This window comes from Kribbella sp. NPDC048837 (genome assembly GCF_055586945.1).
Genome location: NZ_JBVJHF010000012.1, coordinates 112,675 through 168,941 on the forward strand (window position 1 = coordinate 112,675; position 56,267 = coordinate 168,941).

Here is a 56,267-nt window from a genome sequence, read left to right on the forward strand (position 1 = left end):
GGAAGTCCGAGCGTCTCAAGTCCTCTGTCCAGAGCGTGCGAGAAGTCCGCGCTGTCGTGTCGCGCGACTCGGAGAAGGTCAGGCCGAGCGTCAGCGGCTGTGCGGCCGCGAAGCCGAGATCGCTGAGCGACAGAACGCGGCCCAGCCGACGCCCGAGTGCGTCGGCGATCAGAACCGGCTTTGTGCCACGCGGGACCATCCCTTTCAGCCAGCGGCCGACGTCGACGTGGTCGCAGCGCACGTCATCGAGTCCCCGGGCGGCCGCGAGTTGGCGAACGTCGCGTGCGAGGGCGCTGCGTGAGCAGCCTGCCTCATCCAGCAGCGACGCGAGCAACTCGTTGGGCGAATTCATGCAGCCTCTTCAGAAGCACTGGTCCGGTCCACTCACAGTAGCCGGTGGATGGCAGAGCGAACAGGCGCTTCGGCCTGCGGTTCGCGCGTGAGTGCACGGGTTCTGCACGGGTCGTTGCCGAGTGCACGGTCTTTGCATCTCCCCGCTGAGCGGTCCTACCGCTGAGATGAAGACGTTCCCCTCGATCGGCGGGGCCGGCGTTGTGACTTCCCTGCGACCGACGCCGGCCCCGCCCACCACGAACGGCACACCATGCACCGGCCCGCAGTCGCGCGGAGCTGTAAACGCCTGACTCGTCATGGTGATTACTTGGTTGGGTGGGGGGTTACTAGGGTGGGCGGATCATGGATCTCGGGAGCCCGATCAGTACTGTCGTGCCGTCGTTGGACGGGCCTGTGCTGCTGGTGCTGGCGCGGAGTGAGGAAGGGCTGTCGGGGCGGCAGATTCACAAGCTGGCGGGGTCGGGGAGTGTCGCGGGGGTGCGGCTGGTGTTGCAGCGGCTGGCGGCGACCGGGCTGGTGCATGTCGACGACCTGGGCAACTCGTTGCTCTATCGACTCAATCGCAAGCACCTCGTGGCCCCGGCGGTGGAGTTCCTCGCCGACTTGCGCGGTACGTTGATCAGCCGGCTCGCGGACGAGATCAGCGGCTGGCGGATCCCGCCGGTGCACGCCAGTGTGTACGGCGCGGTCGCGCGCGGCGAAGGTGATCTGGACAGTGATGTCGAGCTGCTGCTGATCCGGCCGGACCACCTGGATTCGGGCGATGTGCTGTGGGAGGACCAGGCCGGCCGGCTGATGCAGACCGTGGTCGACCTGACCGGCAACCCGGCGCACATCTTCGAGCTCAGCCGGACCGAACTCGCCGGCCACCTCACCACCGAGGACCCGATCCTCAACGACTGGGCCCACCCGAGCATCCCGCTGACCGGCCTCCCGCTGACCACCCTGCTCGCCGAGGCCGGCCACCTCACCGCCTCAGCCGCCAAGTAAGCGGGTCGCCACCGATCAGTGGCGCCATCAACCGCGCGATCAAGCTCTCGCGGCGAGTCACCCGTTCCTCGGTGTCGGCGAACGTCATCGCCCGCAGCCCGGCGTTGATCCCGAGCCACCGCAGCGGCTCAGGCTCCCACCGCCGGGACCGATGCCCGACCCACGGCAGCCGCGTCAGCCCGGTGTCGCGCTCGAGGATCAGATCCGTCAGCGTCCGCCCGGCGAGATTCGTCGTACTCACGCCGTCGCCGACGAACCCGCCGGCCCACGCCACCCCGGTACCGCGATCGAGCCCGACCGAGGCACACCAATCCCGCGGTATGCCCAACGGTCCACCCCACGCATGCGTGAACTGCACGCCCTCCAGATCGAACAGTTCGCGCACAGTCCCCTGCAGCTTCCGGAACACCCGCGGCGCCTGGTCGTACGACGGCTTGATCCGCGACCGGAAGTGGTACGGCGCACCCCGCCCGCCGAACGCGAGCCGCCCGTCCGCCGTCCGCTGCCCGTAGATGATCAGATGCCGGTGATCACTGAACGTCGGCCGATCAGTCAGCCCGATGCGATCCCACACCTCCGCGGACAGTGGCTCCGTCGCGACCATCAGCGAGTACACCGGCACGACCGCCCGCGACTCCCCGTCCAGCCCCGGCGTGAATCCCTCCGTCGCCCGGACCACGATGTCCGCCCGCACCACGCCGTACGGGGTGATCGCGCGACCGGGCGCGATCGTGTGTACCGGCGTATGCTCGTGGATCGTCACTCCCAGCCGCTCCACGACCGCAGCGAGTCCGCGCACCAGCTTGCCCGGGTGGATCGCCGCGCAGTGCGGCGTGAACGTTGCCCCGAGCACCTTCGTCGCCCGCACCTTCGCCGCGACCTCGTCCGGCGTCAGGAAGCGAAGATCACCCGGACCCCACTCGTGCGCGGACTCCACCTCCGCCCGGGCCCGCGCGAGCTGGACCGGCGTCCGGGCCAGCACGATCGTCCCGCCCTTGTGGTAGTCGCAGTCGATCCCTTCCGCGGCGGTCACGAGTCCGACCTCGTTCACCGTCGCCTGCATCGCCCGATGCAGCTCGATCGCCGCCTCCCGGCTCGACCCGGGCAGCGACGCCAACCGCCGCGACGACACCGGGAACAGCGCGGAACACCAACCACCGTTGCGTCCTGACGCCCCGAACCCGGCCGTCTGCGCCTCGAGTACGACGACGCGCAGCGACGGATCGGCCTTCGCCAGGTAGTACGCCGTCCACAGGCCGGTGTACCCGGCGCCGACGATCACCACGTCGGCGTCCCGGTCACCGGCGAGCGCGGATCGTCCGTCGCCTGACTCCGCGGACCAGAGGTTCAGCGCACACCCCAGGAATAGGTCTGTTTGACCAGCTTCAGATAGACGAACGTCTCCGTCGCCCGCACGCCCTCGATCTGCCGGACCCGCTCGGACAGCACCTGCAGCAGGTGATCGTCGCTCTCGCACAGCACCTCGGCCAGGATGTCGAACGAGCCGGCCGTGATCACGACGTACTCGACCTCGTCCATCTTCGCGAGCTCGTCGGCGATCGGCTCCAGCGCGCCCTCGGCCTTGATCCCGATCATCGCCTGCCGGTCGAACCCGAGCTCGAGCGGATCGGTGACCGCGACCACCTGCATCACGCCGGCCTCGGTCAGCCGCTGCACGCGCTGCCGGACCGCCGCCTCGGACAGGCCGACGGCCTTGCCGATCGCGGCGTACGAGCGCCGTCCGTCCAGCTGGAGCTGCTCGATGATCGCCTTGGAGGTGTCGTCCAGCAAGGTCTGGTTCTTGTCGGGGTTCCCCGTTCGCACTGCCACGGCCGAATCCTTTCAGTGGGACGGGGCGTCAGCAAGTCGCCGAAGCGGAATTCGTTGCGAAATGAGCGAAGAACTTCGGAATCCCTTGTCTAGATCGGTCCGGTTTGACAGTATCGCCCGCGAAAGACGCTTTCTAGGGGGTCCGATGAGTCCTCGTCACCAACGCGTCGTGGGGCGCCGGTCGGTGCTGAAGGGGATGTCGTTGTCCGCCCTCGGGCTGGGCGGGGTGCTGACGGGGTGCGGCATTCCACCGGCCAAGCAGAGTGCGGACAGTTGCATCAGCACCGACGAGTCGGCAACACAGAAGCAGCTGAACTTCTCGAACTGGCCGAGCTACATGGACGAGTCCGACGAGAAGGTCAACGGCAAGACGGTGCTGCCGACGTTGGAGGAGTTCCAGAGCCGGACCGGTATCAAGGTCACCTACACGGCCGACGTCAACGACAACGCCGAGTTCTACGCGAAGGTGCGCGACCAGCTCGGCAGTTGCCAGTCGTGCGGCCGCGACATCTTCGTGCTGACCGACTGGATGGCGGCGCGGATGATCGGGCTGGGCTGGATCCAGAAACTCGACCACGCCAAGATCCCGAACGTCGACCAGCAGTTGCTGGCCAAACTCAAGGCACCGAGCTGGGACCCGAACCGCGACTACAGCGTCCCGTGGCAGAGCGGCCTGACCGGGATCGCCTACAACGCGAAGGTCACCAAGGAAGTCGGCAGCTTCGCCGACCTGCTCAGCCGGGAGGACCTGAAGGGCCGGATCACGCTGCTGTCGGAGATGCCGGACACCATGTCGTTCATGCTCCGGCTGGTCGGCGCCGACCCGTCCAAGTTCAACGACGCGGAGTGGAGCAAGGCCCTGGAGAAGCTCGAGGACGTCGTCGGCACCGGGCAGATCCGCCGCTTCACCGGCAACGACTACGTGCAGGACCTGAACGCCGGCAACATCGCCGCCTGCGAGGCCTGGTCCGGTGACGTGATCGCGATGCAGGCCGACAACCCCGACATCAAGTTCGTGGTGCCCGAGGAGGGCCTGAATCTGTGGTCGGACAACATGCTGGTGCCGAACAAGGCGACCCACAAAGCCAACGCCGAGGCTCTGATGAACTACTACTACGAGCCCATGGTGGCCGCGACGCTCGCGGACTGGGTCAACTACATCTGCCCGGTCACCGGAGCCCGCAAGGCGATGGAGACGGTCGATCCCGACGTGGTCGACGACCCGCTGATCTTCCCCGACGAGGAGACGCTGTCCAAGACGTCGTCGTTCATGCCGCTCGACACGGCCAAGGCGGCCCTCTACGAAACCGACTTCAACCTTGCGATCGGGGGCTGATATGACTGTATCGAGCACTTCGCCCGCCCCGCCGCCCCAGTCGGGCGACCTGGTCCTGACGGGCATAAGCAAGGCCTTCGGCGCACACAAGGCCGTCGACAACCTGGATCTGACCGTGCCGGCCGGCACGTTCTTCGCCCTGCTCGGCCCGTCCGGCTGCGGCAAGACCACCACGTTGCGGATGATCGCCGGGCTCGAGGATCCGAGCGCCGGCAGCATCAAGCTGGGGGAGCGGGAGATCAGCGGACTGCGCCCGTACAAGCGGCCGGTCAACACGGTGTTCCAGAACTACGCGCTGTTCCCGCACCTCGACATCTTCGAGAACGTCGCGTTCGGGCTGAAGCGGCGGGGAGTCAAGGACTTCAAGCCGAAGGTGAACGAGATGCTCGGCCTGGTCGAGCTCGGCACGTACGGCAAGCGCCGGCCGGCCCAGCTGTCCGGTGGCCAGCAGCAACGAGTCGCGCTGGCCCGCGCGCTGATCAACCGCCCGCAGGTGCTGCTGCTGGACGAGCCGCTCGGCGCCCTCGACCTCAAGCTGCGCCGGCAGATGCAGCTGGAGCTGAAACGGATCCAGACCGAGGTCGGCATCACGTTCGTGCACGTCACCCACGACCAGGAGGAGGCCATGACGATGGCCGACACCATCGCGGTGATGAACGCCGGCGTGATCGAGCAGATGGGTACGCCGACCGAGCTCTACGACCTGCCCGCGACCACGTTCGTGGCGAACTTCCTCGGCCAGTCCAACCTGATCCGGGCCTCGATCATCGGCCAGGCCGACCAGAACCTCGTGGTGGACGTGCACGGTCGCAAGGTGACGGTGCCGCTGCCCCGCTGCCGGGTCACCGAGGGCGACGTCTGGATGGGGATCCGGCCGGAGAAGGTGTTCCTGGCCCGGACCGGCACCGAGCAGAGCAACGGGGCGAACCAGCTCCGCGGCGCGGTCGTCACCGATGTGAGTTACGTCGGCGTCAGTACGCAGTACTTGGCGAAGCTGCCGTGGGACCAGGAGCTGACGATCTTCGAGCAGAACACGGGCGCCCGCGGGACGTTCGCGGTCGGGGACTCCGTCGATCTGCACTGGCAGCCGGCGCACACGTTCGTACTCGACGCGGAGCAGGACGCGCGGGCCGGGGTCGAGGAGATCGACGGACCGGGTGGTGCCGGATGAGTGCGGTCGGCCAACTGGGTGCGGCGACCGCGAACCCGGCCGCCAAGACGGAGCGGTCCGGCCGGCGGCTGACGGCGTACCTGCTGTTGCTTCCGGGTGGGCTGTGGCTGCTGCTGTTCTTCGTCATACCGCTGGTGTCGTTGCTCGCGGCCAGTTTGTACGACCCGAACGGGTCGATCGAGTCCGGGTTCAAGATGACCTGGCACTTCCAGAACTTCGTCGACACGATGGCCGACTACGCCCGGCCGTTCGGGCGGTCGCTGTGGTACGCGCTGATCACCACGGCGTTCTGCCTGGTGCTCGGGTATCCGCTCGCCTACGCGATCGCGATGAAGGCCGGCCGGTGGAGGAACCTGATGCTGGCGCTGGTGATCGCGCCGTTCTTCACCAGCTTCCTGATCCGGACGCTGTCGTGGAAGCTGCTGCTGAGCGACAACGGGTTCGTCGTCGACACGCTCAAGTGGCTGCACATCCTCGGCTCGGACGGCCGGCTGCTCGCCACCACGGCCGCGGTCGTCACCGGGCTGACGTACAACTTCCTGCCGTTCATGGTGCTCCCGCTCTACGCGAGCCTGGAACGCATCGATCCCCGGTTGATCGAGGCGGGTGGCGACCTGTTCGCCAATCCGTTCACGACCTTCCGGACCGTGACGCTGCCGCTGTCGATGCCCGGGGTGGTCGCGGGCACACTGCTCACCTTCATCCCGTCGGCCGGCGACTACATCAACGCCCAGCTCCTCGGTACGCCGAAGCAGCGGATGATCGGCAACGACATCCAGCGCCTGTTCGCGGCCGGCGCCTACCCGACCGCGGCCGCGCTGTCGGTCACGCTGATGGCGGCGATCGTCGTCCTTGTCCTGTTCTACGTCCGCCGCGCCGGGACGGAGGAACTGGTATGAGAGTCGGTCGCTGGATCAGCCGGAACCTGGTCATGATGTTCGCCCTGCTCGTGCTGCTCTACCTGTTCGCGCCGATCCTCGTCGTGATGCTGATGTCGTTCAACGCGCCGAAGAGCAAGTTGTCCTACACGTTCGACGGTTTCACCTGGGCGAACTGGCAGCACCCGTGCCGCCCGTTCGGCCTGTGCGACGCCGTGAGTACGTCGTTGCGCATCGGCTTGCTGTCGACGGTGATCGCCACGGCGCTGGGGACGTTGATGGCGTTCGCGATGGTGCGGCACCGCTTCCGTGGGCGGTCGGCCACCAACCTGTTCATCTTCCTGCCGATGGCCTCGCCGGAGATCGTGCTCGGCTCGTCGCTGCTGGCGCTGTTCGTCTCCAGCGGTTTCGGCGGGCGGCTCGGGTTCTGGACGGTGCTGATCGCGCACGTGATGTTCTGCCTGTCGTTCGTCGTCGTCACGGTCAAGGCACGACTGACCGGGATGGATTCGCGGCTCGAACAGGCGGCGATGGATCTCTACGCGAACGAGTGGCAGACGTTCTGGCGGATCACGTTCCCCCTGGTCCTGCCGGGCATCGTGGCCGCGGCGCTGCTGAGCTTCTCGCTGTCCTTCGACGACTTCATCATCACGAACCTGAACGCCGGCACCACGGTGACGTTCCCGATGTTCGTCTGGGGTTCGGCACAACGCGACATCCCGCCGCAGATCAACGTCGTCGGTACGGCGATGTTCCTGCTGGCGCTCGTCCTCGTACTAGGCGGCGAACTCGCCCGGCGCCGACGGGTCCGATGAAGCTGGCCGCACTCGCTGACGCCGAGCCGCGGGTGTTCTGGCTCGACGACAGGTCCGCGCCAGAGCCCGCGCCGGCACTCCTCGGACCGGCCGAGGCCGACCTGGTGGTGATCGGTGGCGGCTACACCGGTCTGTGGACGGCGCTGCGCGCGAAGGAGCGGTACCCGTCGCTCGACGTCGTACTGCTGGAGGGCGACACCTGTGGATCCGCGGCCAGCGGACGCAACGGCGGCTTCTGCGACGCCAGCCTCACCCACGGCTTCGGCAACGGCCGGGCCCGCTGGCCGGACGAGGTCGATCAGCTCGAGCGGCTGGGCGCCGACAACCTCAGGGCCATCGGTCACACGATCAGGGACTTCGGCATCGATTGCGATTGGCAACGAACCGGCGAGCTCACCGTCGCCACCGCGCCGCACCACCTGGACGAACTGGCGGAGGAGGCTGAGGAGCGTCCCGGCGTCACGCTGCTGGACCAGGAAGAGGCCCGCGCCGAGCTCAACTCGCCGACCTACCTGGGCGCGCTGTCCGATCCCCACCGGACCGCTCTGGTCGAGCCGGCCCGGCTGGCCTGGGGACTACGCCGGGCTTGCGTCGAACTCGGCGTACGAATTCACGAACACAGCCGGGTGACTCGGCTGCACAGCAAGGCGGTGTGGACGGAGACCGGCTCCGTACGCGCGGACCGGATCGCGCTGGCCACGAACGCGTTTCCCTCGCTGCTGCGGCGGTTGCGCTTGTACACCGTGCCCGTCTACGACCTGGTGCTGGTGACAGAACCGTTGTCCTCCGCACAACTGTCGTCGATCGGCTGGCGGCACCGCCAAGGTGTCGGCGACGCGTCGAACCTCTTCCACTACTACCGATTGACCCGCGACGACCGGATCCTGTGGGGCGGCTACCTCCCGCTGTACCACTTCGGCAGCCGCATCGACCCGGCGTTCGAACTCCGCCACTCGATCCACGCGATGCTCGGCAAGCACTTCTTCACCACCTTCCCCCAGTTGGAGGGCCTGCACTTCACCCACCGCTGGGGCGGCGTGATCGACACCAGCACCCGCTTCTGCGCGTTCTTCGGTACGGCGCACTCCGGCCGGATCGGGTACGCCCTCGGCTACACCGGTCTCGGAGTCGGCGCCACCCGCTTCGGCGCCGACGTCATGCTCGACCTCCTGTACGCCGAAGACACCGACCGAACCCGCCTCCGCATGGTCCGCGAACGCCCCCTCCCCTTCCCACCCGAACCCCTCCGCACAGCCGGCATCCACCTCACCCGCTGGTCCATGTCCCGAGCCGACGCCCACGCCGGCAAACGCAACCTCTGGCTCCGAACCCTCGACCGCATGGGCCTCGGCTTCGACTTCTAACCGCGGTCCACCCACGCGTGCTGCAGCTGTCGACCCACGCGTGCTGCAGCAGTCGCTCCTTCGTCGCGCCTGCTACGCGCGCTCCCACCCACCCGTACTTCTGCGGGCTACGCCCGCGGCCTGCGCGCTGCCGCGCGCGTTCTACCCCTGACTGGCGTCCGTCCACAACCGAACCGCGATCACGCGAACTGCCCAGGCCGCCCCGCCGCCGACGTACCGGCCAAGCTGACCAACCTGATGGCGGTCGAGCAGCGTCCGCTCGCACTCGCGGTCGGCGACGCACCGTCTGGACCCTCGCCGGCCTGGTCGACCATTCCGACCTGGTATCTGGCCGGCCGGGACGACATGGCGATCCCGTTCCAGGCACAACTGTTCATGGCTCAGCGTGCCCACGCGCACCTCGTCGTGGTGAACGCGTCCCACGTCCCGATGATCTCGCACCCGGACAAGGTCGAAGACCTGATCCTGACCGCAGCCCACGCCACAACCTGACCCGCCGGAACGCCACGGCCGGCCTGCACTGCAGGCCGGCCCTGGCCGCAAGAGATGGTCAGTCGTCGGGGAGGTTGTTGTGGAGGGTGGTGACAACGGGTCGCGGCGCGGTGTCGACGGCGAGGCGGAAGACGTCGGGGCGGTGGTAGTGGCCGACCGGGTCGAACATCCGCCGCGCCGAACGCACCTGGGCGAGATCCAGCTCCGCGACCAATACGGTCTCGGCGTGCCGAGCAGGTCCGGCGAGGATCTCTCCGTTCGGGCCGACGATTACCGTGTTGCCGGGCTCGACCCAGTCGGGGTCGTCCGGATCGGTTCGCCACACTCGGTCCCGGTCGGGGAAATCCGCGGGGATCTGGTCGACACGCAGGCACGGATTCGCGCCGATCACGTAGCAGCGGCCTTCGCGGGCGATGTGGCGCATGGTCGCGATCCAGCCGTCACCTCTGGCCAGCGTCGGCGCCACCCACACGTCGACACCTTGCGAGTAGAGGTAGAACCGGGCCAGCGGCATGTAGTTCTCCCAGCAGATCAGCCCGCCGATCCGCCCGAACGGGGTCGGGTAGGTCTCGAGCATCGAGCCGTCGCCCATACCCCACACGGTGCGCTCCGAGCCGGTCGGCATCAGCTTGCGATGCTTGCCGAGAAGGTTGCCCTCAGCATCGAAGTACAACAGCGTGTTGTAGATCGTGCTCCCCGTGGGCTCGCGTTCGTTGATCCCGATCACCAGGTAGACGCCGGCTTGCCGGGCCGCTGCCCCGAGCCGGTCGGTGGTCTCGCTCGGTACGACGACGGCCTGGTCGGCCAGCATCGCGAACCACTGCTCGTCACCGTCCCAGATCGGCGGCCCGTCGATCCAGATCGGCGTACCAGGCACGAACGCCTCGGGAAACACGACCAGGTCGGCCGCCCGTACCGCGGGGTCCGCCAGCAACTCCTCCACCTTGGCAAGCGTCGCCGCGCGATCCATCAGCACGTACGCCGCCTGCACAGCCGCAACCGTCACCATCGTCATCTCGCCCCCCTCCACCGACGATACGCCCCACAACGCGCACCCCACGCAGCAAAGACGCCCGCCCACCGGCAGCTCCGATGGTCTCGCGGCCTGCTGGTCCCAGGAACTGCCGGCGATGCTCAGGTGCCGGCAGTGCGTTACCCGGCGCTCGATCGTGCCGCTCACCCACCACGGTTGCCGGGACCACGGGGTAGTCACGCGTGCGGTAGCACGCGTGGGCTGGACCCAGTACGCCCGGCTACAGCTTCGACTCGGCCTCGGTGAGGACGGCTCGGATGATTTGTTCCATTTCGTCGAAGTGGGCCTGGTCGCAGATCAGGGGTGGGGAGAGCTGGATGACGGGGTCGCCGCGGTCGTCGGCGCGGCAGTAGAGGCCGGCGTCGAAGAGGGCTTTGGAGAGGAACCCGCGCAGCAGTCGCTCGGACTCCTCGTCGTTGAAGGTCTCCTTGGTCGCCTTGTCCTTGACCAGTTCGATCCCGTAGAAGTACCCAGCGCCGCGGACGTCACCGACCATGGGCAGATCGAGCAGCTTCTCGAGTGTCGCCCGGAAATCCCCCTCCCGGCTCCGGACGTGCTCGTTGATGCCTTCGCGCTCGAAGATGTCCAGATTGGTCAGCGCGACCGCGGCGGATACGGGGTGGCCACCGAAGGTGTAGCCGTGGGCGAACGTGGTGTCGCCGTGCAGGAACGGCTCGATCAGCCGGTCGGTCGCGATCATCGCGCCGAGCGGTGAGTAGCCGGAGGTGATGCCTTTCGCGCAGGTGATCATGTCCGGCTGGTAGCCGTACCGCTCGGCGCCGAACATGTGCCCGAGCCGGCCGAACGCGCAGATCACCTCGTCGCTGACGAGCAGTACGTCGTACTCGTCGCAGATCTCGCGGACCCGCTCGAAGTACCCGGGCGGCGGCGGGAAGCAACCGCCCGCGTTCTGCACGGGTTCGAGGAACACGGCGGCGACGGTGTCGGCGCCCTCGTTCTCGATCGCGACCGCGATCTGGTCGGCGGCCCAGCGGCCGAACGCGGCCGGGTCGTCGCCGTGGATCGGGGCGCGGTAGATGTTCGTGTTGGGCACCCGGAACGTCGAAGGCACCAACGGCTCGAACGGCGCCTTCAACTCCGGCAGCCCGGTGATGGACAGGGCACCCTGGGTGGTGCCGTGGTAGGCGATCGCACGGCTGATCACCTTGTGCTTGCCGGGCTTGCCCGTCAGCTTGAAGTACTGCTTGGCCAGCTTCCAGGCGGTCTCGACGGCCTCGCCGCCACCGCTGGTGAAGAAGACCCGGTTGAGGTCGCCCGGCGCGTAGCCGGCGATCCGCTCGGCCAGCTCGATCGACTTGGGATGCGCGTACGACCACAGCGGGAAGAACGCCAGCTCCGCGGCCTGTTTGGCCGCCGCCTCGGCGAGCTCGGTCCGCCCGTGGCCGAGCTGGCTGACGAACAGGCCGGCCAGACCGTCCAGATACCGCTTGCCGCGGGCGTCGTAGATGTAGACGCCGTCGCCGCGGACGATGACCGGCACCTCGCCGGACTGGTAGCTCGAAAGCCTGGTGAAGTGCATCCACAGGTGATCGCGGGCCGACTGCTGCAGGTGGGCGAAGTCGGCGTCGTCGAGCTTGTCGGACGGCATGGGTTATCCCTCGTCTCAGGCTGGCCGTTGCCCGCCATCGTGCCTGGAAATTCGCGTTCAGGCAAGTGATTTCGTGCCCAGAGTGCCGCTACTGTGTCGATGTCAGCAGTTCATGGCCGCATCTGATGCGGAATCAGTCGATCAGTAATGGACGTCGGGGAGGTCGGCGGGTGAACACGCTGTTCGTCAACGGCTCGGTGTTCGACGGGTCGCGGTACCGGCCGAGCACATCCGTCGCGGTCCGCTCCGGCCGGATCAGCGCGATCGGACCCGATCTCTCCGAGCTCGGGGATCCGCACACCGAGGTGGTCGACCTGGCCGGCGGTCTGCTGCTCCCCGGCTTCGTCGACGCGCACATCCACCCCGTGCAGGGCGGTCTCGAACGCGCCCACTGCGACCTCTCGCCGGCGTCGGGACTCCCGGCGTACCAGGAGCGGATCGCGCGGTACGTCGCGACGCACCCGGACGTCCCGTGGATCCTCGGCGGGGGCTGGCACCAGCCCGATTTCCCGGGCGCCGCACCGGCCGCGGCCGACCTCGACCCCGTCACCGGCGACCGACCGGCCTTCCTGGTGAACGCCGATCACCACGGCGCGTGGGTCAACTCGCGGGCGCTCGCCCTGGCCGGTATCGACGCCCGTACGCCGGACCCCGCCGACGGGCGGATCGAGCGCGGCCCCGACGGATCGGCCACGGGAACCCTGCACGAGGGCGCGATGGATCTCGTCGGCCGCCTGGTCCCGCCGACGACCCACGCCGAGCTGGTCGACGCCCTGCTGGACGCCCAGGCCTATCTCCACTCGCTCGGGGTGACCGGCTGGCAGGACGCGATCCTCGGTGCGTACGCGAATCTCGGCGACGCGACTCCGGCGTACGTCGAACTGGCGCGCGACGGCCGCCTGACCGCACGCGTGGTCGGCGCACTCTGGTGGCAGCGCGACCGTGGCGCCGAGCAGATCCCGGAGCTGGTGGTACGACGGGACGCCCTGAAGTTCCCGCGGTTCCGCGCGGACAGCGTCAAGGTCATGCAGGACGGCGTCGCGGAGAACTTCACCGCCGGGATGCTCGAGCCGTACTTCGACGGCTGTGGTTGCCGGACCGCGAACGCTGGTCTGTCCTTCGTAGATCCGGTCGAGCTCCGCCACAACGTCACGCGGCTCGACGCGGAAGGTTTCCAGGTCCATATCCACGCGATCGGCGACCGGGCGGTCCGGGAAGCGCTGGACGCGTTCGAGACGGCCCTGACCGAGAACGGCGACAGCGATCTCCGGCACCACATCGCGCATCTGCAGGTGATCCATCCCGACGACCTCGGTCGCTTCGCGCAGCTCGGGGTCACCGCGAACCTGCAGGCGCTGTGGGCGATGTACGACACGCAGATGGTCGACCTGACCATCCCGTACCTCGGGCCGCAGCGGACAGCGTGGCAGTACCCGTTCGGTGACCTGGCCCGGGCGGGCGCCCGGCTCGCGGCCGGTTCGGACTGGCCGGTGTCGAGTCCGGACCCGTTGGCCGCCGTCCATGTTGCGGTGAATCGCCGGCAGGACGATGACACGGACGCGTTCCTGCCCGAACAGGCGCTCGACCTGGCCACGGCGCTGGCGGCGTACACGTCGGGAAGCGCCTGGCTGAACCACGCCGACGACACCGGGCGGATCGAGGCCGGGGCGCTCGCGGATCTGGTGGTCCTCGATCGCGACCCGTTCGCCGGGCCGCCGGACGAGATCGCCGAGGCCCGGGTGCGGGCGACCTATGTCGAGGGCGAGTGCGTCTTCGGGGACCAATCGAGCAGATAGGGAACGTCATGGAGCAGACCCTCACCAACATCGTCGACGGCAAGCCGGTGGGTGCGCTGAGCGGTGCGACGTACGACGTGATCGCGCCGGCGACCGGTGACGTCTACACCCGGGCACCCCTGTCCGGACCGGAAGACGTCGACAAGGCGATGACCGCGGCCGCGCGGGCCTTCGAGACCTGGCGGGACTCCACGCCGGCCGAACGGCAGCTCGCACTGCTCCGGATCGCGGACGCGATGGAGCGGAGGGCGGACGAGTTCATCGCGGTGGAGAGCCGGAACACCGGCAAGCCGCTGCCCATCACCGCCACCGACGAGGTGCCGCCGTGCGTGGACCAGCTGCGGTTCTTCGCCGGTGCTGCGCGCGTACTGGAGGGCAGGTCGGCCGGTGAGTACATGGCCGGTCACACGTCGTGGATCCGGCGTGAGCCGATCGGTGTGGTCGGTCAGGTGACGCCCTGGAACTACCCCCTGATGATGGCGATCTGGAAGATCGCACCGGCCCTGGCCGCCGGGAACACGGTCGTACTCAAGCCGAGTGACACCACTCCGGCGTCGACAGTGCTGCTGGCCGAGCTGTGCAACGAGTTCCTGCCGCCGGGTGTGCTCAACGTGGTCTGCGGCGATCGCGATACCGGCCGGGCGCTGGTGGACCATGAGATCCCGCAGTTGGTCGCCATCACCGGGTCGGTCCGGGCAGGGATGGAAGTGGCATCGAGTGCGGCCCGGCAGCTCAAGCGGACCCACCTCGAGCTGGGTGGCAAGGCGCCCGTGGTCGTGTTCGACGACGCCGACCTGGAGAAGGCCGCGCAGGCGATCGCGGACGCGGGCTACTTCAACGCCGGACAGGACTGCACCGCGGCGACGCGCGTACTGGCCGGTCCACGTATCCACGACGAGTTCGTCGACGCACTGACCGAGCGGGCCAACCACACCCACACCGGCATGCCTGACGATCCGAACGCGGCGTACGGCGCTCTGAACAACGAAGCCCAGCTCCGCCGGGTCAGTGGCTTCATCCACAACCTGCCCGACCACGCGACGGTCCGTACCGGCGGGGCTGCCGTGGGCGAGCGTGGCTACTTCTACGCGCCCACAGTGGTCTCGGGACTCCGGCAGGACGACGATGCGATCCAGCAGGAGATCTTCGGCCCGGTGATCACGGTGCAGCGGTTCACGGACGAGGACGAGGCACTGCGCTGGGCGAACGGCGTCGAGTACGGCCTGGCGTCCTCCGTCTTCACGTGCGATCACGGCCGTGCGCTCCGGATGGCCCGCCGGCTCGACTTCGGGTGCGTGTGGATCAACACCCACATCCCGATCGTCGCCGAAATGCCCCATGGCGGCTTCAAGCACTCCGGCTACGGCAAGGACCTGTCCATGTACGGCCTGGAGGACTACACCCGCATCAAGCACGTGATGTCGAACATCGAGGAGTAGCTGTCGGTAGGCTGCTGGGCACCTTCCCTGGCAGACCTACTCGCACTGGATCGGCGCATGACCCGCATTGCCATCGACGGCGGTCAGTCCGCCCTCAGACTCCGAGTCCTCCCGTCACGCCGTACCGGCACGGGCCCCGGGTACACGCACGGTCCGGATGCGTCCGGACGCATGCTGGCCGCGATCCGAGAGGCTGCGGCCGAGGCAGGTGTGAGCGGGCCGGTCGAGGTGGTGGCGCTCGGCCTGACCGGCTACCCGCAGGCGGCGGGCAATGCCGAGGGGTTCGCCGCGGAGATCTGTGAGTTGCTCGGCGCGGACGAGGTGCGGCTGACCCAGGACATGGTGACGGCGCACGCCGGCGCCCTGCCCGACGGGTACGGCGTGGTGGTGGCCGCGGGCACTGGGTTGGTCTGCCTCGCGGTCGACCGGGACGGGACGTGGCGCAAGCTCGACGGGCACGGGTACCTGTTCGGCGACGCGGGCAGCGCGTTCGCGATCGGCCGGGCCGGCCTGGTCGCGGTCCAGCGCGCGCGGGACGGCCGCGGTCCGGTGACCAAGCTCGCGGATACCCCGCTCGACCCGGTCACGCTCTACCGCTCCTCGACGCTGGTCGACGACGTCGCCCGCTTCGCTCCTGAGGTACTCCGCTGCGCCGCCGAAGGCGACCCGGTCGCTCACGATCTCGTCGTACGCGCCGCCGGGGACATCGCGGAGACGATCGGCGCGGCGGTCGCACAGTTGGCCAGCGAGGGATCCGTTCCGGTTGCCTGCGTCGGCGGTCTGTTCGCGGGCGCCGGCGAGCAGCTGCTGATCCCGGTCCGTGCGGCCCTGACGCCGCGGGCGCAGCTGACGCCGGCCGCCGGGAACTCGCTCGACGGCGCCGAGCGGCTCGCGACCGGGCCGGTCGGACCGTACGCCGACCTGATCGTGACCCATCGCCGATGAGAACCCTCGCCCGCGGAACCCTGGTCGTGTCCTGCCAGGCCGGCCCCGGGAACCCGCTCAACTCACCGGCCACGATGGCCCTGATGGCCCAGGCCGCGGAGGCCGGCGGCGCCGGTGCGATCCGCGCCAATGGACCCGACGACATCGCGGCGATCCGGGCAGTGACCGACCTCCCGATCATCGGCCTGCACAAACTGGGTGATCCGGCCGGCGTCTTCATCACCCCGACGTACGAGGCCGCAGCCGCCGTAGTCGCCGCCGGCGCCGACCTCGTCGCCCTCGACGGCACCCTCCGCCCCCGCCCCGACGGCCATCCCCTCGCCCACCAGATCCGCCGAATCCACGAAGAACTCGGCGTCCCGGTCCTGGCCGACGTAGACACCCTCCCCGCAGCCCAAGCCGCCCGATCCGCCGGCGCCGACCTAATAGCCACCACCCTCGCGGGCTACACCACCGGCCATACACCGCCTGGCCCTAACGTCGACCTGGTCCGCCAACTCGCCACCAACCTCGACTGCCCAGTCATCGCGGAGGGCCGCATCCGCACCTTCGACGACGTCCGCGCCGTCTGCGAGGCAGGCGCCTACGCCGTCGTGGTCGGCACCGCAATCACCAACCCCATGGACACCACCACCTACCTCCGCACCGCAATCCCCACCCCGTAGCCGACCCCACCCGCCGTTGTGTGTGCGCGCCGACGCAACGCGTGAGTGCCGGCCCGGCTTGTCAGCCTCGGACTCTCCAGTTGCCGGGCGTGTAGAACGACTACCTGCTTCCCGTGTACTGAACACCATCGAGAAGCGTTACCTGGTTGACCATCTCGATTCCTTAGGTGCTGGCGGCTATCTTGCCTTCCACCACAGGATGATTGCCGGTATGACGACCGCGGGAGCCCTCACGTGACAGAACTCCTCTTGGCCGCGACGTCCCTGGACGTCACCCCGCCCCCGGGCCACCGACTCGACGGGTACGCCGCCCGGGCCAGTACCGCAACCGGTACTGCGGATCCACTGCGAGCCACCATCATCTGGCTGAGTACGGCGGACGACCCGGGTGTGCTCTGGCTCACCCTGGATGCGATTGCCGTCGGCAAGGATCTCGCCGCCGAACTCTCCGCGGCAGCCGCCGCCGCGGCCGGCATCCCTCCGTCACACGTGGTGGTCTCCGCGTCACACACCCACTCCGGCCCGTCGGGCTGGGCCGGCGAGATCCACCCCGTCATCCCGGCCGAGCGGGAGCGCGACCTCGTCGACGCCCTCGACTCCTCGGTCCGCGGCGCCAGCCTGGAGCGCCGCTCGGTAACCGCCTCGTGGCGATCGGTCGAAGTGATCGGCGTCGGCACCAACCGGCACCGCCGCACCGGCCCGCACGACAACACCGCCGGCATCCTCGCGCTGCACGGTACGAACGGTTCGCTCGAGGCGGTCCTCCTGGACTTCGCCTGCCACCCCACCACCTACGGTCCCGAGAACCTCCAGTACTCCGCCGACTGGCCAGGCGCCGCCCGTGCCGCGCTCGCCCCAGCCGTCGTCGGGTTCCTCCAAGGTGCCGCCGGTGACGTCAGCCCGCGGTTCACCCGCCAGGGCCGCGGCGCCGCGGAGGTCGCCAGGCTCGGCGGTCTGCTGGCCGGCCGCGTCCGCGAGGCGCTGGCCGGGCCAGGCCTGGAGTTACCGCAGTCGGCCCCGGCCATTCGCCGTACGACGCTCGACCTGGCCGTCCGCGACATCCCAACGGCCGACGAGGCAGCCGAGGTCGTCGTCTCGGCGGAGGGCCGGGCGAACGGCAAGGACGACCCGTCCGGCCGCATCGCCCAAACCCGCCTCGACGGCGCCCGCGGCCAGGCCCGGATGGCCGCCGCATCCCTGCCGGAGTCCCTCCACCTCCCCGTCAGCGTCGTGACCATGGGCGACGTCTGCTGGGTCAACCTCCCGGTCGAACTCTTCGCCGTCCACGGCGCCGGCCTCCAAGCCGACAGCACCCACCCCATCACCCGAGTCATCGGCTACACCGACGGGTACTACGGCTACGTCGTAGACGCCTCCGCCGCCGACTCCGGCGCCTACGAAGCCCTCATCACCTTCTTCGACCAGCCCACCACCAACCAACTCCTCTCCCGCACCGTGAGCTTCATGAACAGCTAGAAGAAGTACTGGATCCTTCCCACGCGTGCCACGCGGCCACTCCTTCGTCGCGCCCACCACGCGCGCTCCCACCCACCCGACGTTCCTTGCGCGCTGACGCCTCGCGCTTGGCCGGCTCATCGCCCGCAGTGTGCGGGCGCCGCCCGCGTGCTGCGCGTTCCTTCGTCACGCGCGGTCGACTACTCGGTCACCGTAGTTGGGTAGGACTACCGGCCGTCGCGCCAGCCGTGGTGCGTCCCCCGGTCACGCAGTCGGCAATGGACCGCTCGACCGGGGTCCACCGGTATGTCCTGAGCCGCGCGTGGGGCAACTCCCCAGCCCTACAGCGCGAGTTCCGGCTGGAGCTTCTTCGCGACCCAGACCCTCTGCTTGCGGGCGGCCAGGGTCGACGCAGCGAGCGCAACCGCGAACCAAGCGCCAAGGGCCAACAGATCGCGTCCGAGCGAGCTCCCAGGGCCGCCGTACATCAGGTGGCGGACGCCGTCGATGGCGTAGCTCATCGGGAGGGCGTGGTGGAAGAAGTAGAGCGGCGCGGGAATCGTCTGCCACGGGAACGTCCCGCCGGCGCTGACCAGCTGAATCACCATCAGCACCAGCCCGAGGAACTTCCCGACCGCGCCGAACCACGCCGACAGCGCATGCAGGATCGCGACGAACGTGAACGACGTCAGGATCAAGAACCCGACCGTCAGCCACGGATGAACCGCGTCGATCCCGAGGCCGAGAGTCACCGCGGTGAAGACAAGCGTCGCCTGGATCGCACCGAAGAGGGCCGGAGGCAACCAACCGCCGAGTGCGACCCGGAACGGCGACTGCGAGGCCGCGAGCGCCCGCGGGGACAGCGGCCGGACGAGCAGGAAGAGTACGTACGCACCGATCCAGCAGGCCAAACTCAGGAAGAACGGGGCCAGCCCAGCGCCATAGCTGTCCGCAGTCGCCTGCGAGACGTTCTGCAGCGTCACAGGTGCGCCGAGCGTCTCGGCCACCGCCTTGCGCTGGGCATCGGACGGATTGGGGATCTGCTTGACGCCATTCGCCAGTCCGGTGTTCAGCTGGGTCGCACCGGTCTTCAGTTGGGTGACTCCAGTGGCCAGGCTGTTCACGCCGGTCAGCAGCTGCCCCTGTCCAGCGACTGCTTGCTTCTCGCCGGTTGCCAGTTTCTGAGCACCGGTCTGCAGACTGGTCAGGCCGGTCTCGAGCTGGCCCGCCCCGGTGTTCAGCTGGTGAGCACCGTTGGCCGCCGTACTGATCCCATTCGTGAGAGCCGGCGTCGCCTTCGCCAACGCGGCCGCGCCGTTCGACACCTTCCGCGCGCCCGTGGCGAGCTGGTTGAGCTGCTTGGAGGTCGACTGGACCTTGGTGTTCGCGCGTACGACCGGTGCCCGCAGCTTGGCGGTCTCGGCCAGCACCTGGTTGATCTGGTGCCGGCTGAACCCCTGTACCTTCAGCCGCGCGGCGAGACCGGAGTCAAGGGTGCTGAGGTCCTTCACCAGCGTGCTGGAGGCAGTTGCGACCTGACGGCCGGCGACGGCGATCTTTTCGTTGCCATTGGCAACTTGATCGGCACCGGCTGCCAGCGTCTTGGTCTGCTTCGGCAGAGTCGCCGTCTTCCGCTTGAGCGTGCTCAGGCCGTCGTCCAGCTGCCCGGCGCCGGTCTGCAGCTTGGCCGCGCCTTGCTGCGCCTGCGTGGCGCCGGTCGCCAGCTGGGACGCGCCGGCGGACAGCTGCTTCTGCGCGGCGTTGAGCTGGGTCGCGCCGGTCTGGAGCTTGGTGACGCCGGTCGCCGCGCTGGTCAGACCGCTCTGGAGTTGAGCGGCGCCGGCCGACGCCTGGCTGATCTGCGTGTGGATCGTGTTGTACCCGGCCAAGAGCTTGCTCGCCGCGGTCTCGCTCACCTGCGACGCCACGGTCTTGGTCACCTGGGCGACGACCTGGTTCGCGATGGTGTGAGCGATGTAGTTGTTGGCGTCGTTGGTGAGCAGCTCGAGCTGCGCCTGCCGCGGCGTGAACTCGGCGCTCGACGCGAGGTCGGCGGAGAACGACCTCGGCAGTACCAGCGCGAACTCGTACTTCCCGTCCGACACCCCCGCCGTCGCGTCCGCGCGGTCGACCTGATGCCAGTCGAAGCTCTTCGACTTCACGAGCTCGGCCGCCACCTGCGGTCCGACGTTGAGCTTCTCCCCGGTGGAGAGCGTCGTACCGGCGTCCTCGACGACGACCGCGGTGGGGATCTTGTCTAGGCGCCCGTACGGATCGTGGTTCGCGTAGAGATACAGCCCGCCGTACAGCACCGGTACGAGCAGCAGCGCGACCACCGCCAGCTTGGGCAACCGCCCGGCGGTCAGCCTCCGCAACTCACTCAAGGCCATCCTGATCGCGGTCACGCCGTCTCCTCCTCGACGACCGGTACGTCGACCGTCTCAATTGGGGCAATGGGTTCAACCGGTGCGATGGGCGCCACCTGCACCGGGTCGGGCTGGTCAGTCGCGCCCAGCTGCGCGGCTTGTACGTCGAGCAGTCGTACGGACGCATCCGCGCACGTAATGACCACGCCGTACCCGCGGGACGCCAGATCGCGGCCCAGCGCGTACCACTCGTGCGGATCGCCACCGTGCCGGTCCGGCATCGTCAGGATGACCAGCTCCACGTCAGGTCGTGCGACCGTCAGCTCCGCGAGCAGTCTGGTACGCGCGGCAACCGGCAGGTGCTCGAACCGCTTGTCGGCGTGCTCCGCCGCGTCGTGCTCGGTCAGCCACTCCAGCACGGCCTTCCGACCGGCCTTGCGACCAGCGATCGCCAGCTCCTCACCAACCACGGTCTGAACCGGCAGAGCGTCGTCCGGCTCGGTGATCCCGGGTGCGTCGACCACTGCGACCTTCTGACGAAGCAGCGCCGCGTCCGCCCTCCCGTCGAGCCGGACCGAGCCGGTATCGGCCTTGAGCCGCCCGGACAGTGCGAGCGCGGCCGCGACATGTCCCGGACCGGGGTATCCCGCCAGCAGCACCAGCTGATGGTCGGCGACCCGCACCGACGTCGCGTTCAGCATCGGCGCGTGTGGTCCGCGCACGCTGATCCCGGTGGCTTCGAGCTGCATCCCAGTTCCCCGTTCAATACGGTTGTGTATTCAATACAGAACTGTATCCTACTCGTATGGAACCGCCCAAGCGCCGCCGCTCCAACACCCGGGCCCGACTGCTGGAAGGGGCCCTCGAGGTCTTCGCCGAGCGTGGATTCCACGGGGCCTCGGTGGAGGACATCTGCGACCGCGCCGGCTTCACCCGCGGCGCCTTCTACTCGAACTTCGCGTCCAAGGACGAGCTGGTCCTGGCGCTGTTCCAGGCAACCACCGATCGCCTGCTGGAGCAGATCGCCGCGCTGCTGCCCGAGCTCGCGAATCAGCCCGGCACACTGCTGGACGCCGTGCTGGGACTGCTCGACGAGGCGGCCCCGGACCAGAAGCAGTGGCACCTGATCTCCACCGAGTTCACGTTGCACGCGCTGCGGCATCCGGAGGCTGCGCGGGCGCTGAACGAGCAGCGGGCGATGTTCCGGGCCAGCCTGACGCGGTTGGTCGAGGAGATCTCGGAGGCCAGTGGGCTGACGTTCAGCGTGCCGCCGGAACAGTTCGTCCGGATGGTGATCGCGCTGCACGAGGGCGCGCGGTCACAGAGTCTGCTCGAGCCTCGGAAAGTGCCGGCGGGTTCGCTCGAGCACACCTTCCTGCCGATGGTCCTCGCGGCGGTCAGTCAACCTTCACGCTGACCGTGTGCAGGCCGGTCGCGCCGTCCGGGGCGGGCGGTGCCGAGGCCTCGATCTGCGCGTTGCCCTTCTCGTCGAACGCCCGTACCTGCAAGAGATGCGTGCCTCGCGACGCGTCCCAGGTCCAGTGCCACTGCCGCCAGGTGTCGATCGACGCGTCCGTCGCCAGCGTCGCTTGTTGCCAAGGGCCCCCATCGACGCGGACCTCGACCTTGGACACCCCGACGTGCTGGTCCCACGCGACCCCGGCCACGGTCACCGGACCCGCCGACACCTTCTTGCCGAACGGTACGTCGATCCGCGACGCCAGCTTGATCGGCCCGAGCTCCGACCACCCGCGCGGCGTCCAGTACGCCTCGAACTGGTCGAACCGGGTCACCTCGATGTCCACCAGCCACTTCGTCGCCGACACATAGCCGTACAGCCCGGGTACGACGATGCGCACCGGGAAACCGTGCTCGACCGGCAGCGGCTCACCGTTCATCGCGAACGCGAGCATCGCCTGGCGATCATCGAGCAACGTGCTCAGCGGCGTACCGGCGGTGAATCCGTCCTTCGACATCGACTGGATCGCGTCGGCGTCCTTGGACGGTCCGGCCTCCTGGAGCAGGTCCTTCAGGAGTACGCCGGACCACAGCGCGTTCCCGATCAGGTCGCCGCCGACCTCGTTGCTGACGCACGTCAGCGTGACCCACTTGTGGATCACCTGGCGCTTGAGCAGGTCGTCGAAGTTCAGATTGAGCTCGCGGTCGACCATGCCGTGGATGCGCAGTTTCCAGTCCGACGGGACGATCTGCGGCACGGACAGGGCGGTGTCGATGCGGTAGAAGTCCTCGTTCGGCGTGACCCACGGCGTCGCGCCGTCGGCCTGCACACCGGCCGGCGGGTCGAGGGTGGGTGGCTTCGGGAGTTGGAGGTTCTTCCGCGCGTCGGCGACCGCGGCGCGGTTGCCGCTGACGACTCGGCCGAGGAGGCCCACGGCCGCCGACCCGAGCGCGACGCCGGCCGACAACTGCAGGAATCCCCGGCGGCTGACGCCGTCATCCGGGGAGTCGATGAGTGGCTCGAGTCGTCTGCTGAAGAGCCGCAGGACCAGGAGGGCTGTGACGCCGGCGACCGCCGACGGCAGGAATCCGGTCTGTCCCGAGTCCGCCCGGGTGAGCGCGGCCGCCACGGCGGCCCCGGCCAGTACGACGGTGATCAGTGCGCCGGCCCAATAGCGGCGTACGGCGAGAACTCCGCCGATTGCGGCGAGCAGCAGCAGGACGATCAGGATCCCGGTCCGCAGTGCGGTCTTGTCATGCGTGCCGAACCAAGAGATCGCCAGGTCCTTCAACCACGGCGGGACCCGGTCGATGAAGGCCGACCCGATCGCCACCACGGGCGTCTGCGACGTACCGAGAAGTCCGGCCGCGACACTCCCCGCCGCCAACCCAGCCAACGCCGCCAGCACGCCGGCGACAGCCCCACGCCACCGCGTACCACTCCACCAATGCGTGCCACTCCGAGCCCCGGCCGGTCCGCCCACGCCCTGGCCGCCGCCCACGCCCTGCCCGCCACCCTCGCCCTGGCCGCCACCCCGGCCGCGACCAGCGCCTCCGCTGCTGTCCCCACCCTGGCCGCCACCGTTGCCACGGCCGCCGTCCCGACCGCTGCCGTCCCCACCGCGACCGCCACGCTCACCACGGTCGCCAGTCCCACCGCTGCCGCCGCGATCTCCGTCTCGGCGGCCGTCGTCGACTCGGCTGTTGGGCCCGGGGCCGCTCCGGCCGTTGTCTCCACCTGGGGTTCGGGAGTCCGTCCGTGCCGGGTCGGCTGGTTGCTTCACATCTCAACCATTACGCGGCGGGGCGCCCGACACCAGTCGAGCGCCCCATCCGTTAGTCGCGGGTAATGCTTATCCAGTTGTCAGGCGCTTGTGATTCAGATCCGGTCGGGTGTGATCGGCCCCAGACCCGGCCGGCCGTTCGGCCAGCGGCGGGCGTTGTCCCGAACCCGGCGGAGCTTGCCGAGGACGACGTCCTGCTCGTCGGCCAGCTGGGACATCCAGAGGCTGTCGATCTCGAGGAGGTGGTCCGGCAGTGCTTCGCGCAGCCGCCGCTTCCCCTCCTCGGTCAGCACCGCGAACGAGCCGCGGGCGTCGTCGGGACACGGCTCCCGGCGCACCAGGCCGAGGTTCTCGGCGCGGTCGACGAGCCGGGTGATGCCGCCAGTCGTGACGGTCAGCTCCCGGGCGAGGGACGTAAGACGCTGCTTCTCCCCGTGGCTGCGGGCGAGCCGCAGCAACAGTTCGAACATTGCCATTTGCAGACCACTGCGCTTCAGGGAATGACGCATCAGGTGATCGAGTTCGGCCGCTGCTTCACGCAGCAGGCCGTACGCGCTGATCACGTCGCTTTCCCAGGGTTCGGCGGCGCGAGTGGGTTCTGCATCGGCGAGCGCTAGGGGCGAGCAAAGCGAAGGCGCGATGGTCATGCGCGGACTCTATTAGCTGACTAGGTCACTTCGCTACACGGGGTGATCCTTCGGCTACAGATCGACCCCCAACCGCAAGTCGCCTGAGCGTAACCCACCCGCCCCAACCCCCAACCAGGCTGTGGAAAACCCCGCCCCGCACCTTTCAGCCCCCACCCGCCGAACCCACCCACTATCCACAACGCACCCGGCGAGTCGAGCCGGCCGAAACCGGAGCCCGCGGAACCGTCGACACCTCGGATCCGTCGATCCGGTCTAGTGCGGTGCGTCGAACCCTACCAAGCACCGCTCGGCCCCGCCGGTTCAGGGACACGTCCATGTGCGGCCGAGCGGGAAGCCGATCCCGGCGACCTCCCGCCGGACGCCGAGCCCGACGACCGTGCCCCAAGAGCACCCGAACCGGAAGCACCCGAGCCGGAACCCGAGCCGGAACTCGAGCCGGACGACCCCGACCCGGACGACCCCGACCCGGACGACCCTGAGCCGGAACCCGAACCGGACCCCGAGCCGGAGGAGCGGGCTGCGGATGACCTGGATCCGCCGCGGGACATCGGGCCGAAGGATGAGGTGGGTGTGGCCGAGCCGCCGCCCGCCTCGCCGGCCGAGTGAGCAGCTGCCCCCGCGACCCCTCCCGCCAGCTTGCGAGCCCCGTTGACTGCCGCACCGGCCGCGGCCACCCCGGCACCCACCGGGCCACCGACCCCGATCGCCCCGGACGCCCCGCCGCCTCCACCCGACGATCCACCACTCGAGCCCGAGCCGCCCCCGCCCAACTTCCCCATCGCCGACCGTCCGACGTTGATCGCACCGGTCGCCATGCCACCCGGGTCGGCGACCGAGGCACCCATCCCCGCGCTCCCACCCGCGACCGCCGCCGTCACCGGAACCATGAAGCGCAGCAGCGCCGGCAGCGCGAAGATCGCGAGGAACAGCATCATCAGACCAGTCGCGGTCTGTACGAATGTGTTGCCGGACTGCCCGACGTGGAGCTCGTTCATCCTCATCGCGGCGGCGTAGATGAGTGCCGCGGCCGGCTTGTACGCGAGGAACGCCAACGCCCACCCGCAGTACTTCTTGAACCAGGACCGTCCGATCTCAGTGTTGGTCGCCGCGGCCGCCAGCGGGAACGTGCCCGCGAGCAGGATCAGCATCGCCGACCGGATCACCATCAGCACGACCTGAATCAGCCCCGCGATGACGACGAACACTCCGATCAACATCGTCATCAGACTGGCGGCATGATCGCCCGTCAACGCCCCCGCACTGCCGCGCAGCACCAGCGCGCCCATCGCGGACCCGAGAGTGGTCGCGTCCGGATGGACCGACTTGATGATCCCCTCCGCGAGCTCGTCCGACCACTGGGCGAGCAACTGCAACGTCGCCGCACCGGCCGCACTGACGGCGACGAACAGAAGTGTTGCCTTGAGCAACTGTTGGAGCGGCTGCGCCCGCTGCTCCCAGGCAGTCCGGATCGCTGCCACCAGCACCGCCATGGTGAAGATCGCACCCGCCACCCACAGCACGTTGCTCTGCAAGAACTCCACGATCGCGCTGTTCGTCGGAGTCTGGGTGTCCGCGCCGACGACCAGTGTGGGCGAGGGCTGCTTGATCCAGAACGTCGCTACACCGTTCATCGCCTCCATCGCGGCGTTACCGATTGCGTTCGTCAACTCCTTGAGGCCGTTGGCTGCGACGGTCTGGAAGCCGTTGGAGATGTGACAGCCCAGTTCGGTCGGTCCACACATCACACACCACTCCAAGCCACGAAGTCGTCGAGATCACTGTGTTGGGAGAAGGGCGCGCCGACGGGGTTGCCGGGCAGCGGAGGCTGCACCCGCCAGTCGCCGGCGTTCCAAACGAGCGTGAGGGTGAGGCTCATGTACGCCGACTCGACCGGGACCGCGAGCATGATCGTGGCCCGGTCCCGATCGGCGTCGAGGATCCGGAAGCCGGCCACCTGGGTCGCGGACGAGTCGGTCGACGGGCTCTCCGTGCGCAACTCCTTGATCAGCGTTTCGGTGTTGGCGCCGGGTAGCATCAGCTTCTGGACGGTCGGGATCGCCTGCCGCTGATCGGCCAGCGCCGCCACCGCGTTGTAGGCGGCGAACAGCGCGCCCGTCGGCGAGTGCGCGAAGCACCGCCGGAACCCGTCGGCGTCGGTCTTGGCCGGCCCGTACGCATCCGATCGAGGTACGGCGACCCGCCGGCTGATCTCCCAGCTCCCGGTCACCGGAGCCTGATTCGGCACCGCCTGATCCCCGTCCGGCAGACCACAACCGCCGGCACCGGATCCGGATCCCGTCCCGGCCCGAGTACCAGCCGGCACAGCAGGCCCTTCATCAGAACCGCTCCCGGACCCTGACCCAGTCCCGCTCCCGCTCCCGGTCCCGGACCCAGTCCCGCTCCCGGACCCGGACCCAGTGGCGGACCCGGATCCGGAGCCCGAAGCCCCCGCGGGACCCCCGGTCGTCGAGGAGTGCGTCGTACCTCCCGACGCGTGATCCGCGGTCCGCCCGCTGACGAGGAGCAGGACGCCGCACACCAGCACGGCACCGATGACGATGCACGCCCCCACGAACCCCGGCCCGAAGGGCGACTTGTCGTCGTTCTCACTCATCCCGCTCCCCGATCTGTCGGCTGACAACCTCGCGAACACAAGGCTGTCAAAAATCCGCCGACCGCCGCGGAAGTTATCCACAGGCCCTTGACCCCGCGAAAACCGTTGTCGGTGGGATGCGAGAGGGTGACAGCATGACGGGCATGGGGCTGGAGCGGATCGCGCTGATCTCGGATGTGCATGGCAACCTGACGGCGCTGGAGGCGGTCCTCGCCGATATCGAGCGCCGCGGGATCGAGCGGATCTTCAACCTCGGCGACTACGTCGGCAAGGGGCCTCGCGGGCAGGCGGTGGTGGATCGGTGCCGCGAGGTGTGCGAGGTCAACATCCTCGGCAACTGGGACGACTTCCTGCCGGATCCGGACCGCGAGCACGACAGCGAGGGCCTGCGCTGGTGGAAGAAGGAGTTGCGCGAGGACCAGTGGGCCTGGCTGCGCGGACTGCCCTTCTGCCACGACTTCCTGCTCAGCGGCCGGCAGATCCGGCTGTTCCACGCGTCGTCGACGAGTGTTCACCGGCGGGTCCGGTTCGACCACGACGAAGCGGAGTACGTCGAGATGTTCGCGAACACCGCGGCCACCGGTGAGGGTCCGATCCCGAGCGTGGTCGGGTACGCCGACACCCACGACCCGTTCTACGAGGTCGACCTGGGGCGCACCCTGTTCAACATCGGCTCGGTCGGCAACAGCCTGGACGACCCGACCCCGGTGTACGCGATCCTCGAAGGCGTTCCGGACTCACCCACCCCGGCGCCGTTCTCGATCCAGTTCGTCCGCATCCCGTACGACGCCCACGCCGAGCTGGCGATCGCCCGCGACCTCGGTATGCCCGAGCTCGACGGCTACGAAGCCGAGATCATCCGCGGCCTGTACCGCGGCAACTTCTACGCGGACGAGCCCCACACCTACCACCGTCGTACGGCGTGATCCGCGGTTTCCCCAGGTTTGTCCACAGGTGTGGATTAGGTGCCGTCAGCAACAATCCGCACGTTGTTCACGGTCCGGTCACTTGACCAGCAACGCCTCGGAGCCTACGGGTTTGTAGCCGGCGGCCAGGAAGGTGCGGAACGAGGCCGCGTTGCCTGGCGTCACCTGGGCCCAGATGTGCGCGTCCGCGGGGATGAGGGCGCGGGCGGCGGTGGCGAGGCGGCGGCCGTAGCCTTTGCCGCGGGCGTGTTCGGGGACCTCGATCGCGCACTCGAGGCGGTCGGCCAGCCCTCGACCGGTCAGGACTAGTCCACCGTGATCGTCGCCGTACACCCGGACGTCGTCGCGGTAGCGCCACGCGCGTTCGACGCGAGGGTGGGCGTGGTCGGTGAGTTCGGTCAGCCTTTGGGTTGCCTCCGCGCGATCGGCCGGGTCGGTGAGCGCGGGAGCGAGCAGCATCGCGTCGAGGGCGTTCACGCGGCGGCCGGTCTCCTGTTCGAGCGCGGAGAGGAACGGCGGGTTCGTCGGGGCCGACAGATCGCCCGGCGGGATCCGCTCGGCGACCCAGGCCGGGCTGACGTCCGCGGCGATCACGATGTGGGCGGTGAACGCCACCACGCAGCACTCGCGGTCCGACGGCGCCGGGACGACCGTGATGCTGAGGTCCGGGGGCGGGAAGTCGCCGCGTTCGACGGCACGCAGAATGTCGGCAAGAGTTGTCATCACGAGCCATTCTCGCGGAGACCCCGCGCTACGCTCAGCCACGGAGGCGATACATGCGGAAGCCCCAACTGGTGAAGGCCGACGGACTGCCCGACCGGGTGACGATCTACGAGGTCGGCCCGCGCGACGGTCTGCAGAACGAGTCGGCGATCGTCGACGTCGCGGTGAAGGCCGAGTTCATCAACCGGCTGGTCGATGCCGGTCTGACGACCGTCGAGACCACCAGCTTCGTGCACCCGAAGTGGGTCCCGCAGCTCGCCGACGCCGCCGAGTTGCTCGAGCGGCTCGACCTCCCGGACGCTGTGCGCGCCCCGGTGCTGGTGCCGAACGAACGCGGCCTCGACCGCGCCCTCGCCGCCGGCGTCCGCGAGATCGCGATCTTCGCCAGTGCGACCGAGACCTTCGCGTCCAAGAACCTGAACTCCACGCTGGACGACCAGTTCACGATGTTCACCCCGACGATCCAGGGCGCGCTGGCCGAAGGGCTGACGGTCCGCGGGTACGTGTCCATGTGTTACGGCGACCCGTGGGAGGGCGACGTACCGATCGACCAGGTGGTGAAGGTCGGCGCGCGGCTGGTCGACCTCGGCTGCCACGAGCTCTCCCTCGGTGACACGATCGGCGTCGCGACACCGGGCCAGGTGACTGCGCTGATCGCCGCCTTCGCCGCCGCCGGAGTCGGCGTCGACAAGCTGGCCGTCCACTTCCACGACACCTACGGCCAGGCGCTCGCCAACACCCTCGCCGCACTACAAGCCGGCGTGACCACGGTCGACAGCTCCGCCGGCGGCCTCGGCGGCTGCCCGTACGCCGAGAGCGCCACCGGCAACCTCGCCACCGAGGACCTCCTCTGGCAACTCGACGGCCTAGGCATCCAAACCGGCGTAGACCTGCAAAAACTGGTCACCACCAGCACCTGGATGGCCGACCAACTAGGCAAACCATCGCCGAGCCGAGTAGTCCAGGCCCTAGCCGGCTGAAAGTGTCGGTGGGGGTGGTGAGGATGGGCGGGTGAGTACGCACCGGGGTGAGCTTGGGGAGTTCCTGAAGGCGTGTCGGGCTCGGGTGTCGCCTGAGGATGTTGGGCTGCCTGGCGGTGGGCGGCGGCGTACGCCGGGGTTGCGGCGGGAGGAGTTGGCTCAGCTCGCGGGTGTCGGCGTGACTTGGTACACCTGGCTCGAGCAGGGGCGGCCGATCAACGCGAGTGGGCAGGTGCTCGACGCGGTCGCCGTGGCGCTGCGGCTCAGCTCGATCGAGCGCGAGCACCTGTACCGCCTGGCCGAGGCGACTCCGGCGCGGCCGCCGCGGGCGAGCGTGTGCGCGAACGAGGCGGTCTTCGCCGAGATCCTCGACTCACTCGACCCGCTGCCGGCGGTGATCACGAACACCCGGTTCGACATCATCCGTACGAACGCGGCGTTCGCAGACCTCTTCCACGACTGGCACGAGCTGCCCTGCATCCACAAGAACCTGCTGTGGTGCATCGTCACTGAGCCGACCGCCCGCAAGCAGCTGCTGAACTACGACACCGAGCTCCCGTACCTCGTCGGCCGCCTGCGATCGGCGTACGGCGAACACGTCGGAGACCCGGAGTGGGAGACGGACCTGGAGCGGCTGCGGGCGTTGAGTCCCGAGTTCGCGGAGCTGTGGTCGCGTCACGAGGTTGCCGCCTGCACACCGCGGCCGCGTCAGGTCGTTCACCCGGTGGCTGGCGAGCTCCACTTCACGGTCACCGAGTTCGCGCTCCCCGCGCATCCGGATCTGCTTCTCTTCATCGAGACACCCGCGAACGGCGAGACCCGCAAGCGTCTCCCTCTGACAAGACGCACCCTGGCGCCGGCCGACGCCTGACGCTCAGCGCGATTCCGGCGGTCACGCTGGCGTGCGTAGGCGCCCGGTAGCTGAGATCGTGCGGAGGCCTCACCCGCCAGCAGTCGTCAGGTGTATCAGGGCTCGATCGGGCGGCGGATTCGGCGTACGAGGCTCTTGTCGGCGTATTGACCGACGCGGTACGTCGACCAGCCGTCGACGCCGCCGCCGACCACGCCGCCGAGCAATGGGATCCGGCGCGTGACGGTGAGCGCCATCTTCTTGCCGCTGATCCGGGCGATCAGTTCGCCGACCACCTCGCCGGAGATCTGGCGATCCAGCTCCGGGTCGAACACCGGCGCGGTCGCGATCGCCATCGGCGACGACACCAGACTCGACTTCTTCAACCGATCGGCGATGCCCTCCTCGCCGAGCAGGCAGGTGATGACGGCGGTGCGGACGCGCGGGTCGTCCAGGTCGTAGCCGCGCAGGTGTGCGATCGCGGCGACCATCCGCGCCTGGACGATCGCGATGCCGGTCAGGTTCGCGGGCAATGAGACCGGCAGGGTGACAAGGCCGCCGAGTCCGGTGGCGAATCCCTGGACGCCGGCCAGCCGGATGTGCTGGTCGATCACCGCATCGACGGCGAGCTGCGCGTCGCCCTCGCACCGGATCAGCTTGCTCTCCGCGACCTGCTCGGCGCCGGGGAACCGCTGGTACCCGTCGATCGCGACTTCGAGAATCTGGCGCAGCACACCCGCCGCGGCCTGCGGGGCGAACCGCTGCGCGGCGGGCGCAAGACTGCTGGCGACGAACCTGGCTACTCCGGCCACGGTGCTCCTTCCCGCCCTCCTCCGCGTCCGGAGCCTGGGCGTGGTTCAACTCTACGTGGCTTCCGGAGCCCCGCCACTCGGGACAAACCCCTGGTGTCCCCTGGTGGTCCCCTCGGCGACGGGCTCGGCGGGCGTGGTCCAGGATGGTGGTGTGCCTGTCGAGCCTGCTGCTTCTGTGTGGGAGTTTCCGCCGGTCGGGGTTGCCGGGGCGAGCGACGTGGTCGCGGGCGGTGCCGACCTGGCGCCGGGGACCGTGCTGGCGGCATACCGGCGAGGGCTGTTCCCGATGCCGGACCACCGGGGCTCGGTGCTGTGGTGGTCGCCGGTCGATCGCGGGGTCATCGAGGTGGCGGGGTATCGGCCGTCACGGACGGTGCGGCGGGCGCGGAGCAAGTTCGAGATCCGGGTCAACACGGCGTTCGACCAGGTCATTCGTGCGTGTGCGGATCCGCGGCGGCCGGGGTCGTGGATCGACCGGGAGATCATCGCGTCGTACACCGAGCTCCATCGGCTCGGCTGGGTGCACTCGGTCGAGGCGTGGGACGGCGACGAGTTGGCGGGCGGTTTGTACGGCGTCGCGATCGGCGGGCTGTTCGCCGGTGAGTCGATGTTCCACCACAAGACCGACGGGTCGAAGGCCGCTGTCGCCGGGTTGATCGAGCTCTTGGACGACGAGTACGCCGCCGACCGCGTCTTCGACATCCAATGGGTCACCGATCACCTGGCGACCCTCGGCGCGGTCGCGATTCCCCGCGACGAGTACGTCCGCCGGATCACGCGTGCGGTCGACCTCCCACTCCCGAAGGCGTTCAGCTGAGTCCGACGAACGTCGCCATCTGCCGGGTCGCCGAGGCGAAGAACTCGTCCGCCGGGTCCATCGACCCGACCAGCTGACCGAACAACTCGAAGCTGATCATCCCGAACAGCTGCGTCCAGACGATCACCATCCGCAACAGCACTCGCGGCGGCAGGCCGGGAGCCAACCCGACCAGCACGTTCACCTGGCTCGCCAGGACCCCGTCCGGCTCGGGAGCGTCCGCAGGCGGCACCAGCCGGCCCTCCGCATCCGCCTGCTGCAGTAGCCCCAGAATTAGCATCGGCACCCGAACAGCCGGCTCCACCGTCGCCTGCGGCGCCTGATACCCCAGCACCGGCGACCCGTAGATCAACGCATACTCCTGCGGATTAGCCCGAGCCCACTCCCGCACCGCCGCAAACACCGCCACCCAACTCCCCAACGGATCCCAACCTCCCGGCCCCGGCGCCGCCTCCCCATCCCAAGCCCCAGCCTCCGGCGTTGCGGCCCCATCCCGCGCCGCTGCCTCCCGGCCCGCCTCTCCGGCGTGCGCTCCCGAGGCAGCGTCCCCCTCCGAGACACCCAACGCTGGCCCCCCATCCCGCATTGCCTCCCGGGCGGCCTCTCCACCACGCGGCTTCGGCGTCGCCTCTCGACGCGGCGAGCCCGTGTCCGGCGTTCCGTCTGTGGTCCCCGGGTCTGGGGTCTCCGGGGTGCGGACTGCGAAGGATGCGCCTGACTTCACGGCCGCGGCTTCAGCTGCTTCGCCGAGGGCGTCGTACGCGTCGATGATCAGGACGGTCAGCAGGTCGTCGCGGCTCGGGAAGTAGCGGTAGAGCGCCGACGACACCATCCCGAGCTCGCGGGACACGGCGCGCAGCGACAACCCCTGTGCCCCGACGGTCGCGAGCTGCCGCCGGGCGACCGACTTGATCTCGTCGGTCAGCTCGGCCCGGGCTCGCTCGCGTGCGGTGCGTCCAGCGTTCATGAGCCCAGTGTGCCACAGAATCGAGAGCAGTGCTCTTGACAGTGAGCACTGCTCCGGTGTTCACTGATCACAACAGAGAGCACCGCTCTCGCGGATCAGGAGAGGTACGACGATGCCGGAGTACAAGCAGACCTACGACAGCAAGCGCGTGATCACCGCGGCCGAGGGCAGCATGCGGGTCTTCAACCGGATCGTCGCCCGCCTCACCAAGCTCGGCCTGAGCCTGATGGGCAGCCGGGTCCTCTCGGTCCGCGGCCGCAAGAGCGGCGAGTGGCGCAGCACCCCCGTGAACCTGCTGGTCCTCGACGGCCAGCGCTACCTGGTCGCTCCCCGCGGCCACACCCAGTGGGTGAAGAACCTCCGCGCCACCAACGAGGCCCGCCTCCAGCTCGGCCGCAAGGTGGAGACCTTCCGCGCCGAGGAGGTCCCCGATGCCGACAAGCTCCCCATGCTGCGCCTCTACCTGAAGAAGTGGGCCTGGGAGGTAGGCACCTTCTTCAGCGGCGACGTCACCAAGGACTCCCCCGACGAGGTCCTTCGCCACATCGCCCCCGGCGTCCCCGTCTTCAAAATCCACGCCATCTGACCACCCGCCGCCCGCGAACCGAGCCCGGCAGACCACCGAGACCCGAGCCCGGCGGTGGCCCAGGCAGAGCTCGGTCAAGGCGGACCGAGTCCGTGGTCTGGGCGGATGGTCGGCGGTGCGGGCCGGCTGGAGTGGGTCGGACCGTGCCGGGTTGCCGGGCCGCGGGTCGGCTGGGTGGGGGTTAGGCGGAGTGGGTGATGACGACCTTGCCGAAGCCGCCGCCGTTCGCGTAGTAGCGGAAGGCATCGGGGGTTTCGTCGAAGGGGAAGACGCGGTCGATCACCGGGTGGAGTTCGGCCTGGGCGATCGCCTGGTTCATCGCCTCGAAGTGGGCTCGGTGGCCTAGGGCGATCGGGCGTACCGTCGCCGCGGATGTGAACAGCAGCCGGGCATCGATCGGCTTGGCACCGCCCAGCGAGCCCACGAACGCGATCTCGCCACCGGTGGCGACGGCCCGCAGCGACTCGTTCAAGGCTCCCGCGACGTCCACGACGTGGTCGACTCCACGGCCCGCGGTCAGTTCACGTACCTGTTTCGCCCAGTCCTGCATGATGGTGTGGTTGATGACGGCATCAGCACCGAGCTCCGTCAGCCGCGCAGCCTTCTCATCGCTCCCGGCAGTAGCGATCACCCGAGCCCCAAGCAACTTGGCGAACTGCAACGCGAACAAGGACACCCCGCCCGACCCCAACGTCAGCACATGTTCGCCAGGCTCCAAACCCTGCCCACCGACCAGCGCGTTCCACGCGGTCACCGCCACACACGGCAGCGTCGCCGCCTCCTCGAACGTCAGATGCTCGGGAATCAGTACGACGCCCTCCTGATCGAGTACGGCGTACTCCGTCAGCAGCCCATCGAGCGAACCACCCAACTGATCCGCCCGCCCAAGATCGAACCGCCCGTCGAACCACCGCTGGAACACAACCCCCATCACCCGGTCCCCGACCCGAACCCGGTCGACCGCATCCCCGACGGCAACCACCTCGCCGGCCCCATCCGACGCCGCAACGATGTCGTCCCCCACCGGCAGCGGATACCGCCCGCGCAGAATGTTCAGCTCCCGCGAGCTCAACGAGTTGGCCCGAACCCGCACCAACACCTCGCCCACCCCCGGCTCGGGCACCACATGCTCCCGCACCCGCAAACTCTCCAGCCCACCGCCATACCTGAGGTGATAACTCTTCATAATCTCCACCCCGCAACGGTGCATTCACGCCCCACCCAGCCTCAATTCCCGCCTGGGAATCGCCACCGTTGGTGACCGACTACCCACAGGCGTCACGGCGGTTGTGCAACGCCGCGTTGCACAACTCAGGCGAGTCAGCACCTCAGAAACTCGGGAAGTGCCTGCGAAGATGGCGGCATGATCTCGCCTGAGTTGTTGAGTGCGGCGCCGAAGGTGCTTCTGCATGACCATTTGGATGGTGGGTTGCGGCCGGGGACGGTTGTGGAGTTGGCGCGGGAGATCGGGCATCGGTTGCCGCGGAACGATGCGGGCGAGCTGGGGGAGTGGTTCGTCGAGTCGGCGGATTCGGGGTCGCTGGAGCGGTATCTGGAGACGTTCGATCACACGGTGGCGGTGATGCAGAACGCTGAGGCGATCAAGCGGGTGGCCAGCGAATGTGTGCAGGATCTGGCCGCGGACGGGGTGGTGTACGCCGAGGTTCGGTATGCGCCGGAGCAGCACCTGACGGCTGGGCTGACGCTCGAGCAGGTCGTGGATGCTGTGCGGGAGGGGTTCGAGCACGGGATGGCGACCGCGGAGCGGCCGATCGTGGCTCGGCAGTTGCTGACGGCGATGCGGCACAAGGCCCGGTCCCGGGAGATCGCCGAGCTGGCAGTCGCGTACCGCGACGCGGGTGTGGTCGGGTTCGACATCGCCGGCGCCGAGGCGGGGTACCCGCCCACCCGCCACCTGGACGCGTTCGAGTACCTGCAGCGCGAGAACGCGCACTTCACCATCCACGCGGGCGAGGCGTTCGGCCTGCCGTCGATCTGGCAGGCGATCCAGTGGTGCGGCGCCGACCGGCTCGGTCACGGCGTACGGATCATCGACGACATCACGTACGACGAGGCTGGGGAGAAGGCCGAGCTCGGGCTGCTGGCGGCGTATGTGCGGGACCGGCGGATCCCGCTGGAGATGTGCCCGAGCTCCAACCTGCAGACCGGCGCGGCCGCGTCGATCGCGGATCACCCGATCGGCGTGCTCGCCAAGCTCCGCTTCCGGGTGACGGTGAACACCGACAACCGCTTGATGAGTGGTACGTCGATGAGCCGCGAGCTGGCCCTTCTCGCCGAGGCCTTCGGCTACGGCCTGGCCGATCTCCGCTGGTTCGCCATCAACGCGATGAAGTCCGCCTTCATCCCCTTCGACGAACGCCTGGCGTTGATCGACGGAGTCATCAAGCCCTGGTACGCCGAAGCCCTCGCGCACTGAGCACGAAGGGAAGGAAAGAAGGGGGAGGGGGAGAGCCCTCGCCGGCTGAGCGGCGAGGGCCACGGGGTCAGACCGACCGTTGGTACGTGCGGAACGCGCGGGTCGACAGCCAGCCGACGATCAGCGTGAACGCCAGCAGATAGCCGCCGTGCCGCAGCACCGACGACCAGTCCGGATCGGCGGCCAGGGCCTGGCGGGCGGCGATGGCGGCCCAGTCGACCGGGTTGAAGCGAGCCGCCACGTTGACCCAGTGCGGCGCCACCGCGGGGTCGATCATGATCGATGACATGAAGGTCAGCGGCAGCGAGACGAACTGGAAGATGCCGATCAGCGCCTCCTGCTGCCGGGTCAGCAGCGCCACCGCGTTGGACAGTGAGCCGAACGCGATCCCGACCAGCATCGACACCACGATCGTCACCAGGTAACCGGTAGCGCCACCGTCGTACCGAGCGCCGGCCGCGATGCCGATCGCGAAGACCAGGATGGTCTGGATCAGCGTCGTGGTCGCGTTGCTGATGAGCTGCCCCGCCATCAGCCCGCCGCGGCTGACCGGCGACGCGAGCAGCCGGTCCATCACGCCGCGCTCCATGTCGGCGATGAACGTCGTACCGTTCCAGCCGCTCGTCATCAGCGCGGTCATCATCACGATCCCCGGGGTGAGGAACGCGATGTACGACGAATCGCTGAAGCCCGGGATGTTCACCACACCCTTGAACAGCTGGCCGAACAGCAGCAACCAGATCGCCGGCTGGATCAGCGTGAACGCGATCAACGCCGGCTGCCGGTACGACGCCCGCAGCCAACGACCCGTGATGAACCGGGTGTGCGCCAGGAATCCAGGCTGAGTAACAGTCAGAGTCGTCATCACGCGGCCTCCCCTTCCACGCGGAACGAACGGCCCGTGTACCGCAGATAGACGTCATCCAGCGACGGCCGTGACACGGTCACTGCGGAGACCGGAACCGCCTTGTCCTCAAGGGCTCCCAGTACGGCGGGAACCGCGGTCGCACCGTGGTCGACGCGCGCCCGCAACACGTTGCCCTCGACAACAATCGCCACGACGCCGGGCAACTGGCCGAGCAATGTCCGGACGCTGCCGTCGAGGTCCGGGTCGACCAGCTCGACCTGCACCGAGTCGCCACGCAACTCGGCCTTCATCGCCTCCGGGGTGCCCTCGGCAACGATCTTGCCGTGGTCGACGATGGCGAGCTGATCGGCCAGCCGGTCTGCCTCTTCCAGGTAGTGCGTGGTGAGCAGCACCGTCAGGCCTTCCTCGCCGGACAATCGGGCGACCTCGTTCCACAGGTCGGCGCGCGCCTCCGGATCGAGGCCGGTGGTCGGTTCGTCGAGGAACAGCACCCGCGGCCGGTGGACCAGGCCGAGGGCGACGTCGAGCTTGCGCTGCATGCCACCGGAGTACGTCTTGACCGCGCGGCCGCCGGCTTCGGTCAGGCCGAACCGCGCCAGCAGTTCCGTTGCCCGCCGTACCGCCGCCGGCCGGGACAGGCCGTAGATCCGGCCGCTGAGGACGAGGTTCTCGACGCCGGTCGCCATCGGGTCGGAGCTGGACTTCTGCGGGACGTAGCCGATCGAGCGCCGGACCTGGTCCTGCTCGCGGACCACGTCGTACCCGGCGACGCGCGCGGTCCCGGAGTCCGCCCGGGACAAGGTGGTGAGGATCTTGACGGTGGTCGACTTGCCGGCGCCGTTCGGGCCGAGCAGGCCGAGGACGACGCCTTCCGGGACGCAGAAGGTGAGACCGTCGAGCGCGCGCAGGGGTGGTTTCTTCCGGCCGGCCGGGTACGTCTTGACCAGGTCGGCCGCTTCGAGGGCATGCGTAGCCATCACGTGACTCCCTTTGTGTGTGCTGGGAGCCGGTCCGGCCTGGCCTATCCTGTGGTTGCGCCTTGGGTGCCAGGTCTTCGGACCGACTCGAGGAACCGCGGCCCTTGACCCTGGTGTTGCCGCACCGTGGGTCGAGGGCCGTTTGCTAGCTGGTGGCCTCCGGCGGGACGGCCTTCATCCAGGCGAAGTCCGTCCCGAAGTACTTGACCGGGTCTTTCAGTTGGTCGGCCGGGGAGATGCCGTCCTCGACGAAGACCTTCCAGGCCTGGCGCCAGAACGTCGATCCGCCGAGCGTGCCGGTGCGGATCTCCTCGGTCAGCTGGTGGACGTACGCCGACTCGGCCTGGAGCAGCGCGAGCCGGAACTCCGACTCGACCCAGAAGATCCGCGGGAACTCCATCGCCGTCATCTGGTCGTGCATCGCGGTGATCTCCGCGATCTCCGCGTCGACCGCGGTGAGCCGTTGCTCGAGCAGCTCGACCACGCGGTCGGGCGGCAGACCGGGGAGGTACGCGAGGCCGGCCTCGAGCGGGTGGAACTCGCGTGACGGCGTACCGAGCAGCTCGGCCAGCCAGTCGGAGAACTCCTCCTGGCCGGTCGTGGTGAGCTGGTAGACCGTCCGCTCCGGGCGGTTGCCCTCCCGGATCGTCTCCAGCGCCTCGACGAACCCGTGCTTCTCCAGCGCCGCGACGACGGAGTAGAGCGAGCCGTAGTTCAGCTTGATGCTCTGGTCCTTGCCACGGGCCCGGAGCAGCGTGGAGATCTCGTACGGGTGCATCGGCCGCTCGGCCAGGCTCGCGAGCACCGCGAACGCCAGCGGATTCCCGACCTTCCGCTTCGCCATCGCGCACCCCCTCGATCTCTAATACTCGAAATCGAGTATTAGACCGTGGGTATCCGATGTCAAGTATTCAGCCAGGCGACCGCGCGGAATCCGAGCCGCCGGGGCTGGACTGCGGTCAGGACCCGGTAGGCCGGCTGTTCGACGTACTTCGTCAGCAGCCAGGCCAGCGTGATCACGCCGGCCACGGCTCCGGCGATCTGCAGGACCCGGCCCGCCCCGAGTGCCATCAGGTGGTAGGCGATCAGGTAGCCGACCTCCTGGTTGAGGAGGTAGATGCCGAAGGAGATCCGGGCCAGGAACTCGATCGGCCGGCGAATCGGGGTGAGCAGCCGCCAGTCCGGACCGCGGGCGGCCAATGCGACGAAGACCAGCAGTACGCCGATGCCCAGCGATGAGGGGAGGTCGGCGGTGTGCGCGTGCTGCGCGAACACGGTCGCGACGAGGAGAGCGGAGAGCTGCAGTACGCCGATCCGCCGCTCCGACCAGAGCCAGATCGCGATCCCGATGGCGAACAACTGCAGCCGGTGCAGCCCGAGTCCGTTCCACGCCTGCTGGACCCAGAAGGGGCTGTGCAGGATCCGGTCGTGCCACTGCAGCACCACCGGCGCGAGGGTCATCACCCACAGGAGCACGGTGATCCGCTGCCCCGAGCCCATGCCACGCGGCCAGAGCAGAACTGCGGCGACGAACGCCATCAGCTGCAGCGGCAGCGTCCAGTACGAACCGTCGATCAGGTGCACTGTCGGGTCGAAAGAGCTGGTCAGCGTGAGGTTTCCCCATAGATCGTGCGGGGTTGGCAGGACCCAGTTGTCAGGCCCGAAGAACACCAGCAGCGTGTACGTGAACAGCACGGCGGCCAGGTACGGCGGGAGCACCCGGCAGATCCGGCGCCACAGCCAGCGCGAGGTCGATCCCTTCCGGATCGTGACGCAGATGAAGTACGCGCTGATCACCAGCAGGATGCTGGCGCCGACCTGGAACGGATAACTGCCCAGCGGTGCGCCGAGCTCGGGATGCAGCACCGGGCCCTGGTACGTCGTGTGGCAGAACATCACTGCCAGCACAGCGAGCACGCGGACGACGTCCCAGCTCAGACGGCGTGAAGTGCTGGCCCGGGGCGGGGTCGGCGTTGCCACAGTCGCTCCAGCTTCTCTAGGCTCGCCGATCTCTTCGGCCGTTACCCCCCTGTGACACTTCGAGGGACCTTACTAGGAGCCCACGGGGTCCCTGCAAATCGTGTGCGCGGCGTCACACCGTGATCGGCCGCCTACGTGACGTGATCCTAGAGCGGCTTGACCCACCGGGACCACTCGGGCTGAGGTGCGTAGCCGGCGGTGGACCAGACGCCATGCGCCTGGGCGTTGTCGTCGAGCACCATCGCGTCCGCACGGGTCCCGCCGTACGCCGCGAACCGGGCCTCGGCCCGTGCGACGAGTTCCCGGCCGATGCCCTGGCGGCGATGGGTCGGGGCGACGGCGAGGCGGTACAGGTGGCAGCGCCACCCGTCCCAGCCGACGATGATCGAGCCGACGATCGCCTCGTTGTCCACAGCAACGATCAGCGCTTCCGGATCACGCTCGATCAGTCGCAGCACGGCGTCGGCGGAATCCGGCGGGCGGTGCGAATCCTCAGCGGCGGTTGACCAGAACGTCATCACGCTGTCGGCATCGGCCGCGACAGCGTTGCGGTAGGCAACCATTATCCGGCGGTCTGGAACGTACGGCGATAGTCCTGTGGTGGCACGCCCACCACCCTACGGAAGTGGTGACGCAGCAGGGCCGCCGTCCCGAATCCCGACTCGGCCGCGATCTGCTCGATCCCCATCCGGGTCTGCTCGAGCAGGATCCGCGCGCGCAGGACGCGCTGGGTGGTGACCCACTTCAGCGGTGTCGTCCCGGTCTCGGCGACGAACCGGCGGGCGAAGGTCCGCTCGGACATCTGCGCGCGGCGGGCCAGCGCGGGGACCGTGTGCTCGATGGTCAGGTTGTCGACCATCCAGTCGAGGACCGGCTGCAGGCTCTCGCCGGACGACTCCGGCACCGGGACTTCGACGTACTGCCGCTGGCCGCCGTCGCGCTGCGGCGGGACCACCATCCGGCGGGCGATCCGGGTCGCGACCGCGCTGCCGAGCTCACGCCGGACCAGGTGCAGGCAGGCGTCGATCCCGGCCGCGGTGCCGGCGCTGGTGATGATGTTGCCGTCGTCGACGAACAGCACGTCCGCGTCCAGCTTCGCCAGCGGGAACTGCTCCTGGAACATCTTCTCGTAGCGCCAGTGTGTCGTGCACGGCCGTCCGTCGAGCAGGCCGGCCTTGCCGAGCACGAACGCGCCCGAGCACACCGTGAGCAGGATCGCCCCGCGGGCCTCGGCCCGGCGGAGTGCGTCGAGGATGCGCTCGTCGTACTCCTCCCGCCAGGTCGTCGCCGGCAGCGCGACCAGGTCGGCGTCCTCGAGCTCTTCCAGCCCGTACGGCGCGATCACCGCGGAGTGACTGCTGCTTCGCAGGGGCTGCCCGGGCTTGGTCGAACACACTTTGAAGTCGAATGCGGGCACACCGTCATCGGTCCGGTCGATCCCGAACACCTCGGACACCACGCCGAACTCGAACATGGCGACGTCCTCCATCAGGACGACCGCGATCTTTTGGAGCATGCAGCCAGTATGGCAGTAATTTGTGGAAGTATGTCAATAGTGCCAATGGTGGCGGAATCTAGTTGGTAGCATGATTACTGCCATGACCGGATACATCGTTTTCGTAGTACTCGTGCTGGCCGTGATCGCGGCTCTGGAGATCAGCAACAGGCGCCACTCCACCGGTCTCACCACCGGTTCGCAGGGCACCTGGATCGCCGACGACCGTGACCTGGCCCGGACCAAGCTCGACCTGCTCGCCCTCGGTGGCGCGGCCGAGCCCTTCAACCACAAGCCCGCTTCGACCGCGGGGACCGTGCACACGATCCGCCACGCTCACCTCACCACCCACCACGGCCGTCACGCGGCCTGAACCGATCTGCGCCAGTTGGGGGCGGTCACGTTGGTGACCGCCCTCAGTGCGCCTTCCACCGGCCCGTAGCCGAAGGTGCTCAGCCAGATGTGGCTCAGCAGCACCTGTACGGCGAAGATCCCGAGTGCGATGCCCATGGTCGTCAGTGGGGACACCTGACCCACCAGGCCGAGGCCGACGCCGGTGAAGATCAGCAGGGTCGCGACCGACTGGCCCAGGTAGTTCGAGAGAGCCATCCGGCCGGCTGGAGCCAGCAGGCGGCGTACGTCCTGTCCGCGGTCGGAGTGCATGACCCGCAGCAGCGTGGCGACGTACGCGGCAGTCAGGAAGGGTGCGGTCAGGACGCTGGCCAGTACGGAGCCGGTGTCGCCGTTGCCGCCGGACGCGTAGGCCACACCGCCCGTGATGCCGACGGTGAAGCCGACGAGCTGGATCAGTCGCAGGACTGCCTCGGTGCCGTTGAGGTTCGCGAGCAATCGGCGGCGTCCGGCCACCATGCCGATCAGGAACACGGCAAGGGTGGTCGGGCCTTGCACAGTGAGCAGTGACAGGCCGTACGTCGGCAGTGCGCGGAGGTGCTCGCCGACGACGTCGCTGAACGAGCCGGCCAGGTTGGCCGCGGTCTCCTGGGCCGCCGCGACCGCCGTACCCGGATCAAGGATCGCCGAGCTGTCGAAGAACATCGCTGCGGCGGCCAGGGTGACGAAGAGGTAGCCATAGATGGCGGCGGCGACGATCAGGGCCGTTCGGTCCTTCACCCGTCGCAGGCCCAGCAGGATCAGGCCGATCAGCGCGTAGACGCTGAGGATGTCGCCGGTGATCAGGAAGATCCCGTGCAGGCAGCCGATCACGAACAGGCCGCCCAGCCGCCGCAGCATCCGCGGCCGGAACGCCGCCCCGGCCCGCTGCGCCGCCTCGATCTGCAACTGGAAGCTGTACCCGAACAGGAACGAGAACAGCAGGTAGAACTTCATGTCCACGAACGTCGCCGACACCCAGTGCACGGATTCGTCGAGCCACGACCGGTACGCCGGATCCTCGGCGACGTGGATCGGGTATCCCGAGGCGGCGAAGGTGATGTTCACGATCAGGATGCCCAGCAGGGCGAAACCACGCAGCGCGTCGATGTCCTGGATCCGCGGCCGATTGCCTACCTGGCTCATGTGATCCAGCACACCAACCGACGGCGCCGCGCACAGTAACCCTGACTCTCCCCCTAGGGGTGGACTTTGCTCCACCCCCTGGGGGGAACCCGGCGGCCTTTGCGCGCCGGAGGTCCAGGAGGCCGCATCTGGTGGCAGGTGTGCGACAGTTCGATCCGTGACCGACTACCGGGATGTGAATCGGGCCAACTGGGACGAGCGGGTGCCGGCGCACGTGGCGTCGCCCGGCTACAACGTGGCGTCGTTCGAGCAGGACCCGTCGTACCTGAGTGGGGTGGTCCGGTTCGACCTGCCCCGGCTGGGCGACGTCTCCGGGCTGCGCGGGGTGCACCTGCAGTGCCACATCGGCACTGACACCGTGTCACTCGCGCGGCTCGGGGCGCGGATGAGCGGACTCGACTTCTCGGCTCCTGCGGTCGAGCAGGCGCAGGCGCTCGCGGACCGGCTCGGGTTGGACGTGGACTTCCATGTGGCCGATGTGTACGACGCGGTCGAGGTGCTCGGCGCGGCGTCGTACGACCTGGTCTACACCGGGATCGGCGCGCTGTGCTGGCTGCCGGACATCCAGCGCTGGGCGGATACGGTCGCCGGGCTGCTGAAGCCTGGCGGGCGGCTCTTCATCCGCGAAGGGCATCCGATGGTGTGGGCGCTGGCCAGGCGAGGGCGAGCAGCAGCCCGTGCTGAAGTACCCGTACTTCGAAACCGTGGAGCCGGTCGTGTGGGACGACGGCGGGACGTACGTCGAGACCGACGTCGAGTTCACCGCCAACGTCAGCCACGAGTGGAACCACGGCCTGGGCGAGATCATCACCGCCGTCCAGAACGCCGGCCTGACCTTCGACTCACTCACCGAGCACGACAGCGCGCCGTGGGACGCGGTCCTCGGTCTGATGACCGAGGGACCGGACGGTGAGTGGCGCCTGACGGAGAACCCGCGCCGCCTGGCCGCCACCTACACCCTGCAGGCGCACAAGCCCACTCAGTGAGCGCGCTTCTGCTGAACCTTCTGGAACGTCTCCTTGATCCGCCGCTGGTTCTCCGGCTTGCTCAGCTCCCGCTGCGCGACCTGCACCAACTTGGCGACGACGGCACCCTTCACCAACGTCTTCACGAACCCCATGAGGGCCTCCCTACTCTGTTGCCACCGACGGTAGCCGCCCACACAACCGCCCTCCATAGGTGATCCACCGGAGAAACCCGGGAAAGTGTCCCCGGGATCGGGCACACTGGGACGGTGCCTGAGTTGCCGGAGGTGGAGTCGCTGGCGGGGTTCCTGCGGGAGCGTGCCGTCGGGCGCGCGTTCGTGCGGGCGGACATCACGGCCATCAGCGCGTTGAAGACGTACGATCCGCCGATCTCGGCGCTGGTCGGGCTGCTGATCGACGACGTGCGGCGGCACGGGAAGTTCCTCGACATCGAGGCGCAGGGCGTGCACCTGGTGATCCACCTGGCGCGGGCCGGCTGGCTGCGGTGGAAAGAGGAGCAGTCGACGACGCTGGTCCGGCCCGGGAAGGGCCCGATCGCGTTGCGGACCGTGCTGGACGACGGCTCCGGGTTCGACCTGACCGAGGCCGGCACGCAGAAGAAGCTCGCGGTGTATGTCGTCCGCGACCCGGCCGAGGTGCCGGGGATCGCACGCCTCGGGCCGGATCCGTTCACGCTCTCCCTCGACGACTTCGCCGCCATCCTCAAGCGCGAGGGCCGGGTGCAGCTGAAGGGCGTCCTGCGGAACCAGTCGGTGATCGCCGGGATCGGCAACGCGTACTCCGACGAGATCCTGCACGTCGCGAAGATGAGCCCGTTCAAGCCGGCCTCCAACCTCTCCGAGGACGAGCTGAAGGTTCTGTACGACGCTATGCGCGACACCCTCCAGGACGCGGTGGACCGCTCCGCCGGCCTCGCCGTCCAGGACCTGAAGTCGGAGAAGAAGTCCGGCCTGCGGGTGCACGGACGCAAGGGCCAGAAGTGCCCGGTCTGCGGTGACATCGTCCGCGAGGTCAGCTTCCACGACTCCTCACTGCAGTACTGCGCGACCTGCCAGACAGGCGGCAAGCCCCTCGCGGACCGCCGCCTGTCCAAGCTCCTCAAATAGACCTCACGAGCGTCGTCACCGCGAGCACCACCCGCGCCGCCGTGCACGCAGACGTAGTGCCCGAGCGCCGCCAGCGGCCGGTCATAGGTGAAGCACGTACGGCGACGACGCCGAGCGTCGGCCCGCGTCGAGCCGGGCCTGGAGCTCGTGCGCACCCGGCGGTCCGATGAGCCGCGTCACCCACCCGATCGAACGGCCCGGCGCGAGCCGGTCGAACGTCCACTGTTGATCGGTGGCGGACCAACCCGGCGGCAGCGGCAGCACGGCCTCACCACGGGCCCGTGTCCGGCCGAAGTTGGTGACCAGGACGGCGAGCTCCGCGGGTCCGCTCGGGTGGAGGGAGGCCAGCACGGTGCCGACCGGCGCGACGAGCATCCGCCGTACGCCGGCCGGGACGAGCAGCCGCAGCACGCGACGGGCCGGTATCGGGAACGGGCCGATCGTCGCCCGCTGCAGTTGGTGGCCGGAGACGGCGTACGTCCGGCCCGCCAGCCGGATGTGCTGCTGGCTGTCCGGATCGATCGGCCCGAAGAACCGTACGGCGACATCCGCGGAGCGGCGCGCGACCAGGTGGGCCGTCGGGCCGGCCGGGGTGACGTCCCAGACGCCGTCGCCGTTGGCGGTGACGGTGTCCGGCGGGACGATCCGGAGCTTGCCCTGCAGCGCGACCCGGACGACCGGCGGCTCGGCCGAGTCGGGCAGGCGGACGACCAGGTCGTCGCCGTCGTGCCGCCAGGTCAGGGCCTTGCCGGTCCGGTCCTCGACGACGTGCAGCGGGGCGGTGGCGAGACCGGGCAGGCGGACCTCGTGGTCGGGTGGCCGGCGGGCGATCCGGAGCAGGAGCAGCTCGCGGCTCCGCAGGATGGCCTCACCCCACGGTTGCGGCTCGAACTCTCCCGGGATCCCCTGAATCAGCGCCACCGCAGCCTCCTTCGAGCCACGGTCCGCAATCCGGCGGGCGCTGTCAACGTGTTATCCACACCTCGGGCAATCGCATTCCCGCGCCTGCCGCGCGACCGTCGGGGCCGACGGCGCCTGGTCCGGTCTGCCATGCTTGACCGCATGTTCCAGAACCAGCAGATTCCCTCGGTCGTGGTGGCCGATCTCGACGACGCGTTGCTGACGGAGGCGTTCGTGCTCGACGTCCGCGAGCCGGACGAGTGGGACCGCGGGCACATCGAGGGTGCCACCCACATCCCGCTCGGCGAGCTGCAGGAGCGGGTCGGCGAGGTGCCGCTGGACCAGAAGGTGCTCTGCGTCTGCGCGGTCGGCGGCCGGTCCGGCATGGCGACCCAGTTCCTGAACCAGCTCGGCCGCGAGGCGATCAACCTCGACGGCGGCATGCACGCCTGGCAGATCTCCGGCCGCCCGGTCAGCACCAACTGACCACCTGCTCGAGACAGCGCGGCGGGCCGGGATCAGCCCCGGCCGCCGCCCGGCAGGGTCGCTTCGACCCGCCACCCGCCGCCGGGGATCGGTCCGGCGGCCAGCTGACCACCCAGCTCGCTGATCGAGCCGGCTGTCACCCAGCGGCTGGTCGAGCGTTTCGTCGAGCCGGCCCAGCCGCAGGCGCTGCCCCCGGGCCTGTTGTCCCTGACCGAGCGGGAGCTCGACGTACTCCGGCTGATCGCCCGCGGATTCTCCAACGCGGAGATCGCGGCGGAGCTGGTGGTGGCCGAGACGACGGTGAAGACGCACGTTGCCCGGGTGCTGACCAAGCTCGGCGTCCGCGACCGCGTCCAGGCCGTGGTGGTCGCGTACGAGACCGGCTTCGCCACGCGCAATCCCGGCAACTGAGGAGAAAACCTTCCGGTCGGGATCTGGAGACGTTACTTTGTCACCGGTCGGTTGACCGGCGTACACCTGTGCCTCACACGGCGGTAGGGCACACCGCGTCGGATGGCCGCGTCCGTCCACGCTGGGGAGGCTCTCGTGTTCCGTCAACTCACCACTGCGCTCGGCGTGGGCGGCCTGCTCGCCGGTGCCGCGCTGACCCCGGCGTTCGCGCAGCCGGTCCCCGGCCAGCCCGTCGAGGCCCAGCGGTCCTCGTCGTCGACCTCGGACATCTCTGACGTCGCGATCGCTCCGGCCGGCCAGGGGCTGGTGACGAGCCGGCAGGACAGCCCGGTCGCGCCCGGCGTCAACTACACCGCCTTCGAGCGGCTCGACGCCCGCGGCTGGCTGCGCGGCGACATCCTCGCCACCGACCTGGACAAGCACGGCGTGACTGTCGACTACGTGAACACCGGCAAGGTCTCCGGCGGTACGCCGCTGAGCCAGCAGCTCGCGCGGAAGGGTGCGATCGCCGGGGTCAACGGCGATTTCTTCGACATCAACGACACCACCGCACCGCTCGGCGTCGGCGTCGAGCGGTCCGGCCGACTGATCAACGCTCCGGCTGCCGGTCACAACGACACCGCGGTGATCGGCAAGGACGGCCTCGGCTCGATTGCCCAGCTGTTTCTGCAAGGGACGGCGACCGACGACGACGCCACGAAGCTCGAGCTGACCAACCTCAACTCGCCGACCGTCAACTCCGGCGGGATCGGCCTCTACACCCCGGAGTGGGGCGACGCGGCCCGGACCAGGACCGTGGACGGCCTGCCGACCGTGCGCGAGGTGATCCTTCGCGACGGTGTGGTCGTCTCGTCGGCCACCACTCCGGCCACCACCCCACTGGCCGCGAACGAGCAGGCGCTGATCGGCCGGGAGGCCGGCGCCGACGCGCTCACCGCGTTCGAGGTCGGCGACAAGGTCGACGTGCGGTACGGCCTGCGGCCCGACGCGGCCGACGTCGCGGTCGGCATCAGCGGCAACACCCAGCTCGCGAAGGACGGCAAGGTCCCCGACGACGTGCCGGACGCCGACCTGGCGCCGCGGACCGCGATCGGGTTCGACGCCGACGGCAGCCGGATGATCCTGCTCACCGTCGACGGCCGGGCGACCGGCTCCCGCGGTCTGTCGCTGAAGGAGATGGGCCAGCTGATGATCGGCCTCGGGGCCGACGACGCACTCAACCTCGACGGCGGCGGGTCCTCGACGATGCTGGCCCGCACCCCCGGCAAGGCGGCGCCCCAGGTGGTGAACGACCCGTCCGACGGCGGCGAGCGCCTGATCCCGAACGGCCTCGGTCTGTTACCCGTCAAGGGATCCGGCAAGCTGAAGGGCTTCCGTGTCGAGGCGCTGGGCACCGCGGCCGAGGAGCCGGACACGGACATCTCCCGCAGCTCCCGCGTCCTCACCGGTCTCAGCCGCGTCCTCACCGCCACCGGTCACGACGAGACCTACGCTCCGGCGACGGGTACGCCGTCCTGGCACGCCGGCAGCAACGTCCGCGTCGACCAGCACGGCCTGGTGACCGGTCGCAGGGCCGGTGACGCGGTGGTCACAGCGGCCCGCGGTACGGCGAACGGAAGGTTCCCGATGACAGTCCTCGGTACGCCGGCCCGCCTGGCCCCGTCGACCCGGCAGGTGTCGTTGCCGGACGCAACGGCCAAGGGCTTCTTCGAGATCGACGGGTACGACGCCGACGGCTTCTCCGCCTGGATCGAGCCGCGGGACGTCGAGCTGAGCTACGACCCGGCGGTCGTCAACGTGGTTGCCAAGGGCAATGGATTCCAGGTGAACGTGCTCAGCGATCAAGCCGTCTCGACGGTGATCACCGCCAAGGTCGGTGCGTTGAGCACCCAGCTCAGTGTCACGGCCGGGCTGGCCGGCACGGTGGTGGACGAGCTCGACGACGTGACCAAGTGGGCGGCGAACGCCGTACCGGTCGGGGCGGCGACGGCGTCCCGGTCCGCGGCCGAGGGGCACGACGGCGGTCAGGCGATCGCGCTCGACTACTCGCTCACGGGCAGCACGGCCACGCGGGCGGCGTACCTGTCCCAGACGCCGCAGCAGACGCTGCCGGGGCAGCCGCAGAAGCTCGGCGCGTGGGTGTACGGGGACGGCAAGGGTGCGTGGCTGCGGGCGAACGCGTACGACGCGGCCGGCGGTACCGCGCAGACCCTGAACCTCGCGGCCTCCGTCGACTGGACCGGCTGGAAGTACGTCGAGGCGGACATCCCGCCCGGTCTGACGATGCCGCTGCGGTTCTGGCGGATCTACGTGGTGGAGACAGTGCCGACCCGGCAGTACTCCGGCCGGATCATCGTCGACGATCTGACCGTGCGCAGCGCGCCGCCGGTGACCGTGCAGCCGCCGGCGAAGGTGATCGATCCGATGGTGGTGACCGACGGGACGGTGACCAGCGGCGGCCGGTGGCGGTTCGCGGTGATGTCGGACGCGCAGTTCACCTCCGACGACCCGACCTCCGACTACGTCAAGCAGGCCCGGCGGACGATCCGCGAGGCGCTCGCGCAGAACCCGGACTTCCTGGTGATCAACGGCGACTTCGTCGACCGTGCGTTCGGGCCGGACATCGCGCTGGCCAAGCAGATCATCGACGAGGAGGTCGCGGGCAAGGTGCCGGTGCACTACGTGCCGGGCAACCACGAGAGCTACGGACCCGGGGACTTGTCCGAGTGGAGCAAGGTCTTCGGCTCCCCGACCAGGACGTTCGACCACAAGGGCACGCGGTTCATCCTGCGCGACTCGTCGCTCGGGTCGCTACGGGCCGGCGGGTTCGACCAGATCCTCGACCTGCGCGCGCAGCTCGACAACGCGGCGACGAACAAGGCCATCCGCAACGTCGTGGTGATGGCGCACCACCCGATCGACGACCCGTCGCCGACGCAGAACTCGCAGCTCGGTGACCGCAAGGAAGCCGCGATGATCGTGAAGTGGCTGGCCGACTTCCGGGCCTCGACCGGGAAGGGTGCGGCGTACATGGCGGCGCACGCCGGGACGTTCGCGGCGACCCGGACGGACGGCGTACTGCTGCCGCTGACCGGGAACTCGGGCAAGAGCCCGGCCGCGGCTCCGGACGCCGGTGGCTTCACCGGCTGGGCGCTCGTCGGGATCGACCCGAAGGCCCCGGCGGCTCCGGCCGGCGAGCGGACGTGGTCGGCGCCCGAGCGGTCCTGGTTCCAGGTCGAGCTGCGGCCGCACGTCGACTCGCTCGAGCTCGCCGCACCGGCGGCACTGCGACGTGGTGAGACGGGTACGGCGGCAGCCACCGTGGTGCAGGACGGCCGCCGGGTGCCGGTGGCGTTCCCGGTGTCGTCGGACTGGTGGGGATCGCAGCAGCTCCATATCGGCCCCGCCCGGACCGCGCCGTTCTGGGCGGTCGCGTCGTACGACCCGTCCACCGGCCAGGTCACCGCACTTCGTCCCGGTACCGCTCAACTCGGCGTCACCGTCAACGGGGTCTCCAAGAGCACCACCATCACGGTCGATTGGTAGCGTCTGCGCCGTGACTGACGTGGTGGTGCCGCAGCGACTGCGGAGTGGTGATCGGGTTGCTGTGGTGGCGCCGTCGGGACGGGTGGACGCGGAGCGGCTGGCGATCGGGGTCGAGCATCTGAAGTCGTGGGGGCTCGAGGTCGAGGTCATGCCGTCGGTGCTGGCCGGCCATGAGCGGCTGAACTACCTGGCCGCGGACGACAAGGCCCGGGCCGAGGATCTGCGCGCGGCCTGGCTGGACCCGAGCTTCGCCGCGGTGTTCTGTGCACGCGGTGGGTACGGCGTGCAGCGGATGCTGGAGTACGTCGACTTCGACGAGCTGGCCGCCGTGCCGAAGTGGTTCATCGGGTTCAGCGACATCACCGCACTGCACGAGCCGCTGAACGCACGGGGCCTGGTCACGATCCACGGACCGATGGCCGCCGCGGTGGAGCAGCTCAACGTCGTGGACGGACGGGAGCGCCTGCGTGCGCTGCTGTTCGAGCCGCAGAGCATCACTGACCTGCTTGCACCCAGTGGGAGCCGCGCAGAGTTCGACGGCGTCGCCGAAGGACGTCTGCTGGGCGGCAACCTGGCCCTGCTGGCGTCGAGCCTCGGTACGCCGACCTACACGGCGCCGGCCGGAGTCGTCGTCCTGGAAGACGTCAACGAGGACGGGTACCGGGTGGACCGGTTGCTCACGCAGTTGCTGCGGTCCGGGTGGTTCGACGAGGTCACCGGTGTCGTGATCGGGGACTTCAGCGAGTCGGACGAGCTGATCGACGATGTGGTCCACGAGCGGCTCGAGCCACTCGGCGTACCGGTCGTGACGGGTGCCGCGATCGGGCATGAGGCTCTGAACCTCGCCGTACCGCTGGGACTGCCGGTACGGCTCGACGCGACCGCGGGGACTCTTACTCCGCGCTGGTGAGGTGCTCCCGGAGGAACGTGAGTGCCTGCGGGTAGGCGTCCAGGCGGTTCTTGAGCTTGGCCAGGCCGTGGCCCTCGTCCGGGTAGACCAGGAGCCGGCACGGCACGTTGCGCTTTGTCAGGGCGTCGGTGATCTGCTCGGCCTCTGACAACGGCACCCGCGGGTCGTTGGCGCCGTGGATGACGAACAGCGGTGCCCGGATGTCGTCGACCCGGCTGATCGGGCTCGCGGACTCCAGGAACACCCGGTCCGTCGCCAGATAGCCGTACTCGCGCTCCCGCATGGCCCTGCGGTAGTCCGAGGTGTTCTCCAGGAACGTGACCAGCGAAGCGATCCCGACGATGTCCACGCCGGCCGCCCACAGCTCCGGCTGGAACGCCACCCCTGCCAGCACCATGTAACCGCCGTACGAACCACCCCAGAGGGCGGCGCGCTTCGGGTCAGCGCCGATCGACGGCAGCCACGCATGGATCGCAGCCAGGTCCTTGACCGAGTCGAGCCGCAGCTCCCGGTCGTCGAGGGAGTACCAGCGCTTGCCGTAGCCCGCCGAGCCGCGGACGTTCGGCACGACGACGGTGTGGCCGTCGGCGGCGAGTGACGCGACTATCGGATTCCAGATGCGCATCGCGGCGCCTTCCGGACCACCGTGCACATGGACCACGGTGGAGCCCAGGTCCGGACCGGTCGGGCGGAACACGAAGACCGGCACCTGCTCACCGTCGAACGACGGCACGAGCAGGCTCTCCGGATGGGTGAGCTGCGCCGGCGGCTCCGCCTTCTCCGGTGAGCGCAACTCGACGATCTCCCCGGTCGAGGGGACGTACCGGAAGACCGTCGGCGGTGTGATCGGCGAGTTGTAGGTGATCGCCGCGAACGAGCCGTCGCTGGACCAGAGCGGGTCCGGCGTCATCATCGTCAACGCGGCGCAGCCGCCTGCGGGCAGGTTCAGCTGTGCGATCGCGGCGGCGTCCTTCAGGCGGTGCAGTGCCAGGGACACCTCCCCGTCCCGCACCGCGGCGACGAGCAGGTTCTCACCACCGGGCGAGACCCAACCGGCCAGGTCGCGGGCGTCGTCCGCGAGTACGTCGATCCACGCCGCGTCGGCCACGTCGTACCGGCGCAGAGCCATCCGGTCGCGGCCGGCATTGGTCGACACCAGGAACGCGGTGGAGTCCGGCAGCCAGGAGACGGCCTGCTGGTCGTTGTGTGCGTCCGCCGGGGTGAGCTCCGTGACGGACTGCGTGGTTGTGTCGACCAGGAGCAGCTGGATGGAGTTCGCCGGCGCGCTGGCCAGGGACAGCACGACCCACCGGTCGTCCGGCGAGGCGTTGACTCGCATCACCCATCCGCCGCCGTCGTACAGAGCCGTCTCCGTGCCGGTCGACAGGTCGCGGGCGACCAGGTCGAAGTCGACGCCGTTGCGCCGGTTCGTGGTGAAGAGGATCCGGGTGGCGTTGGCGTCGACCAGGTGGTGGTTGTACTCGAGGTCATGGACGAGCGGAGTGAGTGCGGGCAGCCCAGGCTCGTCCAGGTCGAGGACCGACAGCTGGCCGCGTTCGTTGCCGCCGCTGTCGTGCTCGATGACGACGAGGCGGCTGCCCGGGATGAACCGGGCGCCACGACACGTGTCGTCGAGCTCGGTGAGTGCTCGCCAGGTCCCGTCGGGAGCGATCTCGTTGACCTGGCGGACGCCGGTGCCGTCGTAGAGGACGAGCAGGCGGCCCTCGTCGTTCACGTCGAGTGCCAGGGTGGACGTCAGCGAGAACAGCGTTGTCAGCACAGCTCTATCCTCACACGGCCCGGGTCACCGGGGGCAGGCTCGCGGCCTGCCCCCGGTGACCTCAGCGCTCGCCGTGCCAGGAGTGCCAGAGCGCCGCATACGGGCCCTGGGCATCGACCAGCTCGTCGTGACCGCCCAGCTCGACGATCCGGCCGTCCTCCACGACCGCGATCACGTCCGCGTCGTGCGCGGTGTGCAACCGGTGCGCGATCGCCACCACGGTCCGGCCCTCCAGCACGCCGGCCAGCGACCGCTCGAGGTGCCGGGCGGCGCGCGGGTCCATCAACGAGGTCGCCTCGTCCAGGACCAGCGTGTGCGGGTCGGCCAGCACCAGCCGGGCCAGGGCGACCTGCTGGGCCTGCGCCGGAGTCAGCGAGACCCCACCGGAGCCCACCTCGGTGTCCAGCCCGTTGTCGAACCCGGCGACCCATCCGTCGGCGTCGACCGAACGCAGCGCGGCCCACAGGTCCGCGTCGGTCGCCTCCGGCCGGGCCAGCCGCAGGTTGTCCCGGACACTGCCCACGAACACGTGGTGCTCCTGGTTGACCAGCGCGACGTGGCTGCGGACCTGCTCGGCCGACATCTGGTCGAGGGCCGCACCACCCAAGGTGATGTCACCGACCCGCGGCGAGTAGATGCCTGCCAGCAACCGGCCCAGCGTCGATTTCCCTGCTCCAGAAGGGCCTACGAGCGCCACGCGGGCACCCGGCTGCACAGTCAGCGTGACACCGTGCAGCACGTCCCGGCCTTCCAGATAGCCGAACCGTACGTCGTCGGCCAGCACAGTCCGGCCCTCCGGCTCGGCGTCTCCGTCGGTAGCGGCCGCCTCGACCTCACGGACCCCGACCAGCCGCGCCAGTGACACCTGCGCCACCTGGAGTTCGTCGTACCAGCGGATCATCATGTTGACCGGCTCGACCAGCATCTGGATGTACAGCGCGCCCGTGGTGAGCGCGCCGACGGTGAGCCAGCCCTGGATGGCGAAACCGCCACCGATGACGAGCACGGCGGCCAGCGCGATCGTGTGGGTCATGTTGATCACCGGGAACAGGATCATCCGCAGGTAGAGCGTGTACCGCTCCCAGGCGACCCACTGCCCGATCCGGGTGTCGCCCAGCTTGATCCGGCGGTCGCCGAGCCGGTGCGACTCCACGGTCCGGCCGGCGTCCACGGTCTCGGCCAGCCCGGAGGCCACCGCGGCGTACCCGGCGGCTTCGGACCGGTACGCCGAGGGCGCGCGGCGGAAGTACCACCGGCCGCCGATGATCAGGATCGGTGTCGCGATCACCACGGCCACCGCTAGCTCAGGTGCGGTCACGACCAGTGCGCCGATCAGCAGCCCGGCCCAGATCACCGCGATGGTCAACTGCGGCACGGCGTCCCGCATCGCGTGCGAGAGCCGATCGATGTCGGTGGTGATCCGGGACAGCAGGTCACCGGTCCCGGCCCGCTCCAGCACGCCCGGCGGCAGGCCGACCGCGCGGACCAGGAAGTCCTCGCGGAGGTCGGCGAGCATCTCCTCGCCGAGCACCGCACCCCGCAGCCGGGTCAACCGGACGAACACCGTCTGCACCAGCAGGGCGATGACGAACCCGGTCACGACGTACGGCAGCTTCACATCGGTGCTGCCCTGCGACAGCTTCTCGACGACGTTGCCGAGCAGCCAGGGACCGACCATGCCGCTCAGCGCCGCCGCGGCGTTCACCAGCGTCAGCCAGGCGAACGCACGGCGGTGCCGGCGGAACAGTGTCTTCAGGTAGGCACGCACAGTCGTGCTGCCTGCCACCGGCAGCCGGGCCGCTTCCTGCGGGGCTGCCGGGTCGTACTCAGGGCGCTTCACAGCGACTCCTCGAGAGTTGGTTCGTCTTCACGGGTCACGACCGCGCGGTAGCGCGGGTTCGTGTGCACCAGGTCGTGATGGGTGCCGACGGCATCGACGCGGCCGTCCGGAACGAACACCACCCGCTCCGCGCGGTCCAGCATCAGCGGGCTGGAGGTGAACACCACAGTGGTCCGGCCGGCCCGCAGCAGCCGCAGGCCATCGGCGATCCGGGCCTCGGTGTGTGCGTCCACCGCACTGGTCGGCTCGTCCAGCACCACCACCGGCGGGTCGACGTACAGCGAGCGAGCCAAGGCCACCCGCTGCCGCTGCCCACCGGACAGGGACCGTCCGCGCTCGGTCAGCACGGCCCTCATCGCGTCGGACTCACCAGCCGGCAGCGTCTGCCGCAGTACGTCGAGAATGTCCGCGCACTGCGCTGCGTCGAGCGCTGTCTCCGCAGAGACCGCACCACTCGACGGCACGTCGAACAGGTCGCGCACCGTCCCCGACAACAGCACCGGGTCCTTGTCCTGAACCAGTACGACGGTCCGCGCCGAGTCCAGCGGGAGGTCGTCCAGCGCCACACCGTCGAGCAGCACCGAAGCCTCGTCGGCCTCGGCCGTCGGGCTGTGACCACCCAGCCGGTCGGCCAGCCGGCCGCCCGCGTCCGGGTCACCACAGACGACCGCGGTGAAGCTGCCGGCCGGGACGTGCAGACCGGAGACCGGGTCGAGCAGGTCACCGTCAGGCAGTTGCGCCTCAGCGGTGCCCTTGGTCTCGTCGGTCCGCTGCAGCGACAGCACCCGCGCGGCCCGGCGCGCCGACACCTTCGAGAAGATGAACGCGCTCGCGGTCTCCTCGAACGTGTGCAGCGGCACCAGCATGAAGGTGATGAACCCGTACGTCGTGACGAGCTCGCCGACCGAGATCTGCCCGGACATCACCAGCCGGACACCCAGCCACACGACCACCACGAGGAACACCCCGAACAGCAGCACCTGGAGAGCCGCGATCAGCGACCACATCCGGGCACTGCGGACCGCACTGGCCCGGTAGTCCTGCGAGGCGGCGCGGTAGCGGTCCAGGAACAGCTGTTCACCACCGATGCCGCGCAGCACGCGCAGACCGGCGACGGTGTCGGCGGCCAGCTCGGTGGCCCGGCCACCCTTGGCCCGCTGGGCGTCGGCCCGGCGCTCGGCCGGACCCATCAGCGGAACGATCGAGAACGCCAGCACCGGTACGGCGATGGCGACCACCAGGCCGAGCTGCGGCTCATAGAGCAGCAGCCCGATGACGACGGCGAAGCAGGTGAGCAGCGCGGC

General features: G+C 69.2%; 54 protein-coding genes and 2 pseudogenes (2 of these 56 only partly in view). 28 read left to right on the forward strand and 28 right to left on the reverse strand.

What is annotated here, in order from left to right; translation table 11 throughout:
• Nucleotides 1–352 carry the 5' end (the start) of a hypothetical protein gene (locus ACZ6O0_RS40650; RefSeq protein WP_465770423.1) on the reverse strand. It extends 1,007 nt beyond the left edge of the window, so the window shows 352 of its 1,359 coding nt (coding positions 1–352); it begins with the start codon at nt 350–352; the stop codon falls past the left edge of the window.
• 344 nt (nt 353–696) lie between these two features.
• Between ACZ6O0_RS40650 and ACZ6O0_RS40655 the strand changes: the two genes are divergently transcribed.
• Complete coding sequence (locus tag ACZ6O0_RS40655) at nt 697–1,344, forward strand: nucleotidyltransferase family protein (protein WP_465770424.1); 648 nt, start codon at nt 697–699, stop codon at nt 1,342–1,344.
• On the opposite strand, the gene ACZ6O0_RS40660 is transcribed toward ACZ6O0_RS40655, so the two are convergent.
• A complete protein-coding gene (locus tag ACZ6O0_RS40660) occupies nt 1,322–2,629 on the reverse strand; it encodes an NAD(P)/FAD-dependent oxidoreductase (RefSeq protein WP_465770425.1) in 1,308 nt (435 codons plus the stop codon). The genes ACZ6O0_RS40655 and ACZ6O0_RS40660 overlap by 23 nt on opposite strands.
• A 62-nt stretch (nt 2,630–2,691) precedes the next feature.
• The gene (locus ACZ6O0_RS40665) at nt 2,692–3,174 is read right to left on the reverse strand and encodes an Lrp/AsnC family transcriptional regulator (protein WP_465770426.1); all 483 of its coding nucleotides are present in this window, start codon (nt 3,172–3,174) and stop codon (nt 2,692–2,694) included.
• A 145-nt stretch (nt 3,175–3,319) separates the two neighbouring features.
• On the opposite strand from ACZ6O0_RS40665, the gene ACZ6O0_RS40670 reads away from it, so the two are divergent.
• The 6 genes and pseudogenes from ACZ6O0_RS40670 to ACZ6O0_RS40695 all read left to right on the forward strand — a co-directional run.
• A complete protein-coding gene (locus ACZ6O0_RS40670; RefSeq protein WP_465770427.1) occupies nt 3,320–4,510 on the forward strand; it encodes a polyamine ABC transporter substrate-binding protein in 1,191 nt (396 codons plus the stop codon).
• Nucleotide 4,511: 1 nt separating this feature from the next.
• Nucleotides 4,512–5,681 (forward strand): ABC transporter ATP-binding protein, encoded by a 1,170-nt coding sequence (locus ACZ6O0_RS40675; RefSeq protein ID WP_465770428.1) that lies wholly within the window; start codon nt 4,512–4,514, stop codon nt 5,679–5,681.
• Nucleotides 5,678–6,580 (forward strand): ABC transporter permease, encoded by a 903-nt coding sequence (locus tag ACZ6O0_RS40680; protein ID WP_465770429.1) that lies wholly within the window; start codon nt 5,678–5,680, stop codon nt 6,578–6,580. The genes ACZ6O0_RS40675 and ACZ6O0_RS40680 overlap by 4 nt, the downstream gene beginning before the upstream one ends.
• Nucleotides 6,577–7,374: an ABC transporter permease gene (locus tag ACZ6O0_RS40685; protein ID WP_465770430.1), complete on the forward strand. Its 798-nt coding sequence runs from the start codon at nt 6,577–6,579 to the stop codon at nt 7,372–7,374. The genes ACZ6O0_RS40680 and ACZ6O0_RS40685 overlap by 4 nt, the downstream gene beginning before the upstream one ends.
• Nucleotides 7,371–8,738, forward strand: a complete 1,368-nt coding sequence (locus tag ACZ6O0_RS40690) for an NAD(P)/FAD-dependent oxidoreductase (protein ID WP_465770431.1) — start codon at nt 7,371–7,373, stop codon at nt 8,736–8,738. Before ACZ6O0_RS40685 ends, ACZ6O0_RS40690 begins: the two co-directional genes overlap by 4 nt.
• A gap of 57 nt (nt 8,739–8,795) precedes the next feature.
• A pseudogene (locus ACZ6O0_RS40695) lies at nt 8,796–9,230 on the forward strand (alpha/beta fold hydrolase); the annotation flags it as partial.
• A gap of 58 nt (nt 9,231–9,288) precedes the next feature.
• Here ACZ6O0_RS40695 and ACZ6O0_RS40700 read toward each other — a convergent pair.
• Nucleotides 9,289–10,245 (reverse strand): carbon-nitrogen hydrolase family protein, encoded by a 957-nt coding sequence (locus tag ACZ6O0_RS40700; RefSeq protein WP_465770432.1) that lies wholly within the window; start codon nt 10,243–10,245, stop codon nt 9,289–9,291.
• Between the two features lie 238 nt (nt 10,246–10,483).
• On the reverse strand, nt 10,484–11,872 hold the full coding sequence (locus ACZ6O0_RS40705) for an aspartate aminotransferase family protein (RefSeq protein ID WP_465770433.1): 1,389 nt from the start codon (nt 11,870–11,872) through the stop codon (nt 10,484–10,486).
• Between the two features lie 170 nt (nt 11,873–12,042).
• Here ACZ6O0_RS40705 and ACZ6O0_RS40710 point away from each other — a divergent pair, with 170 nt between their 5' ends.
• From ACZ6O0_RS40710 to ACZ6O0_RS40730, 5 genes are all read left to right on the forward strand, one after another.
• Nucleotides 12,043–13,668: an amidohydrolase gene (locus tag ACZ6O0_RS40710; protein ID WP_465770434.1), complete on the forward strand. Its 1,626-nt coding sequence runs from the start codon at nt 12,043–12,045 to the stop codon at nt 13,666–13,668.
• Between the two features lie 8 nt (nt 13,669–13,676).
• The gene (locus tag ACZ6O0_RS40715) at nt 13,677–15,107 is read left to right on the forward strand and encodes a gamma-aminobutyraldehyde dehydrogenase (RefSeq protein WP_465770435.1); all 1,431 of its coding nucleotides are present in this window, start codon (nt 13,677–13,679) and stop codon (nt 15,105–15,107) included.
• Between the two features lie 57 nt (nt 15,108–15,164).
• Nucleotides 15,165–16,052, forward strand: coding sequence for an N-acetylglucosamine kinase (locus tag ACZ6O0_RS40720; RefSeq protein ID WP_465770436.1), 888 nt, complete (start codon nt 15,165–15,167; stop codon nt 16,050–16,052).
• Nucleotides 16,049–16,717, forward strand: a complete 669-nt coding sequence (locus ACZ6O0_RS40725) for an N-acetylmannosamine-6-phosphate 2-epimerase (protein ID WP_465770437.1) — start codon at nt 16,049–16,051, stop codon at nt 16,715–16,717. Before ACZ6O0_RS40720 ends, ACZ6O0_RS40725 begins: the two co-directional genes overlap by 4 nt.
• 234 nt (nt 16,718–16,951) lie before the next feature.
• The gene (locus tag ACZ6O0_RS40730; RefSeq protein ID WP_465770438.1) at nt 16,952–18,193 is read left to right on the forward strand and encodes a hypothetical protein; all 1,242 of its coding nucleotides are present in this window, start codon (nt 16,952–16,954) and stop codon (nt 18,191–18,193) included.
• A 320-nt stretch (nt 18,194–18,513) separates the two neighbouring features.
• On the opposite strand, the gene ACZ6O0_RS40735 is transcribed toward ACZ6O0_RS40730, so the two are convergent.
• The gene (locus ACZ6O0_RS40735) at nt 18,514–20,577 is read right to left on the reverse strand and encodes a YhgE/Pip family protein (RefSeq protein ID WP_465770439.1); all 2,064 of its coding nucleotides are present in this window, start codon (nt 20,575–20,577) and stop codon (nt 18,514–18,516) included.
• Nucleotides 20,574–21,287, reverse strand: a complete 714-nt coding sequence (locus ACZ6O0_RS40740) for an ATP-binding cassette domain-containing protein (protein ID WP_465770440.1) — start codon at nt 21,285–21,287, stop codon at nt 20,574–20,576. The genes ACZ6O0_RS40735 and ACZ6O0_RS40740 overlap by 4 nt, the downstream gene beginning before the upstream one ends.
• 56 nt (nt 21,288–21,343) lie before the next feature.
• On the opposite strand from ACZ6O0_RS40740, the gene ACZ6O0_RS40745 reads away from it, so the two are divergent.
• Nucleotides 21,344–21,955 carry a TetR/AcrR family transcriptional regulator gene (locus ACZ6O0_RS40745; protein WP_465770441.1) on the forward strand — a complete coding sequence of 204 codons (612 nt, stop codon included), beginning with the start codon at nt 21,344–21,346 and terminating at the stop codon, nt 21,953–21,955.
• Here the strand turns inward: ACZ6O0_RS40745 and ACZ6O0_RS40750 are convergent.
• Nucleotides 21,936–23,393 (reverse strand): molybdopterin-dependent oxidoreductase, encoded by a 1,458-nt coding sequence (locus ACZ6O0_RS40750; protein WP_465770442.1) that lies wholly within the window; start codon nt 23,391–23,393, stop codon nt 21,936–21,938. The two genes, ACZ6O0_RS40745 and ACZ6O0_RS40750, sit on opposite strands and share 20 nt — an antisense overlap.
• A gap of 51 nt (nt 23,394–23,444) precedes the next feature.
• Here ACZ6O0_RS40750 and ACZ6O0_RS40755 point away from each other — a divergent pair, with 51 nt between their 5' ends.
• Nucleotides 23,445–23,846 (forward strand): hypothetical protein, encoded by a 402-nt coding sequence (locus ACZ6O0_RS40755; protein WP_465770443.1) that lies wholly within the window; start codon nt 23,445–23,447, stop codon nt 23,844–23,846.
• Between the two features lie 29 nt (nt 23,847–23,875).
• Here ACZ6O0_RS40755 and ACZ6O0_RS40760 read toward each other — a convergent pair whose 3' ends face one another.
• From ACZ6O0_RS40760 to ACZ6O0_RS40775, 4 genes are all read right to left on the reverse strand, one after another.
• A complete protein-coding gene (locus ACZ6O0_RS40760; protein WP_465770444.1) occupies nt 23,876–24,427 on the reverse strand; it encodes a MarR family winged helix-turn-helix transcriptional regulator in 552 nt (183 codons plus the stop codon).
• A gap of 275 nt (nt 24,428–24,702) precedes the next feature.
• The gene (locus ACZ6O0_RS40765) at nt 24,703–26,172 is read right to left on the reverse strand and encodes a hypothetical protein (RefSeq protein WP_465770445.1); all 1,470 of its coding nucleotides are present in this window, start codon (nt 26,170–26,172) and stop codon (nt 24,703–24,705) included.
• Nucleotides 26,172–26,753: a DUF8175 domain-containg protein gene (locus ACZ6O0_RS40770; protein WP_465770446.1), complete on the reverse strand. Its 582-nt coding sequence runs from the start codon at nt 26,751–26,753 to the stop codon at nt 26,172–26,174. Before ACZ6O0_RS40770 ends, ACZ6O0_RS40765 begins: the two co-directional genes overlap by 1 nt.
• Nucleotides 26,754–26,766: 13 nt before the next feature.
• The gene (locus tag ACZ6O0_RS40775) at nt 26,767–26,967 is read right to left on the reverse strand and encodes a hypothetical protein (protein ID WP_465770447.1); all 201 of its coding nucleotides are present in this window, start codon (nt 26,965–26,967) and stop codon (nt 26,767–26,769) included.
• A 211-nt stretch (nt 26,968–27,178) separates the two neighbouring features.
• Between ACZ6O0_RS40775 and ACZ6O0_RS40780 the strand changes: the two genes are divergently transcribed.
• Nucleotides 27,179–27,970, forward strand: a complete 792-nt coding sequence (locus ACZ6O0_RS40780) for a metallophosphoesterase family protein (RefSeq protein ID WP_465770448.1) — start codon at nt 27,179–27,181, stop codon at nt 27,968–27,970.
• Between the two features lie 78 nt (nt 27,971–28,048).
• Here the strand turns inward: ACZ6O0_RS40780 and ACZ6O0_RS40785 are convergent, their stop codons facing one another.
• Entirely contained in the window at nt 28,049–28,693 is a 645-nt protein-coding gene (locus ACZ6O0_RS40785) for a GNAT family N-acetyltransferase (protein WP_465770449.1), read from the reverse strand.
• Between the two features lie 53 nt (nt 28,694–28,746).
• On the opposite strand from ACZ6O0_RS40785, the gene ACZ6O0_RS40790 reads away from it, so the two are divergent.
• Both ACZ6O0_RS40790 and ACZ6O0_RS40795 read left to right on the forward strand, forming a co-directional pair.
• Entirely contained in the window at nt 28,747–29,673 is a 927-nt protein-coding gene (locus tag ACZ6O0_RS40790) for a hydroxymethylglutaryl-CoA lyase (RefSeq protein ID WP_465770450.1), read from the forward strand.
• Nucleotides 29,674–29,704: 31 nt separating this feature from the next.
• The gene (locus ACZ6O0_RS40795; RefSeq protein WP_465770451.1) at nt 29,705–30,544 is read left to right on the forward strand and encodes a helix-turn-helix transcriptional regulator; all 840 of its coding nucleotides are present in this window, start codon (nt 29,705–29,707) and stop codon (nt 30,542–30,544) included.
• A gap of 95 nt (nt 30,545–30,639) precedes the next feature.
• Here ACZ6O0_RS40795 and ACZ6O0_RS40800 read toward each other — a convergent pair whose 3' ends face one another.
• On the reverse strand, nt 30,640–31,335 hold the full coding sequence (locus ACZ6O0_RS40800) for an EcsC family protein (RefSeq protein ID WP_465770452.1): 696 nt from the start codon (nt 31,333–31,335) through the stop codon (nt 30,640–30,642).
• A gap of 151 nt (nt 31,336–31,486) precedes the next feature.
• Here ACZ6O0_RS40800 and aat point away from each other — a divergent pair, with 151 nt between their 5' ends.
• Entirely contained in the window at nt 31,487–32,152 is a 666-nt protein-coding gene (gene aat, locus ACZ6O0_RS40805; RefSeq protein ID WP_465770453.1) for a leucyl/phenylalanyl-tRNA--protein transferase, read from the forward strand.
• On the opposite strand, the gene ACZ6O0_RS40810 is transcribed toward aat, so the two are convergent.
• Nucleotides 32,145–33,119 (reverse strand): TetR/AcrR family transcriptional regulator, encoded by a 975-nt coding sequence (locus ACZ6O0_RS40810; protein ID WP_465770454.1) that lies wholly within the window; start codon nt 33,117–33,119, stop codon nt 32,145–32,147. The two genes, aat and ACZ6O0_RS40810, sit on opposite strands and share 8 nt — an antisense overlap.
• Before the next feature lie 112 nt (nt 33,120–33,231).
• On the opposite strand from ACZ6O0_RS40810, the gene ACZ6O0_RS40815 reads away from it, so the two are divergent.
• A complete protein-coding gene (locus ACZ6O0_RS40815) occupies nt 33,232–33,705 on the forward strand; it encodes a nitroreductase family deazaflavin-dependent oxidoreductase (RefSeq protein ID WP_465770455.1) in 474 nt (157 codons plus the stop codon).
• Nucleotides 33,706–33,886: 181 nt separating this feature from the next.
• Here ACZ6O0_RS40815 and ACZ6O0_RS40820 read toward each other — a convergent pair whose 3' ends face one another.
• The gene (locus tag ACZ6O0_RS40820) at nt 33,887–34,891 is read right to left on the reverse strand and encodes a zinc-dependent alcohol dehydrogenase family protein (RefSeq protein ID WP_465770456.1); all 1,005 of its coding nucleotides are present in this window, start codon (nt 34,889–34,891) and stop codon (nt 33,887–33,889) included.
• A 177-nt stretch (nt 34,892–35,068) separates the two neighbouring features.
• Here ACZ6O0_RS40820 and ACZ6O0_RS40825 point away from each other — a divergent pair, with 177 nt between their 5' ends.
• A complete protein-coding gene (locus ACZ6O0_RS40825; protein WP_465770457.1) occupies nt 35,069–36,142 on the forward strand; it encodes an adenosine deaminase in 1,074 nt (357 codons plus the stop codon).
• 67 nt (nt 36,143–36,209) lie between these two features.
• On the opposite strand, the gene ACZ6O0_RS40830 is transcribed toward ACZ6O0_RS40825, so the two are convergent.
• The 6 genes from ACZ6O0_RS40830 to ACZ6O0_RS40855 form a co-directional block, all read right to left on the reverse strand.
• The gene (locus ACZ6O0_RS40830; protein WP_465770458.1) at nt 36,210–37,007 is read right to left on the reverse strand and encodes an ABC transporter permease; all 798 of its coding nucleotides are present in this window, start codon (nt 37,005–37,007) and stop codon (nt 36,210–36,212) included.
• A complete protein-coding gene (locus ACZ6O0_RS40835; RefSeq protein WP_465770459.1) occupies nt 37,007–37,987 on the reverse strand; it encodes an ATP-binding cassette domain-containing protein in 981 nt (326 codons plus the stop codon). The genes ACZ6O0_RS40830 and ACZ6O0_RS40835 overlap by 1 nt, the downstream gene beginning before the upstream one ends.
• A gap of 145 nt (nt 37,988–38,132) precedes the next feature.
• Nucleotides 38,133–38,831 carry a PadR family transcriptional regulator gene (locus ACZ6O0_RS40840; protein WP_465770460.1) on the reverse strand — a complete coding sequence of 233 codons (699 nt, stop codon included), beginning with the start codon at nt 38,829–38,831 and terminating at the stop codon, nt 38,133–38,135.
• 59 nt (nt 38,832–38,890) lie between these two features.
• Nucleotides 38,891–39,967, reverse strand: coding sequence for an acyltransferase family protein (locus tag ACZ6O0_RS40845; RefSeq protein ID WP_465770461.1), 1,077 nt, complete (start codon nt 39,965–39,967; stop codon nt 38,891–38,893).
• A gap of 146 nt (nt 39,968–40,113) precedes the next feature.
• The gene (locus ACZ6O0_RS40850) at nt 40,114–40,530 is read right to left on the reverse strand and encodes a GNAT family N-acetyltransferase (RefSeq protein ID WP_465770462.1); all 417 of its coding nucleotides are present in this window, start codon (nt 40,528–40,530) and stop codon (nt 40,114–40,116) included.
• Nucleotides 40,530–41,483, reverse strand: coding sequence for a GlxA family transcriptional regulator (locus tag ACZ6O0_RS40855; protein WP_465770463.1), 954 nt, complete (start codon nt 41,481–41,483; stop codon nt 40,530–40,532). Before ACZ6O0_RS40855 ends, ACZ6O0_RS40850 begins: the two co-directional genes overlap by 1 nt.
• Before the next feature lie 82 nt (nt 41,484–41,565).
• Here ACZ6O0_RS40855 and ACZ6O0_RS40860 point away from each other — a divergent pair, with 82 nt between their 5' ends.
• Nucleotides 41,566–41,835 (forward strand): hypothetical protein, encoded by a 270-nt coding sequence (locus ACZ6O0_RS40860; RefSeq protein WP_465770464.1) that lies wholly within the window; start codon nt 41,566–41,568, stop codon nt 41,833–41,835.
• On the opposite strand, the gene ACZ6O0_RS40865 is transcribed toward ACZ6O0_RS40860, so the two are convergent.
• Entirely contained in the window at nt 41,823–42,998 is a 1,176-nt protein-coding gene (locus ACZ6O0_RS40865; RefSeq protein ID WP_465770465.1) for a DUF418 domain-containing protein, read from the reverse strand. The two genes, ACZ6O0_RS40860 and ACZ6O0_RS40865, sit on opposite strands and share 13 nt — an antisense overlap.
• 385 nt (nt 42,999–43,383) lie before the next feature.
• Here ACZ6O0_RS40865 and ACZ6O0_RS40870 point away from each other — a divergent pair.
• A pseudogene (locus ACZ6O0_RS40870) lies at nt 43,384–43,569 on the forward strand (class I SAM-dependent methyltransferase); the annotation flags it as partial.
• Between the two features lie 106 nt (nt 43,570–43,675).
• Nucleotides 43,676–43,984 carry a hypothetical protein gene (locus ACZ6O0_RS40875; protein ID WP_465770480.1) on the forward strand — a complete coding sequence of 103 codons (309 nt, stop codon included), beginning with the start codon at nt 43,676–43,678 and terminating at the stop codon, nt 43,982–43,984.
• Here ACZ6O0_RS40875 and ACZ6O0_RS40880 read toward each other — a convergent pair.
• Complete coding sequence (locus ACZ6O0_RS40880) at nt 43,978–44,118, reverse strand: hypothetical protein (RefSeq protein WP_465770466.1); 141 nt, start codon at nt 44,116–44,118, stop codon at nt 43,978–43,980. The two genes, ACZ6O0_RS40875 and ACZ6O0_RS40880, sit on opposite strands and share 7 nt — an antisense overlap.
• A gap of 114 nt (nt 44,119–44,232) precedes the next feature.
• On the opposite strand from ACZ6O0_RS40880, the gene ACZ6O0_RS40885 reads away from it, so the two are divergent.
• A complete protein-coding gene (locus ACZ6O0_RS40885) occupies nt 44,233–45,090 on the forward strand; it encodes a DNA-formamidopyrimidine glycosylase family protein (RefSeq protein ID WP_465770467.1) in 858 nt (285 codons plus the stop codon).
• An 81-nt stretch (nt 45,091–45,171) separates the two neighbouring features.
• On the opposite strand, the gene ACZ6O0_RS40890 is transcribed toward ACZ6O0_RS40885, so the two are convergent.
• Entirely contained in the window at nt 45,172–46,011 is an 840-nt protein-coding gene (locus tag ACZ6O0_RS40890) for a hypothetical protein (RefSeq protein WP_465770468.1), read from the reverse strand.
• A gap of 141 nt (nt 46,012–46,152) precedes the next feature.
• Between ACZ6O0_RS40890 and ACZ6O0_RS40895 the strand changes: the two genes are divergently transcribed.
• From ACZ6O0_RS40895 to ACZ6O0_RS40910, 4 genes are all read left to right on the forward strand, one after another.
• Entirely contained in the window at nt 46,153–46,476 is a 324-nt protein-coding gene (locus ACZ6O0_RS40895; protein ID WP_465770469.1) for a rhodanese-like domain-containing protein, read from the forward strand.
• A gap of 201 nt (nt 46,477–46,677) precedes the next feature.
• On the forward strand, nt 46,678–46,887 hold the full coding sequence (locus ACZ6O0_RS40900; protein WP_465770470.1) for a response regulator transcription factor: 210 nt from the start codon (nt 46,678–46,680) through the stop codon (nt 46,885–46,887).
• 135 nt (nt 46,888–47,022) lie between these two features.
• The gene (locus ACZ6O0_RS40905; protein WP_465770471.1) at nt 47,023–50,433 is read left to right on the forward strand and encodes a phosphodiester glycosidase family protein; all 3,411 of its coding nucleotides are present in this window, start codon (nt 47,023–47,025) and stop codon (nt 50,431–50,433) included.
• A gap of 10 nt (nt 50,434–50,443) precedes the next feature.
• Nucleotides 50,444–51,343 carry a S66 peptidase family protein gene (locus ACZ6O0_RS40910; protein WP_465770472.1) on the forward strand — a complete coding sequence of 300 codons (900 nt, stop codon included), beginning with the start codon at nt 50,444–50,446 and terminating at the stop codon, nt 51,341–51,343.
• Here ACZ6O0_RS40910 and ACZ6O0_RS40915 read toward each other — a convergent pair.
• The 3 genes from ACZ6O0_RS40915 to ACZ6O0_RS40925 form a co-directional block, all read right to left on the reverse strand.
• The gene (locus ACZ6O0_RS40915; RefSeq protein WP_465770473.1) at nt 51,327–53,123 is read right to left on the reverse strand and encodes a S9 family peptidase; all 1,797 of its coding nucleotides are present in this window, start codon (nt 53,121–53,123) and stop codon (nt 51,327–51,329) included. The two genes, ACZ6O0_RS40910 and ACZ6O0_RS40915, sit on opposite strands and share 17 nt — an antisense overlap.
• 61 nt (nt 53,124–53,184) lie before the next feature.
• Nucleotides 53,185–54,963, reverse strand: a complete 1,779-nt coding sequence (locus ACZ6O0_RS40920) for an ABC transporter ATP-binding protein (protein ID WP_465770474.1) — start codon at nt 54,961–54,963, stop codon at nt 53,185–53,187.
• Nucleotides 54,960–56,267: the 3' portion of an ABC transporter transmembrane domain-containing protein gene (locus tag ACZ6O0_RS40925; protein ID WP_465770475.1), read on the reverse strand. It continues 456 nt past the right edge of the window; 1,308 of the gene's 1,764 nt are visible here — the last part of the coding sequence; its start codon lies beyond the right edge, outside the window; it ends in the stop codon at nt 54,960–54,962. The genes ACZ6O0_RS40920 and ACZ6O0_RS40925 overlap by 4 nt, the downstream gene beginning before the upstream one ends.

Bases quoted from the DNA above. Each gene is read 5' to 3' on its own strand.
- ACZ6O0_RS40855 (WP_465770463.1), bottom strand. From the start codon at position 41,483: ATGCTCCAAAAGATCGCGGTCGTCCTGATGGAGGACGTCGCCATGTTC.
- ACZ6O0_RS40705 (WP_465770433.1), bottom strand. From the start codon at position 11,872: ATGCCGTCCGACAAGCTCGACGACGCCGACTTCGCCCACCTGCAGCAG.
- ACZ6O0_RS40880 (WP_465770466.1), bottom strand. From the start codon at position 44,118: ATGGGGTTCGTGAAGACGTTGGTGAAGGGTGCCGTCGTCGCCAAGTTG.
- ACZ6O0_RS40755 (WP_465770443.1), top strand. From the start codon at position 23,445: ATGCGTGCCACTCCGAGCCCCGGCCGGTCCGCCCACGCCCTGGCCGCC.
- ACZ6O0_RS40680 (WP_465770429.1), top strand. From the start codon at position 5,678: ATGAGTGCGGTCGGCCAACTGGGTGCGGCGACCGCGAACCCGGCCGCC.
- ACZ6O0_RS40830 (WP_465770458.1), bottom strand. From the start codon at position 37,007: ATGACGACTCTGACTGTTACTCAGCCTGGATTCCTGGCGCACACCCGG.
- ACZ6O0_RS40740 (WP_465770440.1), bottom strand. From the start codon at position 21,287: ATGCAGCTCGAAGCCACCGGGATCAGCGTGCGCGGACCACACGCGCCG.
- ACZ6O0_RS40745 (WP_465770441.1), top strand. From the start codon at position 21,344: ATGGAACCGCCCAAGCGCCGCCGCTCCAACACCCGGGCCCGACTGCTG.
- ACZ6O0_RS40835 (WP_465770459.1), bottom strand. From the start codon at position 37,987: ATGGCTACGCATGCCCTCGAAGCGGCCGACCTGGTCAAGACGTACCCG.
- ACZ6O0_RS40825 (WP_465770457.1), top strand. From the start codon at position 35,069: ATGATCTCGCCTGAGTTGTTGAGTGCGGCGCCGAAGGTGCTTCTGCAT.
- ACZ6O0_RS40815 (WP_465770455.1), top strand. From the start codon at position 33,232: ATGCCGGAGTACAAGCAGACCTACGACAGCAAGCGCGTGATCACCGCG.
- ACZ6O0_RS40655 (WP_465770424.1), top strand. From the start codon at position 697: ATGGATCTCGGGAGCCCGATCAGTACTGTCGTGCCGTCGTTGGACGGG.
- ACZ6O0_RS40865 (WP_465770465.1), bottom strand. From the start codon at position 42,998: ATGAGCCAGGTAGGCAATCGGCCGCGGATCCAGGACATCGACGCGCTG.
- ACZ6O0_RS40725 (WP_465770437.1), top strand. From the start codon at position 16,049: ATGAGAACCCTCGCCCGCGGAACCCTGGTCGTGTCCTGCCAGGCCGGC.
- ACZ6O0_RS40860 (WP_465770464.1), top strand. From the start codon at position 41,566: ATGACCGGATACATCGTTTTCGTAGTACTCGTGCTGGCCGTGATCGCG.
- ACZ6O0_RS40850 (WP_465770462.1), bottom strand. From the start codon at position 40,530: ATGGTTGCCTACCGCAACGCTGTCGCGGCCGATGCCGACAGCGTGATG.
- ACZ6O0_RS40670 (WP_465770427.1), top strand. From the start codon at position 3,320: ATGAGTCCTCGTCACCAACGCGTCGTGGGGCGCCGGTCGGTGCTGAAG.
- ACZ6O0_RS40700 (WP_465770432.1), bottom strand. From the start codon at position 10,245: ATGACGATGGTGACGGTTGCGGCTGTGCAGGCGGCGTACGTGCTGATG.
- ACZ6O0_RS40685 (WP_465770430.1), top strand. From the start codon at position 6,577: ATGAGAGTCGGTCGCTGGATCAGCCGGAACCTGGTCATGATGTTCGCC.
- ACZ6O0_RS40760 (WP_465770444.1), bottom strand. From the start codon at position 24,427: ATGACCATCGCGCCTTCGCTTTGCTCGCCCCTAGCGCTCGCCGATGCA.
- ACZ6O0_RS40840 (WP_465770460.1), bottom strand. From the start codon at position 38,831: ATGGCGAAGCGGAAGGTCGGGAATCCGCTGGCGTTCGCGGTGCTCGCG.
- ACZ6O0_RS40690 (WP_465770431.1), top strand. From the start codon at position 7,371: ATGAAGCTGGCCGCACTCGCTGACGCCGAGCCGCGGGTGTTCTGGCTC.
- ACZ6O0_RS40675 (WP_465770428.1), top strand. From the start codon at position 4,512: ATGACTGTATCGAGCACTTCGCCCGCCCCGCCGCCCCAGTCGGGCGAC.
- ACZ6O0_RS40720 (WP_465770436.1), top strand. From the start codon at position 15,165: ATGACCCGCATTGCCATCGACGGCGGTCAGTCCGCCCTCAGACTCCGA.
- ACZ6O0_RS40765 (WP_465770445.1), bottom strand. From the start codon at position 26,172: ATGTGTGGACCGACCGAACTGGGCTGTCACATCTCCAACGGCTTCCAG.
- ACZ6O0_RS40785 (WP_465770449.1), bottom strand. From the start codon at position 28,693: ATGACAACTCTTGCCGACATTCTGCGTGCCGTCGAACGCGGCGACTTC.
- ACZ6O0_RS40715 (WP_465770435.1), top strand. From the start codon at position 13,677: ATGGAGCAGACCCTCACCAACATCGTCGACGGCAAGCCGGTGGGTGCG.
- ACZ6O0_RS40790 (WP_465770450.1), top strand. From the start codon at position 28,747: ATGCGGAAGCCCCAACTGGTGAAGGCCGACGGACTGCCCGACCGGGTG.
- ACZ6O0_RS40895 (WP_465770469.1), top strand. From the start codon at position 46,153: ATGTTCCAGAACCAGCAGATTCCCTCGGTCGTGGTGGCCGATCTCGAC.
- ACZ6O0_RS40810 (WP_465770454.1), bottom strand. From the start codon at position 33,119: ATGAACGCTGGACGCACCGCACGCGAGCGAGCCCGGGCCGAGCTGACC.
- ACZ6O0_RS40820 (WP_465770456.1), bottom strand. From the start codon at position 34,891: ATGAAGAGTTATCACCTCAGGTATGGCGGTGGGCTGGAGAGTTTGCGG.
- ACZ6O0_RS40780 (WP_465770448.1), top strand. From the start codon at position 27,179: ATGACGGGCATGGGGCTGGAGCGGATCGCGCTGATCTCGGATGTGCAT.